The sequence below is a fragment of the Paenibacillus solisilvae genome, assembly GCF_042656405.1.
Taxonomy (GTDB): Bacteria; Bacillota; Bacilli; order Paenibacillales; family Paenibacillaceae; genus Paenibacillus_Z; species Paenibacillus_Z solisilvae.
The window spans coordinates 1-57,671 of the sequence record NZ_JBHSOW010000047.1; the positions used below are offsets into that span (position 1 = coordinate 1).

Annotated in this window: 57 protein-coding genes, 1 pseudogene and 1 riboswitch (1 of these 59 running past the window's edge); of the genes and pseudogenes, 12 read left to right on the forward strand and 46 right to left on the reverse strand. The window is 47.2% G+C overall.

Annotated features, from left to right (window positions below; genetic code table 11):
• Nucleotides 1-378: 378 nt before the first annotated feature.
• The 12 genes from ACFPYJ_RS13775 to ACFPYJ_RS13830 form a co-directional block, all read right to left on the reverse strand.
• Nucleotides 379-1,707: an ABC transporter substrate-binding protein gene (locus tag ACFPYJ_RS13775; RefSeq protein WP_379188730.1), complete on the reverse strand. Its 1,329-nt coding sequence runs from the start codon at nt 1,705-1,707 to the stop codon at nt 379-381.
• A gap of 144 nt (nt 1,708-1,851) precedes the next feature.
• Nucleotides 1,852-2,715, reverse strand: coding sequence for a carbohydrate ABC transporter permease (locus tag ACFPYJ_RS13780; RefSeq protein ID WP_379188731.1), 864 nt, complete (start codon nt 2,713-2,715; stop codon nt 1,852-1,854).
• Between the two features lie 11 nt (nt 2,716-2,726).
• Complete coding sequence (locus tag ACFPYJ_RS13785; protein ID WP_379188732.1) at nt 2,727-3,623, reverse strand: carbohydrate ABC transporter permease; 897 nt, start codon at nt 3,621-3,623, stop codon at nt 2,727-2,729.
• An 18-nt stretch (nt 3,624-3,641) separates the two neighbouring features.
• A complete protein-coding gene (locus tag ACFPYJ_RS13790; protein WP_379188733.1) occupies nt 3,642-4,916 on the reverse strand; it encodes a glycoside hydrolase family 125 protein in 1,275 nt (424 codons plus the stop codon).
• A gap of 127 nt (nt 4,917-5,043) precedes the next feature.
• Nucleotides 5,044-6,165 (reverse strand): GntR family transcriptional regulator, encoded by a 1,122-nt coding sequence (locus ACFPYJ_RS13795; protein ID WP_379188734.1) that lies wholly within the window; start codon nt 6,163-6,165, stop codon nt 5,044-5,046.
• A gap of 167 nt (nt 6,166-6,332) precedes the next feature.
• The gene (locus ACFPYJ_RS13800; protein ID WP_379188735.1) at nt 6,333-6,800 is read right to left on the reverse strand and encodes an isochorismatase family protein; all 468 of its coding nucleotides are present in this window, start codon (nt 6,798-6,800) and stop codon (nt 6,333-6,335) included.
• A 101-nt stretch (nt 6,801-6,901) separates the two neighbouring features.
• The gene (locus tag ACFPYJ_RS13805; RefSeq protein ID WP_379188736.1) at nt 6,902-7,921 is read right to left on the reverse strand and encodes a phosphotransferase enzyme family protein; all 1,020 of its coding nucleotides are present in this window, start codon (nt 7,919-7,921) and stop codon (nt 6,902-6,904) included.
• A gap of 24 nt (nt 7,922-7,945) precedes the next feature.
• Nucleotides 7,946-8,920: an ABC transporter ATP-binding protein gene (locus ACFPYJ_RS13810; protein ID WP_379188737.1), complete on the reverse strand. Its 975-nt coding sequence runs from the start codon at nt 8,918-8,920 to the stop codon at nt 7,946-7,948.
• Complete coding sequence (locus ACFPYJ_RS13815; protein WP_379188738.1) at nt 8,917-9,978, reverse strand: ABC transporter ATP-binding protein; 1,062 nt, start codon at nt 9,976-9,978, stop codon at nt 8,917-8,919. The genes ACFPYJ_RS13810 and ACFPYJ_RS13815 overlap by 4 nt, the downstream gene beginning before the upstream one ends.
• Nucleotides 9,945-10,943 carry an ABC transporter permease gene (locus ACFPYJ_RS13820; protein ID WP_379188867.1) on the reverse strand — a complete coding sequence of 333 codons (999 nt, stop codon included), beginning with the start codon at nt 10,941-10,943 and terminating at the stop codon, nt 9,945-9,947. Before ACFPYJ_RS13820 ends, ACFPYJ_RS13815 begins: the two co-directional genes overlap by 34 nt.
• A complete protein-coding gene (locus ACFPYJ_RS13825) occupies nt 10,943-11,914 on the reverse strand; it encodes an ABC transporter permease (protein ID WP_379188739.1) in 972 nt (323 codons plus the stop codon). The genes ACFPYJ_RS13820 and ACFPYJ_RS13825 overlap by 1 nt, the downstream gene beginning before the upstream one ends.
• 82 nt (nt 11,915-11,996) lie before the next feature.
• On the reverse strand, nt 11,997-13,736 hold the full coding sequence (locus ACFPYJ_RS13830; protein WP_379188868.1) for an ABC transporter substrate-binding protein: 1,740 nt from the start codon (nt 13,734-13,736) through the stop codon (nt 11,997-11,999).
• Between the two features lie 277 nt (nt 13,737-14,013).
• Between ACFPYJ_RS13830 and ACFPYJ_RS13835 the strand changes: the two genes are divergently transcribed.
• The gene (locus ACFPYJ_RS13835; protein ID WP_379188740.1) at nt 14,014-14,646 is read left to right on the forward strand and encodes an FMN-dependent NADH-azoreductase; all 633 of its coding nucleotides are present in this window, start codon (nt 14,014-14,016) and stop codon (nt 14,644-14,646) included.
• A gap of 93 nt (nt 14,647-14,739) precedes the next feature.
• On the opposite strand, the gene ACFPYJ_RS13840 is transcribed toward ACFPYJ_RS13835, so the two are convergent.
• The 5 genes from ACFPYJ_RS13840 to ACFPYJ_RS13860 form a co-directional block, all read right to left on the reverse strand.
• Nucleotides 14,740-16,839 (reverse strand): stalk domain-containing protein, encoded by a 2,100-nt coding sequence (locus tag ACFPYJ_RS13840; RefSeq protein WP_379188741.1) that lies wholly within the window; start codon nt 16,837-16,839, stop codon nt 14,740-14,742.
• A gap of 246 nt (nt 16,840-17,085) precedes the next feature.
• The gene (locus tag ACFPYJ_RS13845; protein ID WP_379188742.1) at nt 17,086-17,757 is read right to left on the reverse strand and encodes an MBL fold metallo-hydrolase; all 672 of its coding nucleotides are present in this window, start codon (nt 17,755-17,757) and stop codon (nt 17,086-17,088) included.
• A 344-nt stretch (nt 17,758-18,101) separates the two neighbouring features.
• Entirely contained in the window at nt 18,102-18,689 is a 588-nt protein-coding gene (locus ACFPYJ_RS13850; RefSeq protein WP_379188743.1) for a ribonuclease H-like YkuK family protein, read from the reverse strand.
• Nucleotides 18,690-18,878: 189 nt separating this feature from the next.
• A complete protein-coding gene (locus tag ACFPYJ_RS13855; RefSeq protein WP_379188744.1) occupies nt 18,879-19,445 on the reverse strand; it encodes a 5' nucleotidase, NT5C type in 567 nt (188 codons plus the stop codon).
• Nucleotides 19,446-19,559: 114 nt separating this feature from the next.
• Entirely contained in the window at nt 19,560-20,840 is a 1,281-nt protein-coding gene (locus ACFPYJ_RS13860) for an ArsB/NhaD family transporter (protein WP_379188745.1), read from the reverse strand.
• A gap of 320 nt (nt 20,841-21,160) precedes the next feature.
• Here ACFPYJ_RS13860 and ACFPYJ_RS13865 point away from each other — a divergent pair, with 320 nt between their 5' ends.
• Nucleotides 21,161-21,586 carry a CBO0543 family protein gene (locus ACFPYJ_RS13865; RefSeq protein ID WP_379188746.1) on the forward strand — a complete coding sequence of 142 codons (426 nt, stop codon included), beginning with the start codon at nt 21,161-21,163 and terminating at the stop codon, nt 21,584-21,586.
• On the opposite strand, the gene ACFPYJ_RS13870 is transcribed toward ACFPYJ_RS13865, so the two are convergent.
• Nucleotides 21,536-22,018, reverse strand: a complete 483-nt coding sequence (locus ACFPYJ_RS13870) for a CBO0543 family protein (protein ID WP_379188747.1) — start codon at nt 22,016-22,018, stop codon at nt 21,536-21,538. The genes ACFPYJ_RS13865 and ACFPYJ_RS13870 overlap by 51 nt on opposite strands.
• 118 nt (nt 22,019-22,136) lie before the next feature.
• Here ACFPYJ_RS13870 and ACFPYJ_RS13875 point away from each other — a divergent pair, with 118 nt between their 5' ends.
• Nucleotides 22,137-22,325: a hypothetical protein gene (locus ACFPYJ_RS13875; RefSeq protein WP_379188869.1), complete on the forward strand. Its 189-nt coding sequence runs from the start codon at nt 22,137-22,139 to the stop codon at nt 22,323-22,325.
• A 139-nt stretch (nt 22,326-22,464) separates the two neighbouring features.
• Nucleotides 22,465-23,334: an alpha/beta fold hydrolase gene (locus ACFPYJ_RS13880; protein ID WP_379188748.1), complete on the forward strand. Its 870-nt coding sequence runs from the start codon at nt 22,465-22,467 to the stop codon at nt 23,332-23,334.
• A 57-nt stretch (nt 23,335-23,391) separates the two neighbouring features.
• Here the strand turns inward: ACFPYJ_RS13880 and ACFPYJ_RS13885 are convergent, their stop codons facing one another.
• The 15 genes and pseudogenes from ACFPYJ_RS13885 to ACFPYJ_RS13950 form a co-directional block, all read right to left on the reverse strand.
• A complete protein-coding gene (locus tag ACFPYJ_RS13885) occupies nt 23,392-24,330 on the reverse strand; it encodes an EamA family transporter (protein WP_379188749.1) in 939 nt (312 codons plus the stop codon).
• A 94-nt stretch (nt 24,331-24,424) separates the two neighbouring features.
• Nucleotides 24,425-24,536, reverse strand: a riboswitch (purine riboswitch).
• Between the two features lie 67 nt (nt 24,537-24,603).
• Nucleotides 24,604-25,713: a hypothetical protein gene (locus ACFPYJ_RS13890; protein ID WP_379188750.1), complete on the reverse strand. Its 1,110-nt coding sequence runs from the start codon at nt 25,711-25,713 to the stop codon at nt 24,604-24,606.
• Between the two features lie 45 nt (nt 25,714-25,758).
• Complete coding sequence (locus tag ACFPYJ_RS13895; RefSeq protein ID WP_379188751.1) at nt 25,759-26,229, reverse strand: L,D-transpeptidase; 471 nt, start codon at nt 26,227-26,229, stop codon at nt 25,759-25,761.
• A gap of 51 nt (nt 26,230-26,280) precedes the next feature.
• The gene (locus ACFPYJ_RS13900) at nt 26,281-27,354 is read right to left on the reverse strand and encodes a glucosaminidase domain-containing protein (protein WP_379188752.1); all 1,074 of its coding nucleotides are present in this window, start codon (nt 27,352-27,354) and stop codon (nt 26,281-26,283) included.
• Between the two features lie 361 nt (nt 27,355-27,715).
• Nucleotides 27,716-27,844, reverse strand: a complete 129-nt coding sequence (locus tag ACFPYJ_RS13905; RefSeq protein ID WP_379188870.1) for a response regulator transcription factor — start codon at nt 27,842-27,844, stop codon at nt 27,716-27,718.
• Nucleotides 27,845-27,981: 137 nt separating this feature from the next.
• Nucleotides 27,982-28,275: a hypothetical protein gene (locus ACFPYJ_RS13910; RefSeq protein WP_379188753.1), complete on the reverse strand. Its 294-nt coding sequence runs from the start codon at nt 28,273-28,275 to the stop codon at nt 27,982-27,984.
• A 42-nt stretch (nt 28,276-28,317) separates the two neighbouring features.
• Nucleotides 28,318-28,461: pseudogene (locus ACFPYJ_RS33200) on the reverse strand (winged helix-turn-helix domain-containing protein); the annotation flags it as partial.
• 3 nt (nt 28,462-28,464) lie between these two features.
• The gene (locus ACFPYJ_RS13915; RefSeq protein WP_379188754.1) at nt 28,465-29,352 is read right to left on the reverse strand and encodes a MalT transcriptional regulator family protein; all 888 of its coding nucleotides are present in this window, start codon (nt 29,350-29,352) and stop codon (nt 28,465-28,467) included.
• Nucleotides 29,353-29,549: 197 nt separating this feature from the next.
• Entirely contained in the window at nt 29,550-30,308 is a 759-nt protein-coding gene (gene nfsA, locus ACFPYJ_RS13920) for an oxygen-insensitive NADPH nitroreductase (protein WP_379188755.1), read from the reverse strand.
• 36 nt (nt 30,309-30,344) lie between these two features.
• A complete protein-coding gene (locus tag ACFPYJ_RS13925) occupies nt 30,345-31,127 on the reverse strand; it encodes an SDR family NAD(P)-dependent oxidoreductase (RefSeq protein ID WP_379188756.1) in 783 nt (260 codons plus the stop codon).
• A 116-nt stretch (nt 31,128-31,243) separates the two neighbouring features.
• On the reverse strand, nt 31,244-31,930 hold the full coding sequence (locus ACFPYJ_RS13930) for a DUF7002 family protein (protein ID WP_379188757.1): 687 nt from the start codon (nt 31,928-31,930) through the stop codon (nt 31,244-31,246).
• Between the two features lie 4 nt (nt 31,931-31,934).
• A complete protein-coding gene (locus tag ACFPYJ_RS13935; RefSeq protein ID WP_379188871.1) occupies nt 31,935-32,534 on the reverse strand; it encodes a S41 family peptidase in 600 nt (199 codons plus the stop codon).
• 171 nt (nt 32,535-32,705) lie between these two features.
• The gene (locus tag ACFPYJ_RS13940; RefSeq protein WP_379188758.1) at nt 32,706-32,855 is read right to left on the reverse strand and encodes a hypothetical protein; all 150 of its coding nucleotides are present in this window, start codon (nt 32,853-32,855) and stop codon (nt 32,706-32,708) included.
• A gap of 214 nt (nt 32,856-33,069) precedes the next feature.
• Complete coding sequence (locus ACFPYJ_RS13945) at nt 33,070-34,641, reverse strand: ABC-F family ATP-binding cassette domain-containing protein (RefSeq protein WP_379188759.1); 1,572 nt, start codon at nt 34,639-34,641, stop codon at nt 33,070-33,072.
• Between the two features lie 124 nt (nt 34,642-34,765).
• Entirely contained in the window at nt 34,766-35,671 is a 906-nt protein-coding gene (locus ACFPYJ_RS13950) for a LysR family transcriptional regulator (protein ID WP_379188760.1), read from the reverse strand.
• Between the two features lie 139 nt (nt 35,672-35,810).
• Here ACFPYJ_RS13950 and ACFPYJ_RS13955 point away from each other — a divergent pair, with 139 nt between their 5' ends.
• Entirely contained in the window at nt 35,811-36,899 is a 1,089-nt protein-coding gene (locus ACFPYJ_RS13955; RefSeq protein WP_379188761.1) for a branched-chain amino acid aminotransferase, read from the forward strand.
• A 401-nt stretch (nt 36,900-37,300) separates the two neighbouring features.
• Here ACFPYJ_RS13955 and ACFPYJ_RS13960 read toward each other — a convergent pair whose 3' ends face one another.
• The 4 genes from ACFPYJ_RS13960 to ACFPYJ_RS13975 all read right to left on the reverse strand — a co-directional run bounded on the left by ACFPYJ_RS13960 (nt 37,301) and on the right by ACFPYJ_RS13975 (nt 41,804).
• A complete protein-coding gene (locus ACFPYJ_RS13960) occupies nt 37,301-37,798 on the reverse strand; it encodes a GNAT family N-acetyltransferase (RefSeq protein WP_379188762.1) in 498 nt (165 codons plus the stop codon).
• A gap of 370 nt (nt 37,799-38,168) precedes the next feature.
• The gene (locus tag ACFPYJ_RS13965; RefSeq protein ID WP_379188763.1) at nt 38,169-39,026 is read right to left on the reverse strand and encodes a nitrilase-related carbon-nitrogen hydrolase; all 858 of its coding nucleotides are present in this window, start codon (nt 39,024-39,026) and stop codon (nt 38,169-38,171) included.
• 14 nt (nt 39,027-39,040) lie between these two features.
• Nucleotides 39,041-40,579 (reverse strand): GNAT family N-acetyltransferase, encoded by a 1,539-nt coding sequence (locus ACFPYJ_RS13970; protein WP_379188764.1) that lies wholly within the window; start codon nt 40,577-40,579, stop codon nt 39,041-39,043.
• A 484-nt stretch (nt 40,580-41,063) separates the two neighbouring features.
• Nucleotides 41,064-41,804 carry an SDR family NAD(P)-dependent oxidoreductase gene (locus ACFPYJ_RS13975; RefSeq protein ID WP_379188765.1) on the reverse strand — a complete coding sequence of 247 codons (741 nt, stop codon included), beginning with the start codon at nt 41,802-41,804 and terminating at the stop codon, nt 41,064-41,066.
• A gap of 125 nt (nt 41,805-41,929) precedes the next feature.
• On the opposite strand from ACFPYJ_RS13975, the gene ACFPYJ_RS13980 reads away from it, so the two are divergent.
• Nucleotides 41,930-42,829, forward strand: coding sequence for a LysR family transcriptional regulator (locus tag ACFPYJ_RS13980; protein ID WP_379188766.1), 900 nt, complete (start codon nt 41,930-41,932; stop codon nt 42,827-42,829).
• Between the two features lie 58 nt (nt 42,830-42,887).
• Here the strand turns inward: ACFPYJ_RS13980 and ACFPYJ_RS13985 are convergent, their stop codons facing one another.
• Complete coding sequence (locus ACFPYJ_RS13985; protein WP_379188767.1) at nt 42,888-44,924, reverse strand: Na+/H+ antiporter; 2,037 nt, start codon at nt 44,922-44,924, stop codon at nt 42,888-42,890.
• 46 nt (nt 44,925-44,970) lie between these two features.
• Nucleotides 44,971-46,266, reverse strand: coding sequence for a hemolysin family protein (locus ACFPYJ_RS13990; RefSeq protein ID WP_379188768.1), 1,296 nt, complete (start codon nt 46,264-46,266; stop codon nt 44,971-44,973).
• Between the two features lie 186 nt (nt 46,267-46,452).
• On the opposite strand from ACFPYJ_RS13990, the gene ACFPYJ_RS13995 reads away from it, so the two are divergent.
• The 3 genes from ACFPYJ_RS13995 (at nt 46,453) to ACFPYJ_RS14005 (ending at nt 49,349) form a co-directional block, all read left to right on the forward strand.
• On the forward strand, nt 46,453-46,905 hold the full coding sequence (locus tag ACFPYJ_RS13995) for a cupin domain-containing protein (RefSeq protein ID WP_379188872.1): 453 nt from the start codon (nt 46,453-46,455) through the stop codon (nt 46,903-46,905).
• A 505-nt stretch (nt 46,906-47,410) separates the two neighbouring features.
• Entirely contained in the window at nt 47,411-48,499 is a 1,089-nt protein-coding gene (serC, locus tag ACFPYJ_RS14000) for a 3-phosphoserine/phosphohydroxythreonine transaminase (protein WP_379188769.1), read from the forward strand.
• A 67-nt stretch (nt 48,500-48,566) separates the two neighbouring features.
• The gene (locus ACFPYJ_RS14005; protein ID WP_379188770.1) at nt 48,567-49,349 is read left to right on the forward strand and encodes a 3'-5' exonuclease; all 783 of its coding nucleotides are present in this window, start codon (nt 48,567-48,569) and stop codon (nt 49,347-49,349) included.
• Nucleotides 49,350-49,480: 131 nt separating this feature from the next.
• Here ACFPYJ_RS14005 and ACFPYJ_RS14010 read toward each other — a convergent pair whose 3' ends face one another.
• The 5 genes from ACFPYJ_RS14010 to ACFPYJ_RS14030 form a co-directional block, all read right to left on the reverse strand.
• Complete coding sequence (locus tag ACFPYJ_RS14010; protein ID WP_379188771.1) at nt 49,481-50,083, reverse strand: TraR/DksA C4-type zinc finger protein; 603 nt, start codon at nt 50,081-50,083, stop codon at nt 49,481-49,483.
• 74 nt (nt 50,084-50,157) lie between these two features.
• Complete coding sequence (locus tag ACFPYJ_RS14015) at nt 50,158-50,628, reverse strand: DinB family protein (protein WP_379188772.1); 471 nt, start codon at nt 50,626-50,628, stop codon at nt 50,158-50,160.
• Between the two features lie 264 nt (nt 50,629-50,892).
• Nucleotides 50,893-51,516, reverse strand: a complete 624-nt coding sequence (locus ACFPYJ_RS14020; RefSeq protein WP_379188773.1) for an FMN-dependent NADH-azoreductase — start codon at nt 51,514-51,516, stop codon at nt 50,893-50,895.
• 161 nt (nt 51,517-51,677) lie between these two features.
• A complete protein-coding gene (locus ACFPYJ_RS14025) occupies nt 51,678-52,118 on the reverse strand; it encodes an RrF2 family transcriptional regulator (RefSeq protein ID WP_379188774.1) in 441 nt (146 codons plus the stop codon).
• A gap of 47 nt (nt 52,119-52,165) precedes the next feature.
• Complete coding sequence (locus tag ACFPYJ_RS14030) at nt 52,166-52,660, reverse strand: LURP-one-related family protein (protein WP_379188775.1); 495 nt, start codon at nt 52,658-52,660, stop codon at nt 52,166-52,168.
• Between the two features lie 151 nt (nt 52,661-52,811).
• Between ACFPYJ_RS14030 and ACFPYJ_RS14035 the strand changes: the two genes are divergently transcribed.
• Nucleotides 52,812-53,321: a phosphoesterase gene (locus ACFPYJ_RS14035; protein WP_379188776.1), complete on the forward strand. Its 510-nt coding sequence runs from the start codon at nt 52,812-52,814 to the stop codon at nt 53,319-53,321.
• 3 nt (nt 53,322-53,324) lie between these two features.
• Here ACFPYJ_RS14035 and ACFPYJ_RS14040 read toward each other — a convergent pair whose 3' ends face one another.
• Both ACFPYJ_RS14040 and ACFPYJ_RS14045 read right to left on the reverse strand, forming a co-directional pair.
• Entirely contained in the window at nt 53,325-53,942 is a 618-nt protein-coding gene (locus tag ACFPYJ_RS14040) for a cysteine-rich CWC family protein (RefSeq protein WP_379188777.1), read from the reverse strand.
• Between the two features lie 50 nt (nt 53,943-53,992).
• Complete coding sequence (locus ACFPYJ_RS14045; RefSeq protein ID WP_379188778.1) at nt 53,993-55,237, reverse strand: hypothetical protein; 1,245 nt, start codon at nt 55,235-55,237, stop codon at nt 53,993-53,995.
• A 172-nt stretch (nt 55,238-55,409) separates the two neighbouring features.
• Between ACFPYJ_RS14045 and ACFPYJ_RS14050 the strand changes: the two genes are divergently transcribed.
• The gene (locus ACFPYJ_RS14050; protein WP_379188779.1) at nt 55,410-56,156 is read left to right on the forward strand and encodes an ABC transporter ATP-binding protein; all 747 of its coding nucleotides are present in this window, start codon (nt 55,410-55,412) and stop codon (nt 56,154-56,156) included.
• A protein-coding gene (locus ACFPYJ_RS14055) for an ABC transporter permease (protein WP_379188780.1) crosses the window boundary here: on the forward strand, nt 56,153-57,671 show its 5' portion. It continues 446 nt past the right edge of the window; only the first 1,519 of its 1,965 coding nucleotides appear in the window; the start codon lies at nt 56,153-56,155; the stop codon falls past the right edge of the window. The genes ACFPYJ_RS14050 and ACFPYJ_RS14055 overlap by 4 nt, the downstream gene beginning before the upstream one ends.

The following is a 57,671-nucleotide window of genomic DNA, read 5'->3' on the forward strand; positions in this document are numbered from 1 at the left end:
TCTTCCCTTCTCTTTGGTGTGTAGTAGGAGTACTAAACACTTCGAGATTTGGGGAGGTACTCCTTTTTTCATGCCCTAAAAACTCAAGCCTCGTAAGGCTTTCGGATTATGAAATTGATTCAATCAAGAAAAAATATAACCGCACGAAACGCAAGACAGGGCCCGATTGGCCTTAGAGCGGCAACAGTGATCGAGAGGAAAACGGTGGTGGGATTCCAATCATCTGTTTCTTGAAAAAGCGGGCTCCGGGTAGAGGCATCCTCCCTATGCTTGGATAGAAAACAATCAAAGAGGGATCACTCCAGACTAAGCGCATGAATAACGCGCTTCTACCGGATGATCCCTCTTATTACGTACAATTATTAAGCTTGCTTCTCATTAAGGCGCTAAGATGACAGCGTTAATATTATCGGCCATTTTCTTTAGATCCTCAACCGGTTTTTTGCCGTCAATGACGTTCTTGAAGGAGCTGTCAATGAATTTTTGCGCTTTGCTTGACCATTGTTCCATAAAGCGAACCGGCGTTTTGATTTCAGCTTTCAGCATGTAGTCGATTGCATCAGCCATTTCCGGGTGTCCGGCTTCTTTAAGCTTATCATAATAAGGTTTTGCGGAAGGCTGATAGGTAGGCGGAGCAACCGGGAACTCAGGAAGCACTTGTTCATACATTTCAGTCGCTACGAATTTAATAAGCTTGTATACGGCTTCCGGATTCTTAATTTTGGACGGGCTGGCAAAACCGATGGCATCGTAAGTCGCTACCGGTTTGTCAACGATCGGGCTTGGCGCATAGCCCCATTCCAAGTCCTTGGCGTTCCGGATAAAGTCATCCGCATACCACTGTCCTGCTTGCAGCAGCGGAACTTTACCTTCTTTGAACAGGTTGGCATAGTTGTCTGTATTCTGGCTGAATGGCGCAATGCTGCCGCTTGCAACGCCAGTCCGGTACAGGTTGACCGCTTCTTCCATTTTCGGGCTGATCGTTATTTTCTTAGCGTCGGTAATCGAATCTGCGAATGGTGTATCTCCAGCAGAAGCCGCATAGTTGGACAAGCCGAACGGATCATTCATTTGCTGCAGGTAAAGGCCGAATCTCTCACCTTTCTTAGACAGCTTCTGAGCATCCTCCATCATTTCCGCATAAGTCCATCCTGTTTTTGGCTCAGCCAATCCAGCATCCTTGAACATTTTTTTGTTATAAAAAACACCGTAGCTGTTCATTAGGCCTGGAATGCCATACAGCTTGCCGTCCACAAGCCAGTTAGGAATGATGCCAGGGTAGAAATTGTCAAAGAATGTTTTGTCTGATTCCATTTGAGACGTCCAATCGTAAAGCTGCCCGTTCTTACCGGAAATCAGCTCCGTATCATTACCGCTCATGAATACATCCGGCGCTTGATTGATCGAGATCAGCGAGTTGATTTTAGTATTATAATCGGCCAGCGGAGTAGGGAGAACCTCAACTTTAATGCCTGGGTTATCGGTTTCGAACTTCTTGACAGCCTCCTGAATGGCCGCCGTCATTTCTTTGCCTTCCCAAGTCATCATGGTCAGTTTTACTTCTTGACCGGCTGCGTTTCCATTGTTACCTTCATTGGTTCCTGCATTCGAACTATCTGTATTGTTGCTTCCGCAGCCGGCAAGCACACCGGCAGTACATACGACGGATAGTAATAAAGCGGACCATTTATTTGTTGTTTGTTTCATTGATTACGACCTCCTAGGATAGCACTAATGAGTTGCTTGAAAGTGTTAATGGTTTTCTCTATTTTTCACTCTTCCTAGCCTTGGTAAACCTCCCCTCACCCCCTTAGCAGAATAAACTTCCTTGCCCCCGACTGAACTGGATCTTTATTTCAGCCCTGAGTTATTGAGCGAGCCAAGCCCTTGCATAAAGTACTTCTGTGCCACGAAGAACAGAATGAGAAGCGGCAGCATGTAGAGCAGATTGACAGCCATGAAGTGATTCCAGGTTGTGCCGTATGCTCCGCTAAACGACGCGACCGCTACGGATAAAGGCCATAACTTTTGGTCCTGAAGGTAAACAAGCGGCGTCAAATATTCATTCCAGGAGCCTTGGAAGCTAAGAATGATCATCGTTACAACCAGTGGGATGCTCATAGGAACGATAACTCTCATCATAATTTGCAGATGATTAGCTCCGTCAATTTTTGCCGCCTCATCGTAGGAATAAGGAATCGAGCTGTAAAATTGCCGGCATAAGAAAACAAAGAAGGGATTTCCGAAAAAGGCTGGAATCAGTATCGGCCACCAGGTGTTAAACAGCCCCACCTTGGCGAACACATAAAAGACGGGAATCAAGCTGACGATTGAAGGCAGCATCATGCTGCCGATAAATAAGTAAAACCATAGCTTACGGCCAGGGAAAGGAATACGCGAGATCCCATATCCAATAAATAAGGAGCTCACGACCTGTCCGGTCGTGACAATGACTGAGATGGCTAAGCTGTTCAGGAAGACATGAGCAAATTCAACCTTTTTAGCCCCTTCGATAAAGTTGGACCAATGAAATTCATGCGGAAACCATTCCGGCGGAACCTTGAACATGCCGCCGCTGCTTTCCAGCGCAATTGTAATCATCCAAAGCACGGGATAAATCATAGAAACAGAAAGCACCAGCAGGAAGATAAACCGGATGATAGGTCCGACCTTGATTTTATTTCGCATGTTAACAGTCACGTTATTTCCAGCCATACTGTCCCTCCTTACTTGGAATCATTTTCATAGTAAACAAAGCTGCTGGAGGATTTAAATGCGATAATCGTAAACAGGATAATAAGTACGAACAATACCCACACTTGCGCAATCGCATAACCAAAATCCTGACCTTGAAAGGCATTTTTATAGATGCTGAAGTTAAGCAGCATGGTAGAAAAGTCGGGTCCGCCATCCTTGGTTAAGATAGAAGGCTGTACGAATGTTTGGAAAGCGCCGATCATACCCGTTATCAGCTGCAGAAACAGCGTCGGCGTGATCAAGGGAATCGTAACATTGAAGAAGCTGCGGAATTTACCGGCCCCGTCGATTTCGGCTGCTTCGTAGACATCATTTGGAACGGACTGGAGGCCTCCGAGAAAGATGATCATATTGGAGCCAACACCCCAAAGCGCAATAACGATCAGAGACATTAAAGCCGTACGTGAATCGGTTAACCACTCAACCGGGTTCAAACCAAACAGCTTGAGCACATTATTCGCAAGGCCAAACTGCGGTTCATAGACGAACAGCCATAGCGTGGAGGTTGCAACAATCGGCAGCACCACAGGCAAGTAGAACAAAGTCCGGAAGATCTTGATGCCGGCCAAATTCTTATTTAACAGCATGGCCAGCAGCAATCCCAGCACCAAGCCCAAGGGGACGCTGATCAACGAATACAGAATCGTCGCTTTAAGCCCGGGCCAGAAGGTTGGATCCGTCGTGAACATATATTTGAAATTAGCCAGCCCGATGTACTTCGGAGTATCAAAGCCGCTCCATTTGGTCATGGAGAAGTAAACGGATGAGAGCAGCGGATAGGCTACAAAGAATAAGAATCCTATAATTCCAGGGAGAATGAACAGATAACCCATCGTGCCATCTTTTTTCCAAAATGATTTCTTCATTTTCCTTCACCCCCATATTTACACTTTCTCTTCAACCCATTCTGCGAGAAACTGGCCAAATAAGCTGTTTGCCCATGCGAACCAGACGCGAGTAAAGATTTCAGGCTGATCGGGATCAAAGCTTTCGTGCATATAGCCTGTGCCCGCTGTTGTTTGAGCCAGCATATCCACGATTGCATCCTTCTCAGCCGCATCCGTAGAGGTTAGACCTTGAACGATAAGACCAATATGCCAAACATAACCCAGCGGCGTGTGCGGGCTGCCTACTCCCCGAGCAAATCGACCTTCGTGGTAATGCGGATTATCGCTGCTTAACACGAAAGCGCGCGTTCTTTTGTACATCTCATCATCCAAAGGCCGGTAACCCAGGTACGGAATGGACAGCAAGCTAGGTACGTTTGCATCATCCATTAAATTGTAGTTTCCAAAACCATCCGTTTCATAAGCATAAATCCGTCCATGTCTCGGATGATCTACAATGCCATAAGTTTCGATTCCGAATTCAACATCTTTCTTTAATTGAAGCGCTTTCTGGAATAGCAGCTCGTCGTTGTAGATCTTCTCAGCAAACTCCGCAATATGACCCAGTACCACAGCTGCAAACATATTAGCCGGAATCAGATAGCCGTATTTGCATGCATCGTCGCTTGGACGGAAGGCAGACCAGATCATTCCTGTATAGTTGACTTTCGTTCCCTTCCCTTGAAAAGGCAGCGTATCCGAAGGGAGCAGAATGTCTTCACGCTCGAAACTATAAGGAGATTGCGACTCATGATTTTGTTCAACCAGCATGGTATCCACAATCTTGTGCAGCATCTCATGGACAGTCTTTGTAAATACGGCAGTATCACCTGTCGCATCATAGTAGTCTTTGCATAATTGAACCGGATAACACAGCGAGTCAAGCTCGTATTTCCTCTCCCATATCCAAGGCCCCATCTTAGTTCGGTCGGTTTGATGTCCATGTCCGTTCGCTTCCTTGTTGAAAGCGTTTGCGTAAGGGTCAATAGTCAGGTACATCGCTTGACGATTGATAGCGCCCTTGAACATCGCAGCCAGCTCGGCATCCTTAGCAGCCAGTTTTACGTATGGCCTGATTTGGGCTGAAGAATCACGAAGCCACATCGCTGGAATATCGCCGGTAATAATAAAGGTTGTTCCGTCCTCAAGCACCTCCACTGTCGTGTCCAATGTATTCGGAAAACACTGCTTAAAGGATTCCACCAGCTCAGGGCGAATTTTTGATAATTTGTCAGCGGTTTCATTAATGAAGTTCGTTATTGCAAAGTTCATGGTTGTCCTCCTTCTAGATGTTGGCGGCCGATTTCCCAATGCACGCACAAAAAATATCATATACCATTCCAAGAATAACTCTCGTGAATAGTATATGATATCATTTCTTAGTATGTCAACATTACTTTTATATCATTAAATCGAAATCAATAATATTTTGCCGCGGCGGTGTTGCTCCATTCCAAAGCTTGCCCAAGATTTCTACCGCCCTGGCTCCCATGGCCTCTTCATTCTGACGCACATGCACGAATTGCGGTGCATCGAAATTATCGCTCAGAAAATCGAAGCAGACAATTTCATAATCCTCCGGAACCCGTTTTCCCATCAGTTCGATCTCCCGTTTCAGAACTCTCGCCAGATTATATTCACATGCCACGAAACCCGTTGTTGCCGGGTGGGAATGAATATAGTTCCGCAGCAATTGTTGATCGACCTGAATATTTTGGCTCTCGAAGGATTTGGGCAGTGTGCTGAACAGATTGGTTACAAAATGATCGGGGTTTAAACCAAGCCCGCGTTTAATGAACGCATTGGAAAAGCCCTTCAACCGATCCTCAAGGGTGGTAGTGTTCTCAGCAGGCGTCGATAACAAGGCGATTTCCTGATGTCCTTTATTTATTAAATAATCGGTGAGTTCCTCGCATGCTTTCTCGTTATTGGTATGAACCGAGCAAGCCGGAATGCCTCTCATATAGCGGTCTACCAGAACAAGCGGAAACCCATCAATGACTAAACGAAGGAGCTCTTTGCTGTAATGCTCGCCATGAACCGGAAAAACGATCAGGCCATCCACACCCGATTTTATCAAGGATTGTATCGCTTTCTCTTCTTCTTCCTGTTTGTCGTAGGTGAACTTTACCAGCAAGTGACAGCCTATTTCGGAGGTTTTCTCTTCAATGGTGCGAAACAAACGAAAACCGTATGATTCCGATATATCCGGCAGTAAGACGCCAATTATTCTCGCAGCCCGGGCATGCTCTTGCAAGTCAGGTTTGTCCGTATTTTCGGCGGAATGTTTCAGCGGATGAGCGATATTGGCTTCGCTGACAAAGGAGCCCTTTCCTCTCATCCGCGTAATCAGTCCCTCCTGTGCAAGGCTCTCCAGCGCTTTCTTAGTCGTGATGCGGCTGACATTGAACTGATCGGCCAATTCCTTCTCAGATGGGACACGCTCTCCCGCCTTCAATTGTCCTGTTGTAATCTGATTATATACAAATCCATAAATTTGTTCATAAAGAGGCGCTTGCATGCGGTTCTTCCCTCCGGACATGAAATGATATGTCAACTATATCATTTATATGAATAACCCGCAACCATTCCTCTCTAGCAAGTTCGGAGAAAATGGACCGAACAAAAGAGCAGGGTAACCTTAAGGCACCCTGCTCACATTAAGAGGAACGATTCTAATAATCAGCATTACCGTACTACAAATTCAAGTCCTGCCGACTCCGTAGTGGATGCATAGGAGGCGAATAAATCATTATATTGTTTAATGATTTCAGCAGCTTTAAGCTCGCCTTGATTCCATGTGCTGTGGGCATCTTGGACAACCAGCACCTCGTATCCGAGCTCAGAAGCTCGGCGACAGGTGGCAGCTACACATACATCTGTCTGAATACCCGTCATAACAAGCTTCTGAATCCCATTAGCGCTGAGCACCTGCTGAAGATTCGTTTCATCGAACGAATCAGGCTTGTATTTCTGAATAATACGATCATTTGGCTCAGGTGCAACTTCAGGATGTATGCGCCATTCTGCCGTATTCGTCGCGAGCGGCGCCCCTTCTCCTTCATTATGCTGGATATAAATAACAGGAATCCCGCTTCTACGTGCTTTTGCAATTAAATCCCGCAACCTCCCAAGCAGGACATCCCCTTCATACACAGGATCATCTTCTAGTAAACATACCTGACTGCACATCAATAACCAGCAATGCCGTATCAGCCATATCCGCTGCCAAACTCCCTTCTACCGCAATTTTTCATTCATGTTAATAAGGTGTAATCCAGATCCACAATAGCAGCATCCCGTTTAATGCGGTCTTTAATATCGGCTAACCACTTCTGAAGACGGGGCTCCATATGCGCCGGATCTTCCTTCTTATGAATCACAAGATACAAGGTAATATCCCGCAGCTTGAGGAATTGCGGGATTTCCTTCAACCATTCATTCGGGAGGGAATAGGCATCCCGGTAACCGGACCAAAAGGCCTTCACGAAGTCGCTTGCGTAAGCCTGCCGATCTCCGGTATAAGACTGCGGGACTCCCCAAGAGATGGAATAATAGAGCGGAATCGCAAGATCATGCACGAACCAGTTATACGAACAATCGTCAAAATCAAACACCGTTATCCGGTCGTCATTTACAAAGAAATTGCGAGGATGAATATCCGTATGAATAAGGCCATAACTATCAGGGTCCCGCGGCAGTGCACGCAAATGCTCTAGAATTTCTCCCAGCCGCTCTAACACAAATTCATCACCGGGAATTACAAACTGTTCCGCCGCTTGCAGAAGCTCATCATCATCCCAATCCGCTCTGGCTGCAGTATGATCTGGCACAGTATATCTCCTTGTTGCTTCATGCATTTGCCCCGTTATTGCTCCCCATCTCAATATGAGATCCATGTTCCAGTCGATCGGATTCTGAAAATCAGGGAGATGACCTTCAGCCTTCTGAAACAGACATACGGTGAAATAAGAATCACCGGTTTCGATGCGCTCCGTCATCTTGTTATGCACGGATAAGAAACTCTTCGGAATAGTAAGTCCCTCTGACGCCAAAAAGTTGATCCAGTCCAGTTCCGCAGCAACCTCTGCTTCTGAACGATGACTGCTGTGCGTCAAACGCAGGATACAAGGTTCGCCGCCCCGTTCCATTTCAAAGACGTAATTCTCAAAGTCACCGAGTTTTTTGCAGCTGCCGATGACAAGTCCAAACCTCCTTGCCCCTTCTTCCAGGACAGGTTCGCCAAAAACCGCCTCGACCTCTTTCTCCAGCTTCATTCACCTCCTCTGCCGATAAACTGGTCATTCTAATGGAAAATGACAGGCAACCTGCCGTTCGGAAGCCAGCTCCCGCAGCAAAGGCTCCTCCATTCGGCAGCGATCCTTGGCAGACGGACACCGCGGATGAAACCGGCATCCGGATGGCGGATTGGCCGGCGAAGGAACATCACCTTGCAATATAATTCTTCCGGTCTTCTTCTGCAGAGAAGGCTGCGGGATCGCAGAGAGCAGCACCGCCGTGTACGGATGCAGCGGATGGTCGAACAACGCCTCCGAACGTGCGATCTCCACCATTTTCCCCAGGTACATAACCCCTATCCGGTCCGATATATGGCGTACGACATGAAGGCCGTGAGCGATAAACAAATAAGTCAGCCCGAGCTCCTTCTGCAGCTTCATCATCAAATTCAAGACTTGTGATTGTACCGAAACGTCTAATGCCGATACCGCTTCATCAGCCACAATGAAGCTCGGATTGAGGGCGATCGCTCTGGCGATCCCGATCCGCTGCCGCTGACCGCCCGAGAACTCATGCGGATAGCGATTCCGGCGGGAAACATCCAGCCCCACCAGTTCCATCAGCTCAACGACCCGATCGTCAATCTCCTTAGACGTCATCTTCCGGTGTACACGAAGGGGCTCACCAATAAGATCCCGGACCAGGAACCGCGGATTCAGAGACCCGAATGGATCTTGGAAAATAATCTGCATCTCCTCGCGGAGCTCGCGCAGCTCCCGGCTCCTTGCCCGTTGAATGCTCCGCCCTCCGAACCGCACCTCTCCTTCCGAGGCTTTCTTTAAATTCAGCATTACGCGTGCCAGCGTGGATTTCCCGCAGCCTGACTCCCCTACCAGGCCGAAAGTCTCACCGGCACGGATACCGAAAGAAACATCATCCACTGCCTTTACATGACCAACCACACGGTTTAATAAGCCGGTCTTAATGGGGAAATACTTCTTCAAATGACTGGCTTCCACGAGATATTCGCTGCTCATGAACGATTCGCCTCCACCCTGTCTGCAGTTAACCGCTCATGGACGTCTTGGAGATTCGGTTCATTACGGCCCTTATCCATTCCACCGGTCTCATCCAGCCAGCAAGCAGCAATATGCCCGGACAATGACGACTTAAGCGGAGGTTCCTCCTTGCGGCAAATATCCATGACATGAGGGCAGCGCGGATGGAACCGGCAGCCTGAAGGTATCCTGCTGATAGGCGGAATGGCACCTTTAATCGTATATAATTCTCCTCCCCGTTTACTATGCAAACCGGGTATAGACTGGAGAAGCCCGATTGTGTAAGGATGGCGCGGCTGCTCGAAAATTTCCTGCACCGTACCTTCCTCCACGACCGCTCCTGCATACATAACTGCGATTCGATCCGCCACTTCAGCTGCAACGCCCATGTCGTGAGTGATCAGCAGCATGGACATCCCGAACTCCTGTTTTAACTGCTTAAGCAGATCCAGAATCTGAGCTTGCACAGTCACATCGAGCGCCGTCGTCGGCTCATCGGCAATGAGCAGCTCAGGGTTACATGCGAGTGCCATAGCAATGACAACACGCTGACACATGCCGCCTGACATTTCGTACGGATACTGCTTGGCCCTCATTTCCGGATCAGGTATCCCGACCCGGTACAGCATGTCCACACTTTGCAGCCAAGCCTCTTTCTTGCCCATCCGTTTGTGTATGCGAAGGGTCTCAGCGATTTGTTCCCCTACCGTGAATACCGGATTGAGCGCAGAAATCGGATCTTGGAAAATCATCGTAATCATGTTGCCGCGGATGCGCAGCATGTCGTTCTGGCTTTTGCGGACCAAATCTTCACCGTTAAAGAGCATTTGTCCGTCAATAATGACGCCGCCAGCAAAGTCGATCAGCCTCATAACCGAGAGTGCCGTTACACTCTTCCCGCTGCCGGATTCACCAACAACGCAAAGAGTCTGGCCTTTTTCCAAGTCCATGGATACACGATCAGTTGCTTTGGCCACACCCTGATCCGTTAGAAAGCCGGTGGTCAAATTCCGGATTTGGAGAATTTTTTCCGCCATTGGTCCAGCCTCCTTCTAGGGATCGTTGTTTTTCTCGGATCTAAGCCGTCCCGTATGCCGTCTCCGATAAAATTAACAGCGAGAACAACGATTAGGATACATAAGCCTGGATATAAAGCCTGCAGGGGATCAATAAGCATGAATTCCTGAGCATTGCTCAGCATCAAACCCCAGCTTGTATCCGGGGTTTGGACACCCAAGCCCAAATAAGACAAAGCGGATTCACTCAGAATCGCTCCGCCCACCATTAAAGTCGCTGTTACGATAATTGGAGCGGACGCATTACGAAGCAGATGTCGGAAGATGATTCCCCAATCAGATACACCTATTGCTTTGGCTGCTTCTACATACTGCATCTCCCGAAGCTGCAGATACTCACCGCGAACGAGCCGTGCGACCCCCATCCAGCTGGTAAAAGCAAGAACCAGAATCATATAGGACATTTTCGAGCCGAAGATCGCCAGGATCAGAATATTAAGAAACAGCGAAGGAATGGAATTCATGACATCCACAAGCCGCATCGCAACCGTATCTGCCCACCCTCCGAAATAACCTGCAACAGCCCCGATCAATGTACCGATGACAACGGATACAAAGGCAACAGCAAAACCAACCGTAAGTGATATCCGGCTGCTGTAGATCAGCCTGGAGAAGATATCCCGCCCAAGCTCGTCCGTTCCAAGCAGGTGATTATCCGTACCTGCAGGCAGATTGGGGAACATCATATTAATTCGGGTCGGGTCATAGGGAGTGATCCATTTGGCAAGAAACGCAGCAATGATGAAGATGAACAACACGACGAGACCTGAAACGGCAAATGGATTATGCACAAACTTCTTCCACGCTGTCTTCCACGGCCCTTGCGGCCTTTGCTCCGACTGGGGCTTTTGAGATTCCACCGGAAGCTTCAACGATTTATTCAGATTCCCATCCGGGAGGGAATGACCGAGATTCGCTTCACTCATCATGCCGCGGCTCCCCCTTCCCGGCCGAGCTGCACTCTCGGATCTACGATCGCATACAGAATATCAGCGACAAGATTGCCGATAACAACCAGGAGAGAAACGATTAACGTAATCGACATCAATACGGAATATTCCCTTGCAACAGCCATCTCGACGAATAAGCGGCCCATTCCCGGCCAGTTAAAGACGCTTTCAGTCAATACGGCTCCCCCAACGAGGATCGGCAAATCCAGGCCCAGAATAGTAATGATCGGAATAAGAGCGTTACGCAAGGCATGACGGAAGATGACTCTGCTTTCCTTCAGCCCTTTAGCCCGGGCCGTTCGGATATAATCTTGATTGAGCACCTCGAGCATGCTCGAACGTGCATATTTGGAGTAGGAAGCGAGAAAACCAAGTGTAAGAACAGATACAGGCAGAATCAGATGGAGAAAGAGATCGAATATATTTCCTTCTTTGCCCATCGTATACATGTCGGACAAAGGTAAAATATCCAGCTTTAATGCAAAATACTCCTGCAAAATAATCCCGAACCAGAAGGTGGGCATTGCAAATCCAAGATAAGAAATGAAAGATGAGGTCTGGTCGGATAAGCCGTATTCAACCGTGCTGTTGTAAATTCCCCATGGAACCGCAATTAACAGAGAAAGAAGCCATGCGGCTCCCATCAACACCATCGTATTTCCAACAGTCGGCCATAAGATATCTCCTACGGGAATGTGGTTTTTGAAGGTATACCCCAGATCCCCTTTCAATAAATCTCCAAGCCAAATGATAAATTGCACAGGAATCGGCCGGTCAAGTCCCAGATGGTGAGCCTGAATCTTAGCTGCTTCCGGCGATAAACCCGGCCCGAGAAACATTTGGGTTGGTCCTCCCGGGGCTGCATGAATCATCGTAAACGTTAAAATCGCAATTAAGATCAGCACCAGTATGGATTGAAGTAATCGGCGTATCAGATACTCAGTCATCATGCGTCCCCCTATTCCGGATACAAGGGAAGGGCCTCGCGGTCCTTCCCTCGTTTGCATCATCGTGTACGTGTACCATTCCTTATTTCTTGTCAGACCACCAATTGATGATATGGAACAGATATCCGTAAGCTAAAGATGATTCCGGGCGATCCTCTTCGGACCAGTGGACGGTAGTTTTGTCTACCGCTTGAGGCAGTCCATACTGATAGAGGAATACGTATGGCAGGTCAATGGATATTTCTTTTCCGATTTCATGATAAACCTTCGCGCGTTCTGCCTGATCGACGGTCAGTTGACCTTTCACCCACAGATCGTCAAGCTTTTCGTTTTTATACCAGCCGCCGTTTTGCCCTGCTGGCGGATAATATTTGGATGAGAAAATACTTTCCGCATCCGGATCAGGGTTGGAGAGAGACCATGAGAGAAGAATGGCCGGGAATTTGCCAGGTGTTATGTTCTGATCAATCCAAGTGGCAAAGTCGATGCCTTTAGGCTTCACTTCAATTCCAACGTCCTTCAGGTTCTGCTGAATGACAGCTGCCACCTGCTCGCGCCGGCTGTTGCCAGCGTTGAATTGCAGCTCGAAGGAGAACCGATGCCCGTCTTTCTCTAAAATCCCGTCTTTACCGGCTTTCCAGCCATCTTCGGCAAGCAAACTCTTAGCTTTCTCTGCATCATAGGTATAATTGACGGCTTCTTCGCCCGGATCCGCCCAGGAACCCGGCAGGAACGGCGAGTTCATTAACTGTCCGGAGCCCTTCAGCACGTTGTCAACCATTCCCTGACGGTTAAGGGCATAAGCGATTGCTTGACGCGTCTTCTGCCCTTTGAACGGCGAATATTTATCCGGGAAATTCTCATCCTTGAAATTGAATTGGACATATTCATACTGCGGGCCCGGTGCCAGAATGATGTCCAGATTCTCATGCTTCTTAACCGCATCGATCTGTGTGACCGGAATTGCTTCAGTCATCTGGACATCGCCTTTAATCAGCGCTTGAACCTCGGTGTTTTGATCCGCATACGTTTTGTAGATGATTTTCGCAATATGCGGCTTCTTTTCACCCCAATAATTCGGGTTGGCATCCAGGGTAATGTACTGCCCCTGCTTCCATTCCGACCATTTCCAAGGTCCGTTGGTAATTGTTTTGGCAGGATCGACACCGTATGCGTTGGTCTTGAGATCCTTAAGGGGCACAGCCTTGAGAATATGAGAAGGAAGCAGCGAGATGTTCAGCGAATATTGGAACGGTGCATAGATCTGCTTCAGCTTGATATCGACCGTAAAGTCGTCAACTTTGGTTACCGCGTTGATCTTGTCGTACATGCTGATACCTGGAGAGGCCGCTTCAGGATTACGAACTGTATCATATGTATAGACCAAATCATCAGCCGTGACAGGTTGTCCATCGCTCCACTTGGCATAATCCTTCAATTTGACGGTATAGGTTTTACCATCCTCGCTTATTTTGGGGAGCTCTGCAGCCAGAGACCAGGGTTCAACCGTCAAATTGGCATTGCGGTCCAAATCGTAAAGCTTAGCGAAGATGAGTGGTTCGATATCCCCCGATGCGGTATCGTTAATATAAATAGGATTAATTGAGACAATATCCGAGAATGTGCTGATGGTTAGTGTACCGCCTTCAACAGGCTGGTTTGAGCTGTCAGGGGTATTCGCCGGGGCGTTTGTTTCGTTCGTTGGCGTATTCGTGGTGTTTGAGGGTGCTGGGTCAGCTGGTTTGGTATTGGCATTCGTTGATTTGTTGTTGGAATCCGAACACCCCGCAAGCATAATTCCGACTAGAGCGATAATGGTCATTAATGAAAGCCATTTCGTACCTTTTCTCACTTCATCATCCTCCTTTATTAAGTTGTCAAAAATGGTAAAAACTACTTTTCAGGAATATATCAAATTTTCAGAAAATTCTCTACACATTTTTTAACAAATTTATAGAAATTTTAGCTTCTTTATCCCTTATTGATTACCCCATTATATTGAATACTTTCTTAACTATCGAGGGTTGACTTTTGTTACTTACTTACTATATTATATTGACGTAGACAAATAAATCATAATATTGAGGAGAGATCCATGTATGTCAACCGTATTATTTGTAAATGCACACCCACTTGATCATAGTGCTTCCTACAGTTTGTCTGTAGGCCTAGAATTTGTACAAGCCTACCGTGAGGCAAATCCGAACGATGAAGTGATCCATCTTGACCTATACAAAATGGACATTCCTCAAATTGATGCTGATGTATTCAGCGGCTGGGGTCAACTTCAAAGCGGTTCTTCGTTTGATCAGTTGAGCGCAAGTTCGCAGGCAAAGGTTACACGTTTGGGCGAGATCGTAGACCAATTCGTTGCTGCTGATAAAATTGTTGTTGTAAATCCGGTATGGAACTTCTTATTCCCGCCCGTTCTTAAAGCTTACATTGATGCGATTTGCGTCGCCGGCAAAACATTCAAATACACAGAGACTGGCTTAGTGGGCTTGGCCAGCAACAAAAAGCTGCTGCACATTCAAGCTTCCGGAAGCGTGCTTTCCGAAGGCCCATATTCCGGCTTCGAATTCAGCCACCGCTACCTGAGCGCAGTTTCCCAATTCATCGGTATTCCTTCCATTGATGTTATTTACGTTGAGGGCGTAGGCGCTTCCGCTCAAGCTCCGGCAATCAAAGCAAAAGCGATTGAACAAGCACGCGAGCTTGCAGCAAGCTTCTAATCGAACCATCCATAATATTTCATCACAAAGAGAGACGCCCTTCTCATCCAAGGTCGTCTCTTTGTTATTTCATGTGGGAATTACTCTTAGCTATTACCTGGCTGCCGGCAGTGGAATAAACGTCAGATTGATCGGAAGGTTACTTCCGGAAGCGAGCATGAATATCAATTCGACCGATTCCGCAGAAGACCCTGTCCTGTATAGGACTCCCATCTCATTTGGTGTTTTGAGTACACTGACATTCGTTGCTTTCACCAAGCTCCCATTTACAAGAAACGCGCCTGTATACATGCCTCCCCGCGCATTGACGCCAATCATCGTATTGGCCGCCACGTTCGAGAGTTTAACTCTATACAAAACGCCAAAATTACCGAGGTTATATTCCAACAGACCCGTTAAATCATCTTGTCCGGCAAGATAAAGGTCAATCTTATTGTCCCCAAAAACAAGACGCTGCGGCTGTTCGCCAATTAAATCATTGATCTCGATGGAGCGATCTGCATCATAGAAAGTTCCTCGAACATGTTTTTTGTCTCTAGCCATGTTTGGAATGGTTTCCAGTATGGCAAGCGGATCTTTGATTTCCTGCGGGACAACCACAACACGATAGCGGACCATCGAATTTGACGTCACATCCAGATAAGCCGAGAATACCAAGTTTGGCTTGATCGGAACTCGCGACATTTCAGGCATAATGATTTTGGACTCGCCTGGAAGCAGAGCCAGATCTTTAACCGGGTTATGACTGTTCCAGCTCTCCAAGTAACGTGCCGTTGAGAGCTTCCCTGTGTTTTCAATATACTGATCCGGTCCGCCCATTCCGAATGCACCCATGCCAATATGCGTGGTCTGTGCATCAAGGTTGGTTGCAACCAGATACATATTCACTGGATAACCAATGGAATTAATATTATGGAAGAGAAACCTCGTATTACCGCTTAACTGCGTATCATAGGCGATACCCGTCTCTGTCCAAGTTTCCGGACTATTGCTGCGCACCAGCTGTGCGGGCTCATGTGTTGCTGTGTATGCAATAGTGTCATAGGTCAGTACATCCGATCCAATCATATCGTATTTGTTCCCGACATCTGTGAACAGCAGATTATAATCATCTCTGGTGTACAGCACTTCATCCGTAATCGTAATCGTTTTGGTGATGCTGGCGGTCAGTCCGTGACTGTCTTCAACCTCAAGCGTGATGTTCTTCACCCCCGGATCGAAGAATACCTTCTCTTTACCCGTCCATGTCGTGCGGACAATTGCATTCTCATCATCGGTGCTCTGCTCCGTAATCTGCACCTCTTCGCCAATCCGGTAGCTGTCCTTATCTGTGACGAAATCTGCAACCGGCGGTTGGTTAGCCTGCAATACCGTAATCGTTACACTGTAAGGAGCACTCCAGTTCCCCTGTTCGTCCATAACCGAACGAGTAATCGTATGTACGCCCGGTTCCATGAAAATATCTTCACGGCCTTCCCAACGTTCATCCACATAATGAACCGGATTATCGCTTGATTGCACATCTTGATAGGTTACTGTAGTCTCCCCTGCATAAATGACTGACGGCGTCACGATAAAAGGCACTTGAAATTGATTATTCCAAGAAATAACGGTATCTTTACCGACATTGCTGATCTTACTCTCCGTTAGCTCCGCCCAGCTGCGCAGAGGGATCATAAGGGCGTTCTTCAGAACAAATGTAGGATATGGCCCTTTATATGCTTTTCCATTTACCAAGGCAATCACATCGTTGGTTTTGAAGCGAATTTCCTTGTAATTAGATTTAGCAATGGTTTCCCTTGTTTTCACATTGTATGAGAGCTTGTAGCCGTATGGGCTGGCAATACCGTTCAATGCGACATAATACGTTCCGTTCTTAATCGTAAGCGGCTGAACAGCTTTAATTTCCTGACCGTTATAAATCATACTAGTGCTGTTTTTCTTGACGACCAGTTGGTTCTGCAGCAGTTGATCAGTTGGCTGTACCGCTGCCGGCTGAGGGCTTGCCGGCGCCTGCCCTGCAGGCTGTTGTTGGCCGGCTGGCTGGACATCCTCAGCCGAAGCGCTGCCTGCGTGAATATTGGCTGCAGTAATTATCATCGAGCAAAGTAAGATCCATTTTAAAGACGACTTTCTTAACCCCTTTACCATCATCAACATGCTCCTTCTACGTTCGACTGTATATATGTTCATTTCTTTAACGCTCCCCCTTGGATGAAAGTTGCGATAATAGAATAAAATAACATTTTGTCAGAATAAATAGATAATTTTACCTGAACAAATCCATCTTATAAACATGCAGCACAGCCGTTTTGCTCCGGACTAGGATCGTCAGCTTCCACGCATATCTTGTTCCATATCATGGCGAAAACGACAAAAAAAGGTACTACAAGAAGTAGCACCTTTCATCCATCCGCATAGCTTTCAGCCAATTTACATTCACTTACCGCTTGCGATTTCGGTCAAACGTTCCTTAATCCGATCCCGGACAACACCGCCATGGAAGGTAATGACAGTCTCAATATCCATATCAATCAGCTTCTCAACAGACTTGAGCGCGGTTTGCATATCTGGTGTGAACCTCGGATTCGGGGGCATAAGAACACCGTTCTCGGAAGTAAGCGCATCTCCGGTTATCAAGGTTTTGGTGGGCTGATGATACAGACTGATATGATCCGGTGTATGTCCCGGAGTGAAGATCACTTGAATGCCTCCGCAATATGGCAGGACATCCCCGTCCTGCAGCGTAACATCGACCTTCGTTGCAGGGACCTTAATCCCCCGCTTAATAATCGGCACCTCACCAAGTATGTATGGCTTAGTCAGTTCATGTGCAAATACCTCTATGCGTCCTTCCGCTGCATGTACGAGTTCATGCAAGCTGCCTATATGGTCCAAATCCTGATGCGTGATGATGACTTTCGTCAGCATGTCCAAGGAAAAAGAATCCCTGAGCAGGCCTTCACGAATGACCTCTAACTGCCCCGGGATATTCGTATCCACCAGAATGACATCCTTCTCATCCCATAATAAAGCCCCATGAAAGACAAATGAATGCTCGCCTGCGTTAACTTCCCATACGATATCTTTGATTCCTGCTTGCTCAGCCATCAATCCTGCACCTCCAATAATGATGTTATCTCTCTTACTATTGTATAGGCTACATATCCTGAATTCAAATAACCTGCTGGGACAGGGTTAACTTCGATCGTCCCCATGACTTAACAGACCATAAAAGAATTACTTAGCCAGTTCTTTAATAATCCGATGATTGGTCTCTTTATCCTTGAATATCTCCATTTTGCCGCTTCCTTCTGACAGCAGCTGAATATAAATCAGGATGGATTCCGTTGAGATATCCTTATTGATATTCCCTTCCCGCCTGCCCTCTTCTCACGCCGGGATCTGCCCTTATAGAAAAAAAGCGGGAACCAGCTTAGATGCTGCGTCCCGCTTTATATTTTGGCTAAGCTAACTGCCGGAATACTGCTGCTCTTCGAGTAACGGTCGGCATAGGAAGAGGCTCCATATGAATCCGGCTTGATAACGGGCACCCAGCCCAAGGATTCAACGCGATTAACCATTTCCGTCACGAAGAATGCGGTTTTGCTTTTGATTTTATCCTGGCCGGCATCAATGTGAATCGATACGTCAAATGACGCGCCCTGATAGACAAAGGGCATGATGATGTCCTCAAGCTGATTTCTCTTCCGCTTGTCAAAAAAGCAGGCAATCTCCTCGCTTAGACTGGTTTCTGTGGACAGCTTCTCACGTACAGACATGATCTCACGCGGAATGATAACCTGCCGGTAACAGGCCCAAGCTCCTTTACTCTCGCGGCGTATGATGATGCCGGTGATCAGCTTCGTAAACCCCCGGTGTACTTGACCGTCTGTACCGATGACGAGTGTGTAATTCGCATGAGGTTCCTGCCTCATGAAAGCATCAATGCGTGAATAAACGGCACAGAGGTCCATATGGCGCTCTGTTGTGTTCGTAAATTCCATACTGTGAATCCATGGAATAATCGGGTTTCTTCTCATTAGGATCACCTCTACTTGTGCGGGTTACCTTCCTTTCAGAATAGCATTTTCTCAAAGCTCTTTTCTTATGTATATGGCAATTGAAACGGGATTCGAACCTTTGCCGGCTGATTCATCATCTGAATCCAAAAAAGCTGCCCACCCGCGCATAGCGAAATGAGCAGCTTTTCTTATATTTGCCGGTATAACCTAAGGTTGATTCACAATTTCTTTAAGTTCCGACCAAGAAGTAAGCCTTGGAACATCCAGATGTTTATTGTAGGAGCGGTCCTTGACATAAATCTTCAGCGGCAGTTCGGATAAGGTCTGGAGCACATTCGGTTTATCGTCAAAATAATAATCCAACCCCAGATCACGGATTATATGTACTTTCTCCGAGTCGCTCATCCCGCAGAAGAAATGATGATTTTGGACAGGGAAGCCGTTTTCATGCAGCCACTGCCTGGTTTGTTCGCAATGCTCCTTCGGTCTGGCCGTTATATAATAGACCTCGTGCCCTTGCCTCGCTAATTCTTGCAGAGCTTCTACTGCTCCGGGGAACGGCGGACAAGAAGTAAAATATATTTCTTTCCGCCACTTGGACCACATGGCCTTCCCTTCTTCCGGGCTTAGCCCAAAAGGCTCGTGAATTTCCATCGTCGAAAGCGCCTCAAATACATCCAAGCCGATTTTTTTATTCAGCTTCTCATTATAAAGATGAAACGCATGCTGTCTCAAATCAATCAGTGTATCATCTACATCAAATCCAAGCTTCATCCTGTTCCCTCTTTCCATGCCTATTCATCCAAACCATTATACCCTCTAAGCCATGCATCGCAAAATAAAAACAGACAGCCCGGGTCAGGTTGACTAAGCGGGATTCCGAATGCTTTAGATTAAATATCTGAGGATCAGATAGACACTTGCCATTGCGATAGACAGCAGCATGAGCGGAAATCCGTATTTCATATAATCCAGGAATCGAATCGGATATCCTTCTTTGCCTGATAGACCTGCAACAATTAAGTTCGCGCTCGCACCGATCAAGGTTCCATTTCCTCCCAGGCATGCACCCAGAGCCAAGCTCCACCATAAGGGTTCAAGGTCGGTTATCCCCCTGCCGCCCATTTCTTGAATCATTGGAATCATCGTCGCTACAAACGGAATGTTATCCAAGAAAGCGGATGCGATCGCACTGATCCATAGAATGAGCATGGAAGCAGCCAGCAAATTGCCATCAGTCAGGGCAATTGCCTGCTCGGCTAATTTGGCAATCACTCCGGTTTCTATTAAACCTGATACAAGCACGAACAGACCGACGAAGAAAAATATGGTGGTCCATTCAACTTTGGTAAATGCGCCTTCCATCCGATGTTCGCCGGTAAGGAGCAGCAGCAGAAATGCACCGGATAACGCAATAATTGCTGACTCCAGGTGCAGCGTCTGATGGAGAAAGAACCCGATAATCGTAAGCCCTAAGATGACGATGCATTTGATCAGTAATGGATGATCATTGATAAGCTCTTTCTCATCGATATTCATGATGCTCTGGATACGATCCGGTGTCGTCTTCAGCTTCTTGCGGAAGATCAAAACAAACAGCGGGACATAAACGATCATGATAAGAACCACGATAGGCGCAAGATTAGTAATGAAGGCCAAGAACGTCAGTTCTTTAACCGCGCTGCCAATCATAATATTAGGCGGATCCCCGATCAGCGTTGCTGTACCGCCGACATTGGACGCAATAATTTGTGTGATGAGATAAGGAAATGGCGGCACACGCAGCTGCCTTGTAATGCTAAAGGTCACGGGAACCATGAGGAGCACGGTCGTTACATTATCCAAGAAAGCCGAGCCTGCTGCCGTAATAAGCGCAAGAGCAATCATAATTGGAACCGGTCTGCCCTTCGCCTTCTTGGCTGCCCATATCGCAATATATTTAAATAACCCCGTCTCAGCTGTAATACTCACAATAATCATCATACCGATCAGCAAGCCAAGTGTATTAAAATCGATATGATGAATAGCTGTTTCCTGATCAACAATTCCGAATAAGACCATCAGCAAGCCGCCTAACATGGCGACAATCGTACGATGGATTTTCTCTGAAATGATAAGTCCGTAAATAATAAGAAAAATACCAATTGCCACTGCTGCTTGCTGCTCCATATCATAACCCCCAACCCGTATTCTTTACTGCTGGACTAGCCGATATTCCCATGAACTGCTCCCGGATTTATCGCATACAGCTGTTTCTCACATAACCAACCCCTCTTCGAAGCACAACAAAAAAAGAGCCTCATAATTCATGGGCTCTTCGAAAAACGACAGAAGGAGCCCGTGAATGACAGGCTCCTCCAAGTCATGCTTATTTGATTCCTTTTATTATAGCCGACAATTCACGGAACCACAATGATTTTAAATATCGGATTAAATATCATTTCTTGGAAAAAATAGCAGTGAATGAATTTAATCAATAGGTGGTTATCATGCATACTACACTGGGCATTCTATGTGTTTTCGCGGCTTGCAGGTGGGGGGATTGGCGAAACTGGAGGCTTTATTACTCAACAATCCTGTTCATGATTATTATGGATCTGATCTACAACTTCCTCACCTATAGGTTCAGTATGTGGGAGTTTGAAATTTCTTTTGATGACCGGCTATTCCCTAATCATACAATGATCTCATTCGTTTTGGATTTTATTTGTTTTCCTGCTACGATACTCATTTATCTGGGAAATTATCCAAGCAAGAAGTCGCGTCAATTTCTATACATCGCATTCTGGATCGGCTTGTATTCATTGATTGAATATATCAGCCTTATCGGGTGGAAAGGAATCTCCCAGGAAAAAGGAACCAGCTTACATGACCCGAAAACAGGGATAACGGCAAAACCATCGGTAGAGGAGTAAACTGGCTTGCAGCGTTAGCAAGAGCGTGACAAACGACCAGTACCAGGACCAGTGAATATACTTGATTACATTCGTATGACGCTCGAGCCAGAGCTCTGTTACCGACAATACCGCAGGGAAGAACAGCATGTATCCAAGGCGCATCCACAGCTTGAACCTGTCTGGATAATGCAGATTATAGATGACGCTGATGACTGGAAAAGCAAAAAATTCAAACGTAAAGCTGGAATTTATTGCCCTGGCAAAGAGCCGGCTGGGGTATTGAATGAGTTCAAACTCCACCACCAGTAAACCAAAAACGGTGGATAGCAGCAGCATGAATAAGAAGCTGATCCAGGCTTCACGAATTTTTGCTTTTGGAACCAGAGTCAACAGCAATACCGCTCCAATCACCCATACTGCAAATTCTACGATGTAATCATAATTCAGCATCCCGCTCACCCCTTGTGAGCTTAGTTTTTCCCTATCACCCATAAGTATTCGGCAGCTGAAGATGTATAAAAAAAGCATTCGGCGGAAGATTAAAGCTTGTTGTTATCAAACAAAGGAGGTGTTATCCTTGGTCAAACAAACCAATAAGTTGTCCAAAGCGGATGTACAATCCACCGAATCCAATAAATTGCCTGTTCCCGGTGTAGAAGATACCGAGTTCTCAGCAGAGGAAGCGGCAGAGGCATTTGAACATAATGAATCTTCCGCTCAAGCTTCCGAGCAGGAAGAGCAGGAAGAGCAAGAATAGAGCAGATTGACCAGGACGAGGCCGTTTCCGATCGGGAATGAGCCTCGTTTTTTAATAGGATGGGATTTATGTTTATGCGTTAACCTCCTCCTGATCTAGGCATATAGTAAGTAGATCTATGCGAGAGGGGAAGATTCTTTTGTTTTATTATTATCCGAACCCTGGAGACTCCTATTACCAACCGGGGTTTCAAAGCCCTCCCTATCCGAATCATGCTTGGACGATCAGCCGCCTATATTACAGCAATACTGCTGAACTCCGTGAGAAACAAGAGCCCATTACCTTTGTGCTCATCCATGGCTCTTGGGCGGATTCTAGCTTCTGGAACGGAGTTGCAGCATTTTTACGTAAAAAAGGACACACTGTTTATGCGCCTGAATATGCAGGACATGGCGCTGACACCACTAAAAATGCGAATCATGCGATGATGACCCAATCCATTGTAGATTTCATCGAAGGAAACAATTTGAACCAAGTCGTGCTTGTAGGGCACAGCTTCGGAGGAACATTAGTCCAGACTGTCGCTCAAGCTGTACCGGACCGGATCAAACGCCTAGTCTTCTTTGATGCTTTTATTCTTAATGATGGAGAGATGCTCGCCGAAGAATTCCCTCCTCCTGTTCAGGCCGCTTTCGAGTCGCTTATCCAAAGCTCCAAGGATAACAGCATTATGCTTCCATTTCCTCTATTCCGTGAAAATTTCACAAACTTGGCGAGCCTGCAGCAAGCCCAGCAGTTCTACAGGAATGTGAAGCCTGAGCCAGCAACGCCATTTCACGAAAAACTGGATCTGAAGAAATTTTATTCGTTAACAATTCCAAGAAGCTATCTTTATCTGACAGAAGATAATGTCCTTCCTTTTGGAAGCAGTCAATACGGCTGGCATCCGCATATGTCCAATCGGCTTGGCATGTACCGGTTCCTCCAAGACTCCGGGGATCATTTCAGTACAACTCTTCTTGATCCAGGCAAAATCGCACGAAGGTTATATGAGGCGGGAAGAGACTGACCCTGCAGCCGGTATACACGAAAAAAGCAACTGCCCTCTTGAGGACAGCTGCTTCCCTTACATCGATGCATGATGATTCATTCTTATCCCGCTTTTCTTCGTCAGCTCCGGCAGAGCTACACCAATCAGCACTAATCCCACTCCCGCCCATTGCAGGAAGCTGACCTGCTCATGAAGCACGCTTGAAGAGAGCAAAACGGCAACAGGGAGCTCCGATGCACCGAGAATACCAGCCATCCCCTCTCCAATATGCGGAACTCCAATCGCGAAGAGGACCGGCGGTATAAAAGCTCCGAATAATCCGAGCAATAAGCCAAACAGGAGCAGCTTTCCGAGCAGCAGACCATTTAGGAGAAAAGTTGGCGGGAACAGAATGAAAACAAGGATCAAGCCGCCGGTGATCATCCAGCTGCTTCGAATAGCGGGATGAACGGAAGGTACCGCTTTGCCGCTAAACAGAATAAACATCGTATAGCTTACTGCTGCAAGAAGTCCAAGAACGATACCGATGATATTGAATCTGCTGACTCCCTGCTCCATTATTCCAGCCGCCAAGAGGGTCCCCCCAAACAGAACAGCCAACGTAAGGAGCATAATCGCATTTGGACGTTTGCGCTGGCTGATTGCATGCAGGAGCACGCCCATCCAAGTAAATTGGAACAGCAGGATGATAGCCAATGAATTCGGAATATAACGCAGGGAATGGTAATACAGGAGTCCGGTCACCGCTGTTGGCATGCCCGCCGCCATCAGCATGAAACGCTGTTTCCAAGTCAATCTTCCAACCGGCTTACTAGTCCGGCTTGAAGCAGATTCTCTCTTGCTGCTCCGCCGCCTCATATAGAATGCCAGACTCCATGAAAGCAGAAATCCGACTAACAGCTGGCTCCCAACAACTTCTCCTAAGCCGTAACCCTCTCCATAGGCCTTTACGACAATGGTCGATAATATGCCGTAGCTCATCGCGCCAAGTAAAACCGACAGTATATATTTCATGTTCTAAAGACGTCCCTCCTAAAAGATTTGCGGCTTATCTTGCGGTAATTTACCGCCAAACAAAAAACTTCCTAACCACAAATACAGAATCATTAGGAAATGATTCGATATTCGCAGTTAGGAAGTTAAGGCTTCCTGTAGAAACCCTCACCCTGTTCTTGCTTGGTGCACTGTGAGGTTATACGATTCATATGTGATTATAAGTTTGACAACAGTAGAAATCTTACACGACAAGTAAACTATTGTCAACAGGGTATTGTTGGGGCTTGCCCTTTATTGGACGTCAATGGAGCTGATTTTCCATGGATCAAGCGGAGACAATCGCATTATTTTGAATCGCATGATCTTATCGCGCGGCGCACTGCCTGCTGGAATAAGCTTCACCTTTAATGGTAGTTCGTATGCCAGCAGTTCCGAAAAGTCCCCCTCAAGATCCTCCGTTTTCCGATGATTAACCGCAATCAAAGGCTGCTCCTTCATATAATATTGGAGCTCTTCATGGGCCGAATCCATATAGGTTTGTTTGAGGATTTCAAATTCCTTCAGATTCAGAGCAATGATAAATGTCCTGACGATCGGATATGGCGAGGGCTGAGTCCAGATCGCATTCAACTTACCTGCGGCTTTCAAAACCATTAATTGATGACCCGGATCTGCTTGTCCAGAACCATGCGTTTTGCTTCCAAGAAAATGAATGCAAAAATGACCGGAGAAGTCGTTATCCGGAATTCCGTCACCGCCATGCGGCATACCGTGCATTGAAGCTGCAAAAACTTGATTCCCTGCTTGTACGAGTACCGCTTTCCGGTGCCAGCTCCATTTTCCCTTGTAAATTCGTTTCATGATCGCCGTATCTTCCTTCGTCAGAGGCTGGACATCAGCATGCAGCTGTCCGGCTCTGCGCTGGGCGTTGAAAGCCATTCCCGTCTCCAAATCGACAACCTTCACATTATCCTTAAGCGCGATCTTTTGCTTCGCTTCCTCCCATGGAATCATCCTCCCATAATGAGCAGCGCGGGCAAGTTCAACCTGTTTCAAGAGCTTGCTTCTATCGGAAGCAGAGAGCTCGAGCCGCTGCTGCTTAGCCTCATCATATAAGCTGCCTCCCTGATCCACCGTATAGATCGTCTTCGTGTGAGTTTGATCGTTCCAAGCGGATAAATACGTATCCGAAATCGGTGCCGCATTCGACGGCAGCCGGATTGCGCGGTCCTCCAGCTTAGAAAGGAAATTCTGATCCTTCAAGCTTACATGCGTGACATAGCCTGCCTGAGGAGAGACCCGAACTGTCAATTCCCCCTCAGCCGGGACTGCGGCTGCCGCCCCTGTTACACTAAGCCATACGCATCCTGCGGCAATAACTCCGACTCCTTTTCTGAACATCCTGATTCTCCTTTGCTGCAGCCTCTCTCTGGAAGCCTGACCGGGTTACTTCTTGATAATTACCCGCGTTCCTACACCGATATGACGGAACAGCCACTCAATATCCTTATTGCGCATTCGAATACATCCGGACGATACACTGCGTCCGATCGAATAAGGCGCATTGGTTCCATGAATGCCATAACGGTAGCCGCCTGTATTGGGTACACTAAGCCCCATCCATCTGGTTCCAAGCGGATTGCGCTTATCACCAGAGGGGATATTTTTTCTGACGTACCATGGATTGACGATTTTATTAGCGATTTTAAACTCGCCGACAGGAGTCAGCTCGCCTTTTCCCGTTGCGATTTGAAAACTGTAGATGGGCTCATTATTAATATATACCGACAGAATATTTCTAGTCTTATTAATGACCAAGCACATGTCGTCTTCAACGGGCTGGGCGTTTGCCGCCGTTAAACTGAACGTGAGACTGACAACAAGTGCCAGGATCATTGAAATGGCTGCTTGCTTCACTTGTACGGAAGTCTCCTTACTGACTATTGTCTAAGTTGTCGTGATACAAATTTAAGTCAACTTGCGAAAATCGCTTTTCATAATACTCTTAACATGCCCCGACCAGCGGCCATTAGCCGGACAATATTTCTTTGCCACCTTCTCAATTGTTGTCAGCCCTTTGCCTACATAATTTTTGGCCAGGAGTTGTCCGAACTTCCTGACGCTGTCCCCTTTCGTAGCGAAGCTGAATGCTTTTTTATTCTCACTGCCTGTTATCGCATTCAAGCCGAATAAGTTATTTTTCGTCCGCGATAGCCGGCTTTTCCCGTTTCCGCTCTCGAGCTTCATCACCGCAATGGTGAAGAATGCGTTAATGCCAAAATCGTCTTCGATATCCAGAATCGCTTCTTCTAATCCTTGCCCGGCGAGCTTGGTGCCTTTCAAAATAAGAGCAATGTGCTCGGCGGTTAAGCCTGAATCCGATTTCACTATTGTGGTTGGTCTCGCAGGATTGCCTGCCGGCTTTTTCACGATAAGCGGCTTTGGAGCAATCGATACGGTTGAATTGGCCCGGCTGGGAGCGGCGGAGAGTATAGTCACGGCTGATTTAGACTTCTTCGTATCAAGCGGAGCTGCATAGGCGCCATGCACATAACCGCCATCCTTTAGCTGCAGCCACCCGTTAGCCGTAGCTGAAACTACCTTTAACTCCGTACCCTGTTGAACCACGCTAAGAATTTTTGATTTGGAGTTAGGCTCCGAACGTACATTCAGATAGTAAGACGTCACTTCATAAGTAGGAATAACAAGTTCCTTATGTATATCCTGTTCCTGCTTGATTGGTTTGGCGGTACTTACGGGAGGCTTATTCTGTACGCTCGGTTGGACTGCGGGTGTACGAGCGGGGAATAGAACTGCTGCTGAGGGTATAACCTTCTTGAGGATCAGAGGCTTAACATTGTTCGCCTGGGCTTTAGGAAAGGAAGAGTCATAGTAGGAAATTGTTGATGCGTGTGCGGTCAATGAAGGGAATATAAGGTCATTCGAACGATTGTTATTGGCAATGAAAGTAAAGATAACCGATAAGATCAAGGCTGAACATATTAAATACATGAATAATTGCCGTTTTAAACTTCTAAACATTTAGCTGCACCTCTTTCTCAGTATTATTAATAGTTGCTGAGGGCCAGTTCGATATAGGTTAGATTGTAACGGCTGTCATTCGAAAATCATGTCAAACCTTCTGCGAGGAAATGATGAGCTTTTGTCGATTGAGCGCAAAGTGGTGGATAACAACGAAGAAGCAGTCGTTCATAGACGGCTGCTTCTTTATGTTTATTGGAATAAAATATTCATTAGCATTTTTTAACTTTGCTTTGGACTAGCCGTCGCACTGCCTAATTGAAGGATTGTCCAGCAATCTTGCAGCATCAACGGTGGGCAAAACAGCCTCTATAACCAGCTTTCTTTCAAGATATATAATAGAGTTATATCTTTCCTAATCTTATGGAATCCATTTCATTTCTCTTGCCTTGCGAATCGCATGTACGCGGCCTTTGACCTGAAGCTTACCATAGATATGGTGCAGATGAAGTTTGACAGTGCCTTCAGCGAGAACTAACTGCTTGGCGATCTATTTGTTGGATAGTCCTTGTGCAATCAGCATCATGATATCCATTTCTCTGGGAGTAAGCCCGTCAACAAGCTGTACAGCTTCCCGATCCTTTTCTTCTTCTCTAAAGGGTCTTTTATCATGTTTCAGTATCCGCCTCAGATATTCACGGGATACTCCGGGCAGCGCTCCAGCAGCGCCGGAATTTGATTGAAGTGCTCCATGAGCATTTCAGTCCATACTTGAATGATGGTCAGCTCAGGCTTGTGCGCAATGTCCCCCGTAAGCTGCTGCAGCCATCTGCAGAGGGTGGTGAGCTCTCTGCGCTTTAATAATCGGGCAGCGATGGATTGGAGCAATGCTGCTGCATGCTCAAACCCGCCCGCGGCAATGGCATGATCGATCGCTTCTTCGGTAAGCCCTTGGCTTTCGAACCATTCCGATGCGCGCATATGCAGAATTGCTATGGCATGACTGCCGGACATTTGCATCAATCGGTTATGTAAAAAGTCGGCAAATAAATGATGATAGCGGAACCAGTTCCGGTCATCGTCGAGCTCAATAAGAAACAGACCTGTTTGTTCGAGCTGATTTAAGATACCCGTTTCAACCGGCTCACCCGTTAAAATACGGCACAGATCCTAGTTCATTTGGTTCAGAATGGAGGTTTGCATCAGGAAATGCCTGATTGTCTCATCCAGCGCCTGGAAGACCTCCTCCATCAGATAGTCCGCTACATATCGGTGATTGCCTGTGAACTGCTGAAGCCGCGCCCCTTGAATGCCGCAACCCGACAGCGCTGCAAGCTGAATACCCGCCGCCCACCCCTCCGTTCGATCAGCAAGGAGCTGAAGAGTAAAGGGATCTGGAAGTTCGCCGGTCTGTCTTTGCCAAAATGAAGCTATTTCGTCTTCGGTGAACTTGAGTTCATCCATTCCGATCGGGTTCAATTCCCTCTTGCCTCGCAGTGTAGCAACTGGAAACGGGAGCTCTCTGCGGCTCAGGATACATAAGTGGATATGTTTTGGCAGGTGGTCGAGGAAATAAGCCAATGAAGCGTGGACATCCATCGAATCAATGCAGTGGTAGTCATCTAACACAAGCACCAAATCTTCCGAAGCGTCGTCAAGATCGTTGAGAAGCCAAGAAACCATTTTATCAATAGAGAAAGAGATCGGGGACTGAAGCAGCGACTGAGCCTTCTTGCCGATTCCCTGCTGCAGCCGGTCAAAAGCAGTCACGATATAACTCCAGAATCGGTGCAGATCATTCTCACCTGGATCGAGCGATACCCAGCCGGATCGAACTTGACGCGACATTATCCAGTCGCTTACCAGCGTCGTCTTGCCAAACCCCGCTGGCGCGATAACGGAGGTTAGCCTGCACTGCAGGATGCGGTACATAGCCGTATCCAGGCGGTCTCTGGAAACCAGCTTAACGGGGTGCTGCGGAATATATAGTTTCGTGGAGAGTACCGGGTGCGTATAATCCGCAAGCTCGGGAGCACCCCGGGTTGCTTTTTCATACATGGTCACATCGATTCTTTATATAGGTTTATCCCGGTGCGGAATCCACACGCAGCGTATGACATAGTACTATTCGATAAATGTAAACAAATACCTGTTTATGTCAGGTTTCTTCTCAAAACAAAACAAAAAAACTGACACCGGTTTTACCGGTGCCAGCTTGCAGCATCCCTGCGGGCGATGGTTGATTCGGAGCCTGTTCACTCCAGCGGCAGACCTTTTTTCCTCAGCAGCTCTTTCATGAACAAGCGTTTGGGGTTCTTCAGCAGCTTTGTCATCATTTCCGTCCAACGGTCCTTCCGTTTACCGCTTGTTCTATCCGCATAATAAGATGATATTTCCTCGTTATATTGAATGAGCTGATTGATAAATTGATCTTTATCTTGATTATATTCATCTTCATGGTACACATTATCGAAGGGCAATCTTTGTTTCTGCTCGGCTCCATCTGCCGGATAGCCGACACTCAGACCGAATAAAGGGATGACGCGATCCGGTGTCTTGAGTATTTCACATACCTGCTCAAGCTGATTGCGGAGACCGCCGATGTAACAGATCCCAAGCCCCATGGATTCTGCAGCCACTACCGCATTTTGCGCCGCTAAAGCCGTATCGATGACGCCGATCATGAAAGTTTCTGTGGAGGCCAGCGTTTGATTGATTTCTTCAGGGGCTGCCTTCTCAATCTGTGAGGCAATCGCCAAGCGGTTAAGATCCAGACAAAAGACAAAGAAATGACCGTTGTGACTGACATAGGCTTGTTTGCCTGAGAGCTCAGCAAGCTTGTCTTTCTTCAGTGGATCCTTTACGCCAATGATGGTATAAGCTTGAACAAAGCTTGAAGTCGCTGCTGCTTGCGCGCTGGAAACAATTCCCTGAATTTGTTCATCGCTCAGCGGCTTGTCTGAATAGGAACGAACAGAACGGTGATTTAATAAATGTTGTATGGTTTCATTCAATTCTGAATCATCCTCTTTCGCTTATTTCTCCTGCTTTTAAAGCGCTGCGCCTTTACCGCCATCAACGTTTACCGAAGTCCCCGTCACATAAGAGGCTGCATCTGATACTAGAAAAGCTATCACATTGGCCGCTTCCTGCGTCTTCCCGATACGTCCTAGCGGAATATCATGCTTGGGATCATTGGCGAATTGCTCCCACGTCAGATCAGGGGCATTCTTCTTCCACGACTGCTCAATTTGATCACTTCGGATCAAGCCGATGCAAACGGCATTTACTCGGATCCCGTCTGCCGCCAAATCCTTGCTCATTGCATTCGTCAGCGCAAGTCCCGCTGCACGGCTGACAGAAGTCGGCAAGGAGGATGCAGAAGGTGTTTTGGCGGCCGAAGTAGCTATATTGACGATGGCTCCCCCGCCCGCTGTCCGAAAATGCGGCAGTGCTGCCCGGGAGCATTGAATGGCGCCGAATAATTTCAGATCCAGATCCTGATTCCAAAGATTCGTAGACACCTGGTCAAATGGTTTGGCCGCTGCGGTTCCGGCATTGTTCACTAAAATATCCAAACGGCCAAAATGCTCCACCGTCTTCGCCACCGCTGCTTCACAATCTGCCTGTACACTGACGTCCGTTTGGATGAAGAAAGCTTCGGAACCGGTTTGCTCCGTTATGGATGCTGCCGCTTTCTGCAAATCATCCTCATTACGAGCGCAGATTGCGACCTGCGCCCCTTCTCTGGCTAAGGTAAGCGCAGTCTGAAATCCAATTCCCTTGCTTCCACCAGTAATTAACGCCACCTTGCCCTTCAAACCTAAATCCAACTTTACCAACTCCTTTCCCGTATAGTTCTACCTTACACTTTTTTGACAGCCAGACCAAATAGGATTTCTCTATAACAGCAAAAATCCACTGTTTGAACGGATCGATTGGTTTGGGGCTATGTTCTCCTGATTGCCTCAATCGATTTCGCTATTTCCCTCCAGCGTTCAGGGACTTCCTCAGCATTCGGAACATAGACGGAGGTCAGATTTCTGGACAGATGAGCGATCTCATTTTGAATCAGGATTTCTTTGATTTCGGACGGCTTCGTAGGAACAAGGCTGCCTGCCGCGCTCTCAAATGCTTGTAACGGCAGAAACATCCCCAAGCTCTTCTTGTAGGAGCAGCGGGCCGGGAAACGCGGAGAGCTTCCGGAGTCATACTTGGATAGGTATACGTTATCCGCATTCTCTAAGAGCAGCCGGAAGGCATCAAATTCGAGGATCGCAAAGCTTTCATCAGGCTCTCTTCGCGTATACATGGCAAGCATTTCCTGACAATAACGTAAGGTTGGCCAGAAGAATACATGCTGATCAATGTAAGCCCGGAACTGCTCCTGTGTTGTCTCGGGATCGAACATGCTTTCTGCAATTCGCAAATGCGAGTTCAAGATGATATTCATGCCAAGATGATCGATCTTTTTTCTGCTGGTCCGCCGGTTTCCCCTGGAAGCATGATCGATTCTACCAGCAGCGAACAAAGCATCGAAATGAGCGATAGCGTGTAAATTGTCCGATCTGGTGAAATGGAAGAGCGACTTTCTGTTCTCCGATTTCGTTATTTTCATGATGATCCCATCAAGCATGCAATTATCTCACCTGCTTACTTACGTCTTGTAAAACCCACTCCAGCGCCGGATCTATTCCTTTGTCAACGGAGGATAGCTGAATCGGAATCTCTACATCCGGCACAATTCCGTTCCCCTCAAGCAGAACCCCGTCCATGGTGTAGTACCGCTCATTGGATAGTGTAAAGGATTCGCCGTTTGGCAGCAAACGAGTCAATGCATCAGAGAAAAATCCGGCTGTCCGTTCCCCGGCGATCTTAACGTTCGGGAGCTGTCTCATGCTCTGAACGAAAGTCTCGGCTGCGCTTTCTGTTAATATACTCGTCAGCAGGATTATTGGCTGCTGCTTATAGCTGTCTCCCTGAGGCTCCATGTACTGTGTTTCCAGCTTCATCGCCCTGTCACCAAAACAGGCCTGCTTCTTGTATGCTGCTCTCTTCTGATCCGCGAACCGGTTCGCAAAGGCTAAGGCCACCGCATCCTGCCCTCCTTCATTAAATCGCACATCCAGCACAATCGCTGCAGCAGGGCTAAGTTTCAGCAATGCTTCATCTAATGAAGGAACCAGTTCCTTCAATGATTGCCCTGTGTTCTCATCACTTGCTATCGCAGCAAGGTTCATGTACCCCACTTCACGGCACCTGTGGTTTCGTCTTTCAGTTCACTGATCGGATGATGGAGTGATTACCATGTGGTATCTGCTGTTTTCAATTTCCCATTATGAATCGAGTTATCGAATGTCGGGGATTGCACAACCGTTGAATCCGTTATCTGATAACCCGTTACCTTTCCCTTATCGATATCCAAAAAAATAACCATAGCCTTCCATCTTCCATTGCCCGTCTGCTTCCGCTTCACTCTCTGCACAGCCGCTTACCAATGTGCCTGCCAGCTTCAAGGATAGGATCATATACATAAACGGCGTCTTCATTACAGTTGACATTCCCCAAACCTCCAGCTACCTGCGAACCCGTTTTTATTTGCAATCCTTTCTCATTGTATATAATGCGCCAGTAATTGGTATCCGTTTCTAGACCGGATTGACCCTGGACCATCGCTCTGGAACATTTGCTGCGAGCCGGACAAATGCTCCATCATCATAAAAAAGAAGAGCGCGACGCTGTCTATCAAGCAGCCGCTGCTCTTCTTATTAATTCCTATAAATTCTGCGTGCTGATGCTGCCGTCAGGCTCGAAAGTCAGCTTCTTCGAAGCCACCTTCTCAATAAAGAACCGGTCATGGCTGACGGTCACGACAGCTCCTGGAAAATGGATCAATGCCTGCTCCATAACCTGGATGCTGGTCAAATCAAGATGATTGGTCGGCTCGTCTAAAATAATAACAGCCGCTCCTGATAACAGGCATTTCGCCAGCGCTACCCGGGCTTGCTGTCCGCCCGACAAATTGCCGATTACTTTATACAGATCATTATCCGAAAATTGCAGCATGCTCAGGAACTTGTTCACTTTCTTCCGCGGGGCATCCTGCCCGAGCCCAAATATATTAACCGCATGACTGACGGTATCCTTAAGGTCAAGCTCCTCCCACATTTGGTTAAAGTGGGCGAAGCTCACTCCCTTCTCCCAGCGAACCTTGCCGGAATCAGGCTGTTCAAGGCCCGTAAGCATCTTGATCAAGGTGGATTTTCCGCTTCCATTGGGACCTACAATCGCGATCCGATCTTCCTTTTGAATATCGAAACTAACCTGCTTAACAATCTTCCGGTCGCCATACTGCTTGCTGATTCCATCGACCTGGCATAGATTATCCGGGAAGCGAAGGTTCTGATAGATGTCCGTGATGAGAACATTCACCGGATTCGGTGCCACACTCTTCTTCATATCCGCCAGCTTACGGGATAAACGATCCTTGGAGGACTTCCGCTGCGAACGATTATCGATCGCTTCCGCCTCCATAATCAGCAGCTCTTCCTCCCATTCAAACTGCCGGTCCAAAGCCTTCTTCCGGAATTTCTTCTTCTGTATGTAATCCGAATAATTGCCGTCATATTCTTGAAAATGGTAATTCTCGATTTCAATTGTCTTCGTCACAACACGATCAATAAACTGCCGGTCATGGGAAACGAGAATCATAGCGCCATTATAGCGATGCAGCCACTGTTCCAGCCAAACCATGCCCTCCATGTCCAAATAGTTTGTCGGCTCATCCAGCAGAACAACATCCGGAAGCTCAATTAGCATTTTGGCAAGCGCTGCACGGTTCCGCCAACCACCGGATAGCTCGTCAATCGGCTGATGTCGGGAATGATCATCAAAGCCAAGCTTTGTCAGTACCGTATCGATCTCAACCGGCACATTCCATCCGCCCTCAAGCTCCATCTGTTCGAAGAGCTCCGCCTGCCGCTCCAGCAGCGCGTTCATCTCAGAATCATCCGCCGCTTGGCCCAGCTTCTCTTCCACCGCCTTAAGCTCTCGTTCAATAACCCAAATATGCTCATAACACTGCTCCAGCTCCTGCTGAACGGACTTCGAGCCGCTTAATTCCGAGAATTGGGAGAAATAGCTCACTTTAACCTTAGGATCAACTTCAACTTTGCCTGATGAGGCTTCTTCTTTGCCAAGAATAAGCTTAAATACGGTTGATTTGCCGGCACCATTGCGCCCGATTAACCCGATCCGCTCCCCTTTGCCCAGTTTAAAATAAATATCGCGAAAAATAAGAGTATCTTCATACTTCTTGGTCACATTCTCTAATCGAATTAAGCTCACTGCTATCTTTCACTCCTTTGTCTCTGTTGCTCCAATTTCTATATTATAAACAGACAAGCTGCGGATTGACATGGGTATGGATGAACTGTTCGTTCAGCTTCATTGCTGCCGTTTCTTGCCAAGCTCATAGGACTCCCCCATCTTTTCGGAAGCTGTCAATGAAATGCTGGGCACTTTTGGGCAGATAACGATCCTTCAGCCATAAGATCCCGATATCGGATTGGAAATCCGCGTCCTCAATATTCAGCATCTTCACGATCGTAGTCGGAAAAGATGACATAACCGACTTGGGAAACACCGTCGCTCCTATCCCCTCGGCAATGAGAGCCATGATTATGGCCACGCTGGAGCATTCGCATATAATGTTCGGCTCGTAGCCATGGCGCTTATACTCATTGACGACCTGCTCGTGCATTCGCGTTGTTTTATCTGTCTTCAGAGTAATAAAAGGAAACTGTGCAAGCTCTTCCATACTGATGGTCTGATTGCCTGAATACGGGCTCCATGCGCTTGGAATAACGGCGACGAAGGGATCGGATGGGAGCGGGAGAATCGAGTACTGCTCCGGATACGTTAACGCTTCAAACGGCAGCCGGGCCATGACCAGATCGATGGCGCGTTTCTCCAGCTGTTCGCCTAAATAAAAATGATCCCCTTCGAGGATTTTGAATGTAACTTCGGGGAACCTTTTCCGGTACCGTTCGATACGCTGTGGTAAGAGCGAAATACAGGAGACGACAGAACCGATGGAGAGCACACCCCTTACACCCTCTTCTCTTTCTTTAACTTCCTTGATCGTTTCACTGAATTGCAGCAGTAAAAGTTCAGCCTTCTGCTTCAGGAGCTCGCCGGCGTCGGTCAGCTTCAACCGTTTGCCTGTCCGGTCAAACAGCAATACGCCAAGCTCCTCCTCCATAAGCTTAAGCTGCCGGCTTAGCGGCGGCTGCTCCATATTGAGCAGCTTAGCGGCGCGCGTAACCTGCCCTTCCTGGGCAATGGTTAAGAAATATTTTAGCTGACGCATATCCATCCTGCTCACCTCATTATCGGATACCTTTGCTATATACCTAAAAGGTATGTTGATTAAATAAAATAGATATTTTAAATATATTCGATAACGTGTTAGCATTCAATTAACAATTACAAATCGTTGTGGGGAGATGTTCAATGTGGGTCATTCGTTAACGATTGAACGAACACTGAAGAAGAAGAGCAAACCGCCTGAGAATCAGCTTGGCTTTGGTATTCATTATACAGATCATATGTTTATTATGGATTATACCGTAGAGAATGGCTGGCATCAGCCTCGCATCATCCCCTATCAGCCTATTTCTCTGGACCCTGCAGCTAAAGTATTCCATTATGGCCAAACGATCTTCGAAGGCCTCAAGGCTTATCGGACAGCTGACGAGCGTGTCCTCTTATTCAGACCGGACCAGAACTTCAAACGGATGAACCGTTCCAATGCACGTCTGAGCATCCCGCAAATTGATGAGGAATTCGCGATTGAAGCACTTCGCCAATTGATTCAAGTGGATCAGGATTGGATCCCCACCTCAGCTGGAACTTCACTATATATCCGTCCGTTCGTGATTTCAACAGAGGCCTACCTCGGAGTAGCCCCATCCAAAAGTTATCAATTCATCATCATTATGTCACCGGTTGGCCCTTACTACGCGGAAGGTGTGAATCCGGTAAAGATTTTCGTTGAATCCGAATATGTCCGCGCTGTCAACGGCGGAATCGGTGAAGCGAAGACAGGTGGCAACTATGCGGCAAGCTTGAAAGCCCAAGAAGGCGCTAATGAAAAAGGATACTCTCAAGTGCTCTGGCTCGATGGCGTTCACCGCAAGTATATTGAGGAAGTCGGCAGCATGAACGTATTCTTCAAGATCAACGGAGAGGTTCATACACCAGCGCTTAACGGGAGTATCTTGGACGGGATCACACGTAAATCCATCATTCAAATGCTGAAGCATTGGAATATTCCTGTTGTTGAACGGACGATCTCCATCGAGGAGCTCTATGACTACCATGCCAAAGGGCAGCTTGAGGAAGCGTTCGGCACGGGGACGGCAGCTGTAATCTCTCCGATCGGTGAGCTCAACTGGCGTGAGAATAAGATTCTTCTGAATCAAGGTCAGACAGGTGAACTCTCCGCTAAACTTTATGATACCTTAACCGGCATTCAAAATGGATTGATGGCGGATCCTTTCGGCTGGATGGTTGAAGGAACCGTGTTGTCTAAGCAGATTTAATGCACAATCCAGAGTCGGTCATCGAAGCTCCAAACTAAGCAGAGCAAACCATAAGCCTCATAGAAATAAGGAACCTCTACCCCCAACTGGAGTGCAGTGGCGGTAGAGGTTTTTTTATCTATTCAATGGCTTCTTTGTTAATCTGAAGCCCGCATGCCGGCTGCCTAAACTGGATTTCATACAGTTAAGCGGGTGATATTGGCTCCGCAGTGCAGCTATACTGTATTTCATACCCTTATATTGTTCACAGTAGGCTCAGATAAGCTCAATCTGCAACAATTTAATTGGAAATATCCAGTATAGCATTCAGCTTGAGCTGAGAAACCGCCAAATAACTGCAGTTGTCCAGTATAGGCAATACGTCGTCCTTGATTTGACAGACTTCAAACCCTTTAGCCTCGTTAAGAGTTAAAATGAAGAGAAGGATTCCCGTTAACCATACTCTCCAAGCATTGTCCTTTTGAGAATTTTCGGATGCATGCGGTCCAGAACTGCTGTGCCGATCCATTATCCTTCAGCCAGCTGACGCTCCACTTCCCTTTGAAACGAGTGAACATGTCCACTGCTGCTCGCTGTCCGACTCCCAGCCTTTGATATTTGCGCATAATGAAAAATTCAGCAATCGAGAAGCTAACCGTATCTGCTTCCGGATCTGGCAGCTGCCTGAGCATAACAAAGCCTGCCAGCTTGCCGGATACTTGAATGAAATAGGCGAATCGCCCCTGTTCAGTCCAATAATGGTCCAAATATCGATAGCCGTATGTGCCGTCATCATGGACGTCCCCCGCTTCATCGGCCTCAAAGGCACTTGTTTCGTACTGATAAAGCTCCAGCAAATTGCGCAGGATGGATTTGTGCTCGTAACGTACAGGTACAATTTCAAGTTCATTCAGATTCAATTCGTATCCCTACCCTTGCATGAAAATTAAGATTATATCTTCTGAATAGAAACGGAGGCGCTTGGCAGCCTGACTCCGTTCAGCTGCATGCCGCGCCGTCTACCTCAAGAATCGTTCCTTTACTTAAATGGTTATCTCCGCGTGCTCTCTTATGGCTGAGGTGCAGCTTCATGCATAATTTGGCATTCTTCACGATATATTCGACTCCTCTGCGCCTTACTCCCCCTTGGGTCCATAGAAATATGAAGCGAGACTTGTGTTACAATGCGACCGGCTCTCGGAGCCATAGCTAAGCTTCAAGACACCGAAATGCAAAACAGCCGTTCCAGGATTTTACCCAGAACAGCTGTTCTTTGAGACATTCTAAGGGCTAGAGTCGATATAACCCCGGTCTCCGGTCATAAAATGGAGCCACGACTCCGGCTACCCGATTTTGCTGCAGCTGAGCGAATTCAATGGAGCCGATAACCACTCCATCATGATTGGTCTCCCCAATTTGAATGAAGCCTTCCGGATTAAAGGGAAAATCACACGGGGTAAACAGACCTGCTTGACAATACCCGTGATCAATCTGGGGACGTCTCTCAGTAAGCGAACCGACGATGCCGCTTAAGATTACGAACAGCTGATTCTCGATCGCTCTAGCCTGGCAGCAATGGCGTACGCGATGATAGCCGTATGCTGTATCCGTATAAGACGGACACAGAATCAGTTCTGCTCCGTTAACGGCGGCTGACCTTGCAAGCTCGGGAAATTCGATGTCATAACAGGTCAAGATCGCCATCTTGCCCCAGTCGGTTTCAAACACATCCAGCCGGTCCCCTTCAATTAACGACCAGCGGTTTCTTTCCTCCGGCGTCAGATGCAGCTTATTCTGCGTCACCATCCGTCCGTCCGGAAAGAACAGGAAAGCCTTGTTGACGAACCCCTCATTCTCTCTGCAGATATGTGTTCCAGCAAGTATCATTAGATTCAATTCCCTGCTGAAGCGCTCAAAGAAATCGATATAAGCTCCTGTGATATGGTCCAAATATATGCAGGCATCCTCGTGTGACATGGTTGGCTTCAGACTTAATAAATGAGCCGTCATATATTCCGGGAATACGATTAAGTCAACCCCCTGCTCCACCGCCTGCCTAGCCTTGAACGTAATTCCCGTCCAAAACTGTTCCTCCGAATCAATGTCCGCCAGTCCGTATTGAACGGCAGCAGCATTCAGAATATTCATAGGTAGCCCCTCTTCTACGAACGAATTTGCAAAGAGTAAATATCCGTCCGTCGATCCCGGAACGTTAGTACATCCGTAGACTTGCGGTGGCGCTGCAGAATCTCCATATCAACCTCCGTCATGATAACCGTTTCCGTATTTTCACTGCATTCTCCTGCGATACCATCTCGTGGGAAAGAGAAATCAGCAGGCGTGTATACCCCTGACTGCGCATATTGAATATCCACATTATCCACGTGAGTCAAGTTGCCGACCGTCCCTGATGTTACGGTAAATACTTGGTTCTCAATGGCTCTGGCCTGCGCGCAGTATTTCACTCTCAGGAATGTCTGACGGTCCTCCGCGCAAAACGGTACGAAGATGATCTGAGCGCCTTCCTCCGCGACTATACGGGATATCTCCGGATATTCAATATCACTGCTTAATTGAATCGATATTTTCCCGCAATCGGTGTCGAATACCTCCAGCTTGGAGCCGCCGTTAATGCCCCACCACTTCCGTTCATTAGGCGAAATGTGAAGCTTATACTGCTGCTCGATGGTACCGTCCCGGCGGAAGAGATGCCCGACGTTGTAAATTCGGTTATTTTGCTCCACGAAGTGGGAACCCCCGATAATGTTCACATTGTATTTGACGGCGAGCTCCGTGAACAGCTCAACATACTCCGTTGTATATTCGGTCAGCTTACGGATAGCTAAGCTTGGCGAGCGTTCCTCAAGGAAGGACAGCAGCTGCATTGTAACATTCTCCGGGAAAACGGCGAAATCCGACTTGTAATCGGCTGAAACATCCACATAATGCTCGCATTGAATGGCGAATTCCTCGAAGGAATCAATTTTCTTCATCATATACTGAATGACGCAGATCCGGACGGGAAAAGACAGCTTATAATGCGTTTTGCTGTTGCGCGGCTTGTATTCAATATTGTTCCATTCGAGCAGCGCTGCATAATTCATCGAATCTTTATCGTCGGACAAGTAGTTCGTAATAATCCGTTTCAGCGTAAAGCCGTTCATCATTTGGAAGGTGAGCACCGGATCATAGATATTCTGCTGCAGCACTTCTTCCGCATATTCTCTAGGCGTTAATGTATCGCTGTAATTGTGATAACCTGGGATACGTCCGCCAACGATAATACTTTTAAGATTCAGGCTCTCAGCTAAACGTTTGCGCGCTTCGTACAGCCTTCTGCCAATCTTCATCCTCCGATAATCCGGATGGACCATAACCTCCATGCCGTACAAGCTTTCACCGCGCGGATTATGGTTGCGGATGAAACCTCTGTCCGTTATTTCCGAATACGTATGCTGTTCCATATAATCATCGAAATTCACAATCAAGCTGGAGCAGGAGCCGATGATATCCCCATCCAGCTCAACGCAGATCTGTCCTTCCGGGAAAATCCGGACATGGCTTTCCAATTGACTCTTCTTCCATGGGTCCATATTAGGAAAACAAATAAATTGAAGCGCGATGATTTTATCAAAATCCGCGGGTTCAATGTTTCGAATAATCATTTTCTTCTCAAATTGCGCTACTTGTTCGGTTGTCATAGGGACCCCTCATTTACGATTCGATTTTAGGATAAGCATAAGATAGGACCAACCAATCCATAGTTGTGGACTGAAAATGGTTTATTAAATTTTACACCAAAAAAAACAGACCTAATCATTTAGGCCTGTTCCAGTTTAAATTGATGCGTTTATTCCCTTGTTTGAAATCGTATTCAGTAATGATTCGCTCAAACACCATATTTCCTTGAACAAACCCTTGCAAGAAGAAGGTAAGCTCCGAGCCTCTTAATGTTCGCCTTCTTGATTATCAGACTCCTCCGTATGCCATGGATGCGAGTCATGCTGTTGATTCGTTTGATCTGGTTTGCTTGCAGTTGTGATGTTGTGCTGGTCCCACAACAACCACCATATCACGATAGGTTGGAAAATTTCCATAGAGGAGATGCTTCTGGACCATCAAGCCGTTGAATGTCCTGCAGTTGCTGGATGTGAAACCCAGATGACACTTCAAGATGAATAGACATTACATCGTTTGCCCGCAATCGACCGGAATGATTTGGCCTGTCATCGAATCCTGCTCCAGTGCGGAGCAGATCGCTTCAGCAATATCTTCTGGAGTCGAGATTCGCTGCAGAAGCAAATTGGTGCTTAACCGCTCCATCTGTTCCTCTCTTCCTGCCCACCATCTTGTCGCAACTGCGCCTGGAGCCACGCTGCAAACTCTAATATCCGGCGCCAGTGCACGTGCCAAAGATTTGGTTAACCCGTGCACCGCGGCTTTGGATACCGCATAAGGCAAGGAAGAGCCGGAGCCGGATAACCCGGCAATGCTGCCGACATTGACGATTGCACCTTGATTATTGTTCTTCATGTAAGGCGCAGCGGCCCGTGCACAAAAGAACATTCCCTTGACATTGACCGCATACAGCTCGTCCCAGATATCCTCCGTCGCGGCTTCCAAATCCGGAAGCGGAATGTGACGGGTAATACTCGCATTATTGACGAGCACATCGACTGATCCAAAATGTTCAACTATAACTGCAACCATATCTCTAACTTCCTGATCTTGGGCCACATCCGCTTGGACGGCGATTGCACGGCCGCCTTTCTCCGTGATCAGCCGGACCGTCTCTTCCGCTTCCACTTTGGAACGTGAATAGTTCACCGCCACTGCTGCTCCGCGTTCTGCCAGCTCCATACAAGCTGCTCTGCCAATACCTGTCCCTCCGCCGGTTACAAGAGCTATTTTGTTCATTAACCGCATTGCATCTCACTCCCCACCCTTGTTCATTTGAATAAATCTATTTTATATCCTTACATCAATTCTGTATAATTGAAGATATCGAATGAATTATTCAATATTATTGAACTTCATGAGGAGATGCGGGTATGGATTTAAAAACATTAAAAACCTTTCAGCTGATCGTTGCGCATGGCAGCTTCAACCGCGCCGCCGAAGCATTGAATTATGCGCAGTCAACCGTTACCATGCAGATTCAAAGACTGGAATCCGATCTTGGCGTACAGCTGCTTGAACGTGATAAGAAGAAGGTTCAGCTAACTGAAGCAGGGCGATTATTTCATGAACAAAGCCTGCAAATTGTGAATGATCTTGAGCACTTGCAAACTCGGCTATCGGATCATCAGCTCGGTGAAGCCGGCCATATCCGGCTGGGTGCAACTGAACCGTCAGCCAGTCACCGGCTGCCTGCCATAATAGCCAGTTTCTTAGCCCAATTCCCACGTATCCATATTTCTGTGGACATAGCCAGCACAGCCGTACTCAGCGAACGCCTTCTTCAGGGCGTGCTGGATTTGGCATTAAGTTCCGCCCCTGATCTGGGAGCTTCGATATTCTTTGAACCTTTGTACAAGGAAGATTTTGTCTTGATTATGTCTGAAGAACATCCGCTAGCTCAGCAGCCGGTTATCGAACTAAAGGATATTCAAGAGCATCGGCTGTTGATTACCGCAGCAGACTGCCCATACCGCAGGAAGCTGGAATTTATTCTCCAGGAGTCAGGCCGGACAACGCTTGACACCATGGTGATCAGCAGTATGACCGCGCTTCGATATTACGCTGCAGCAGGCATGGGAATTGCATTAGTGCCACGGATCAGCCTGAATCCGATTCCCGCTGGAACCCTCATGCGGCCGTTACCTCAGCAGTATGATCTTGGAATGGTCTGCGGGATCCAGTACAAAGCTTCGGAACACCCGTTAAAGCTTGCAAGCGCCAAGCTTGTTCAATTTCTTAAGGAGCAGCTGACAGACCGGGCATTACGGTGAAATCTCCTTCTAAAGCTTCAGCATCCTGGCCGTTGAACATTTCTTATATAAGGCCCGGTTAGGCTTGTTCCTCCAAATTCTCTTCAATAATATTGGATTCCCGGTAGCTCACCTGAATTTGTAATTTGCTCAGCTGTTTACGGGAAATCTTACCATGCTCGAACAATGTCTGCAGCTCGTTGCGCTCCGCCTGTATACATCCCATCTGGAGCTCTTTCTTCTTCTCCTCATAGTCCTCGTCCAAAGCCGCCGAGATTTGCTTTCGAAGCTCAACTATGATGCCACGGTAATGGGCAATAACCGGGTAAACGGCGGATTCGTATTCCTTCCCTTTGTATTTGGACAGATCCGCTATTGCAGCTTCAGCTGTCTGAATCCTTAGATTTCGCAGGGAGATCTTCTCTTCCATTGTTATACGCTCCCCTTTGCTTTGTGTGCCCGGGAATAAAGCCGTCATTAATTTGTTTATCAAGCTGGATAACATCATCGTCAGCATTCGGAACCGATTCGTAAGAACAAGCTCCACTCTGCGCAGGATCGCCTGTAATCTGCGGGCATCCTCCCGGCTGACTTTTCCTTCCTTCACTAATTGTTGAAGATAGGCCAGTTGTACAGCAATCGCATGTCTGTGCAAAATAATTTCCATTCCCCGTGTCTTGGCGGCATGATCCAAGTTCGTTCGTTTTCGATCCATTTTCAGTTCAGCAATCCGTCTTTCGTAATAGGAAATAACGGATGCAACAGCCAGTTCATCATAATCGTTCTTGACTTGCCTTACCGACGCTATCGCAACCTCCATTGCTTTAATCTGCGCTTCATTCTCCGAATCCTGGTCCGATTCCTCTGACTGCTGACCTTTCTTATCGGTTAACAGCGGCAAAGCGACGCTCGCCACAATTAATGAGACAAGAATAACGCCCGCCGCAAGAAAAATGATCAGGCTTCTCTCCGGGAAAACGTCTCCGTTATCCAGAAACAGCGGAATGGAGAAAGCACCTGCAAGCGTTAAAGCTCCTCGAACACCGGAGACCGACAGCAATACGATGGACCGGAAGGAAACTTTCTCCCGATTATCCCTGCGGCTAAAATTAACACGGCTTACCAAGTACAGCCAGACGAAACGAATGACAATCATCAGTACATATAGGATCAGAACATAACCTACAGCTTTAACATTGTTATAGGAGGTATCTTTAAATATCGACTCCATAACTTCGGGGATTTGAAGCCCCAGCAGGATAAATACAAGGCCATTGAGCACAAACAAAATAACGGACCATGTATTCTCTGAAACGACCCTCAGCTCGGTGATTTCCGTTCGGGCATGATCCTTCTCCATGGCATGGACTATTCCGCCGGCCACTGCTGCCAATATACCGGATAAACCCAGATCCTCTGCCAGAATATACAGCAGGAATGGAGTCAAGATCAGAATCAGCATATGTACCGTTACATCTTCCATCCCGAACCGCCGCAGCAGCATCCGGAACCAGATCAGCAGGACCGCCAGCAATACGCCGAACAAGAGCCCCCCGACCGCGATAACAATAAAGCTGACGGATGCCTGCCAGACGGAGAAGACGCCCGTCACGACTGCCGCAACCGCAAATTTAAACGCAACCAGTCCAGAAGCGTCGTTCATCAGCGCTTCCCCTTCTAGCAGCCTATGAATGGCTCTGGGCAAATGCACCCTGGCCGACATCGATGACACCGCGACAGCATCCGTCGGGGAGAGAATAGCCGCTAATCCGAATGCAGCTGCGATCGGTATGCTTGGGATCAACGCATGAATGGTATAACCGCCGATTATGACCGTTATGAATACAAGCCCGATGGCCAGCAGCAGAATCGACGCGCGTAAGCTCCATAATTCATCACGCGGCGTCAGCTTCCCGTCATTGAATAGAATCGGGGCAATGAATAAGACGAAGAACAGCTCCGGATTAAGCGGGAGATGAATATCTACGAAGATCACGATCAGGATGCCGAGTGTAATTTGAATAAGCGGTACCGGCACGAATGGAATAAACCGATTGATGACATGCGAGATGCCGATTAAAGATAATAACGCCAAGAGATCAAGAAAGATTTCCATTCATGGGCATTCCTTTCGATTGTCAGATGAGTTTAAAATGTTTTGTTCACACGGACTCCGCTCGTACGACCTCAATCCAATTCACTCGATGCTGCTGCATCTCAATGATTTCAAACTCATAGCCCTGCTCCTGAATACGGTCATGCTCGTGCAGATCATATTTGCGGGATAACAGCCAGCCGCCGATTGTATAGATCCCTTCTTCTTCAAGCTCGGTCTTCAATATCCGGTTCACATCCTTCAGCAGCAGCTTGGCACTCAGCTTGTAATGACCCTCACTTATCTTATCCACTTTCGGAAGATGATTCCCTTCAGCAAGATCCCGCTCGCTTCCGACGATTGTTCGAATGATGTCCTTAATCGTAACAAGTCCCGATGTGCCGCCGAATTCATCGAGCAGAATGGCCAATTGAATATGCTCCTTCTGCATCATCAGCATAATATCCTGGGCAGACATGGTATCGAGCACCTGCAGAACAGGCCTGATATAAGGCTTTATTGATTGCTGAAGATCCTTGCCCTGGTGTATATAATCCGTTAATACTTCTTTGATCCTGACAAGTCCGACAACATGATCCTTGTCACCGCCTTCCGTAACCGGATACAGGTCAAAGGATTTATCCTTTGTAAGCGTGATAAACTGTTCAATCGTGCTCTCCTGCGAGATGAAAGCAACATTCCGCCTAGGCAACATGATGCCTTTGACGATCACATCATCCATTTCAAAAATATTCATCACGTATCGGAATTCCGATGGATTGATAATCCCGCTCTTATAGCCTTCGGAGAGAATTAGCCGCAGCTCCGCCTCTGTTGTGCCTGAATCATGCATGGATTTGCCTTGTATTCCGAACATCCGGGTAACAAACCGGGCAGAGCGGTTCAATATCCAACTGAACGGATAGGTGATTTTGAAGAATAGGATGAGCGGCCGCGCAAGCATCATCGCCAGCGGTTCAGCTACCTCGATTGCAATGATCTTCGGAACAAGCTCTCCAATTACCACTTCCAAGAAAGTAAGCAATAAGAATGCAATAAGGAACGATAATACCGTCTCTAAGCTCTCCGCTATCGGAATCAAATTGAACAGCGGCTGCAGCAGATGCTCGATTGTGGATTCACCGAGCCATCCTAATGCCAGATTGGTCAATGTATTGCCTAATTGACAGGCAGAGAGATACTCATCGAGCCGCGTCATTATGCCTTTGACCGCCGCTGCCTTCTTATTCCCTTCGCTTGTCAGCTGCTCAATTCGGCTCATTCGCGAGCGAATGACCGCATATTCGGCAGCTACGAAAAATGCAGTGCAGGCCACGAAGAATAAGACCAGAACTATTTCCATCGCACAGCCTCCTCCACGGACTTCATTCGTCATTTCACAAGTTTCTCCATAAATACTGGATGGTTATGTATGCTTTTTATTTAAACGAAGGAGCCAATTCCCAATCGCCGTTTGTTTACAACCAGCACATAATCCTTTACATTGGGAGTTGGAGATGGAGAATATATAGAGAGTAGGAATATTATGATTACCAAGCAATTATCCCCTTTAGTAAAAGCTTTGGATTTGGCCCCGCATCCGGAGGGCGGCTGGTACAAGGAGCTGTGGAAAGCCTCATTCGAAATTCCAAAGGATGTTCTGGGCGGCCGATACTCCGGTTCCCGTTACGCGGCGACATCGATTTATTTTCTGCTTCATCCGGAAGAAGTTTCAGAGTGGCACACCGTTTTGTCCGATGAATTATGGTTATTTCATTCCGGTACCCCTCTCAAAATCAGCTTAGGCGGGACCGGCGAGTATCCGGAGACGACGCAAGAGATCATTCTTGGACTCGATATTGAGAATGGACAGCAAGCTCAAGTTCTAGTGCCGGCTAACGTATGGCAGAAGACAACTCCGCTTGGCGACGAGCCTACCCTGGTATCCTGTGTTGTTGCCCCTGGCTTCGATTATGATGATTTCAAGCTGTTGAATAAATAATCATGCTGACTGCGTTCATACTGATTAACAAGCTTGCCTTGGACCGGACAAGCTTGTTTGTGGCAGGTTCCGATCTATTTTTAAGGTGTCGAATCTTAAAAGCTCAGAATCCTCTTGACTAATTGTCCGATTGTAAGTACACTCTGAACTAACATCAAACACGGATCATGCCTATGATGAGCATCCAACTCGGAGGCGTTATCGTCAATATTAATCGGTTAGGCCGATTATTCCTAAGTTAACCGGAACCGCCCGTTATCGCGGAACCAAGGTGGAGAACACTGCGCTGTCCGTGTCTCTCAAATTGGGTGGCACCGCGAGCAAACGCTCCTCGTCCCAATCGGATGAGGGCGTTTTTTGTCTGTTTAAAGGGTTATACGGGATAGCTAAGGCAGAGCCGCGCAAAAACTTAAGCCTATGCTTTCGAAGCAGTTTTTGCTTGATCAAGCCTCATTCTTCGGCTGGTCAGGCAGAGCCGCGCAAAAACTTTTAGGAGGCCATAACCATGACAGACCGACGTTATAATTTTAATCCTGGACCTGCCGCACTTCCCCTTCCCGTTCTTGTTCAAGCACAAGAGGAATTGGTGGAGCACCGCAAGCTAGGCATGTCCCTGATGGAAATGTCCCATCGGAGCCGTTATGTCGAGGAGCTTAACGCGGAAACTCAGCAGCTGCTTCTTCGCAGTTTAGGCTTGAATAAGGGTTACCACGTGCTCTTCATGGGAGGTGGAGCCAGCAGTCAATTTGCTCTGATTCCTCTCAATTTCTTACTTACTAAGTCAGCTGCAGCTTATGCATTGACCGGCAGCTTCGCCGAGAAGGCATATAGTGAGGCGTGCTTCATAGGAAATGCACAAATCGCTGCGAGCTCCAAGGATCAGCAGTGGCGCAGTATCCCCAGCATTCGTGATTATCAGCTGGATCCCGCGCTAGCTTACCTGCATCTCACCACGAACAACACCATTGAAGGCTCAAGAATTAATGAACTGCCGGATACGAAAGGGATTCCGTTAATTGCCGATATGACAAGCGATCTGCTTGGCAGGCAGCTGCCGCTGCAAACCTTCGCTATGATCTATGCGGGGGCACAGAAAAACTTGGGGCCAGCAGGAGTGACAGCGGTCATTCTCCGCGAGGACATGCTGAAGCATGCTTCTAAGCAAATTCCGCTTATTTTCCGGTACGAGACCTTTGTAAACAATCAATCCTTATTCAATACGCCTCCTGTTCATGCGATTTATATGATGAATTTGGTCTTGAAATGGGCAGTCCAGCAAGGAGGCGTAAGTACGCTGGAGAAACAGAATGCGAAGAAAGCACAGCTTGTCTATCAAGTCATCGACGGCAGCGAAGGTTTCTATCAAGGAATTGTTGATGAAGCGGACCGCTCCCTCATGAATATAACTTGGAGAATGGCGAGCGAGGAGTTAGAGCAGCGCTTTATTGCTGAATCCGAGCAGCATGGATTCGAAGGCTTAGCCGGACATCGGAGCATCGGCGGGCTTCGGGCGTCGGCTTATAATGCCGTACCTGTCGAGGCATGCGAGGCTCTAGCTGCATTTATGAAGGAGTTTAGGCGGAGAAACCAATAATATGTTACCCTTTTTGCCTCTGATTCTGCTACAATGAAAGTTACGATTAATGTTAACGGAGGCTATTGTGGACTATATTATTTTGGATATTGAATTTAATGGACGTAAATTTGCAAGTGATTTACCAATGGAAGTCATCGAGATCGGTGCGGTAAGGTTGAATGAATCCCTTCAATTCGTGGATGAGTTCTCTTCCCTGATCAAGCCCGTTTACTTCTCCAAATTAAATGGATTCATCAAGAAAAAAACAGGTATCCCCCAGGAATCCATTGATATAGCCGAGGGTTTCCCGAAGGTGATTGCCGAATTTATCACTTGGTTGAAAGCGAGCGGGGAATACCTGCTCATCACATGGGGAGGCGAGGATCTAAAGCGGATTATCTTTGATACCCGCATGCATAAGCTCGATGACTCCGTCTGGATGGCCGCTCATTATTTTGACCTGTTAAAAGGCTTTATCCGCTTCCGAAATGTGACCAATGACGTTAGTGTTGAAGCGGCATTAGCGGATCTCGGCATTGAAGATGACAGCTCTGCGCACCGTGCGCTGGAGGATGCACGAATGACTGGCGAGATTTTCAAAGCGATTTTCGGGCATTTAGATTTTGAACGCATCCAGCAGTTTAAGGATGTGTACTCGAATGCCAAGGAGCGCAAAATGGTTAAGAATGCGATTCGCACCATTTCTGCACAGAAGGTTGTGCCGCAGTGGCAGATGCTGCTGGACCATTTTCTCGCCCAGAAAGTATCCCTTGATGACCCTCGTAAGCTGGCTGAGCTGGAATCCTATTTCGAATCCGAAATGCGAAAAGAGCAGCGGACTGCCGCTAAGCGGACAGCGATTGAATAAAGGCTCCTTATCGTTATTCCTTTAGAATGGTTGGATATCCAACCATTCTTTGCTGTGCTCTGATGGACTGAGGAACGGACAAGCGAGAAAGGCTGCTGTGACCAAGCAGCCTTTCTCCTTCATTCTTGCTCTCACTTCTGCCTTGGATGATCAATGATCCCTGACATTAATCGATCATTATCCTCCACTGCCTGCTTTTCACTCGTATCCGAGACATCAGAATTGCCATAACTCTCAGCCGACGCCCATGCATCGGCATCATCGAATCTTCCCGCATGCTTCTGCCGGTTAGCGCCGGCTCCTGCCGGCGGCGGTGTCATGACCTCTTCTTCAATGGGCCGGCCTTCCGCCGCTCCTTGATGCTCAGCCTCCTCTTCCGAGGCATGCTCCATGCATAATGCTGTATATGGAATAGCCTTCAGCCGTTCAAGTGGAATCTCCTTATGGCAGACTTTGCAGACTCCATAATCGCCGCTCTCCATCTTCTCCAAAGCAGAATCAACCTGTTCCAGCTTCTCTTCCATCAGCTGATCGACCGCCATGTCACGGTTTCTCTCGAACGTCTCCGTCCCCAGATCCCCCGGATGGTTATCATAGGAAGAGAGCTCTCCGCTGGAATCCTTCAGAGAACCCCCATCCTCTGCATCCGCATCAAAATGAGCAGTCAGATCCTTTTTTTCCATTTCCAATTCATGTTGAAGCTCTTGAAGCTGTCTATGTGTAATATGATTCATCGATGACGCCTCCTTTTGTATTCAAGAGCTATTAACCGATATCAGCCTCGAATGACGCAGGAGTCGTACAAAGCTTAGATTTGCCCGCTAGCCTTCCATAGGCTCGAAATCGTCCCCAGATGGATAGCTTCATGTAGAAAGGCAAAGTTGTACACCTCTCCCGCGGTTACAAATCGAAACGGTCCAACCTCAAGCGGCGACTTCAGTTCAGCTTCTAAAGCAGCCTCGGACACTTCTGAAATTCGGTTTAATTGTTCAGCCAACGCTTGAATCAACCCATCTGTAGTTGGAGGGATTTCCGTCCAATCGGTTGGCTTCGTACCGGAATTAAACAGCCTTGAATACGAAGCCGGAATCAGCGACTCGGGTTCAAAACATTGCTTGGAATAGGCATCCATCCAGTAGATGATATGCCCGACATTCCAGCGAATCGTGTTATTGAAGCCATTGGCTTGGACATCGAACAGCTCCTTTGGAATCGCCTGGATCTGCCCGATAACTAGCTGACGAAGAACTGAACCTGTGTGAATAATGGTTTGTGACATCATTGAACGCCTCCTAAAAGTTTTTGCGCGGCTCTGCCTAGACGTACCGTACATCGGTATGTCTGAGCATAAACTCACTTCGTAAGCATAAGCTTTGTTTTTGCGCGGCTCTGCCTAGACGTACCGTACATCGGTATGACTGAGCATAAACTCACTTCGTAAGAAGCATGAGCATCTGAATCGACATCTGAAAATAAAAAACACACTCAGCCGCTGGCCGAGTGTGTGTGGTATGCAATTCCATTGTCTATCGATAAATCCCGATTAGAACGCTGCAGCCAGCTGTTTGGTTTGTGCCAGGCCGGCTTCTACGATATCCTTCGCACGATCCGGGGCTTGATTATGCCCCTCAATGATAACTTCCTCTGCTTGGATGCCCCATAGTCCGATTGCTGCTTTCACGAACCGAAGCGCAGCTTCAATATCGGCCATCGGTCCTGCAGAATAAACCCCGCCGCGTGCGTGGAGAAGAACGACTTTCTTGCCTGTTACCAGACCGACCGGGCCTTGCTCCGTGTATTTGAACGTTTTGCCGGCTTGAGATAAATAGGAGATATAAGTGGTCAATTGTGCCGGAACTGTGAAGTTCCACAGCGGGAATGCGAATACAACCTTGTCTGCCGCAAGAAATTGATCCAGGTAGCCATTGACGAGTTCAGCCGCGCTTGCTTCTTCAGCGCTAAGCTCATACCCTTGGTTTAATTTATATAGAGCGGTCAATGTTTGATTGTCGTAGTAAGGCAGCTCGACATTGAACAGATCCAGTTCAGTAATTTCATCGTTTGGATTGGATTCCACATACGATTTAACGAATGTATCATACATTTTGACGCTTATTGCTTGATCTGCGGGACGATCATTTGCCTTAATAAATAAAACGTTAGCCATTGAATTGACCTCCTGGGATAGTAGCATTTTGATTAACTGCAGCTATAAAAAGCACAGTTGATGACAAAAAAATTTGCAGTCACCGGTTAACTGCAACTTTCTTAAGCTCATTATATGTCAGTCACTTTATTTTTTCAAGTGACTGTATTAAATTCTGCTGATTATATTTTCTCTGCGGAAAACCCGACCTGCTCTCTTACATCATCAATCGTAAATTGTCTGAGATACTCCAACGTTTTCTGCTCAACATCCATCAATATGTTCCCGATTGCATCATCCAGCTTCTGATGCTGCCCGGCACATGCGTCCGTGCTGTCCGCTTCAGATGGACAATCGCTCTGAACAGCGATATAGATATCCGCCAGTGTGATCTGGCATGCAGACTTACCCAGCAGATAACCGCCATCACGTCCCTCTTTGGACTCAACCAGCCCGGCTTGCGCCAAGTTCTGAAGTACGCGGCGTATAAATGTAGCATGGGAGTGAACCTGAGCAGCAAGAGCAGCACTGGTTAATACGCCAGAACTTTGCGTCAGCCATACTAATGCGCGAATGGCGATTTCAAAACGAGGCGGTCCAATCGGTACAACGCGATTCGCCATTTCAACACCCTCTATCTGTATATTCTTTCACTTAGCATAACATAAAATCAGGTGCTTTGATTCCGCCGGCGCTTCTGAATTTCATGCATACCCAATATAACGGTGATCCATTCATAGCTATCGACATGAGGAGAATGATTGCGCAAACAATACGCGGATGCCGAAAACCAGCTGTTCACTTTCTCGAATTCGGCTGCCAGCTGTTCGCCGCCGTCTCTGATTTCGTATTCACGGGAGAAGGCCGGCGATGTAATTTTATACACACCTCTGCCATAGGCATCATATTCATATCTTTTGCTCAGTAAAGACAAGCGTGATCGAAGCAGTCCTGTCTCAACGCCTGCTGTACCCGTTACATGCCATTTATTCGAGAAGAAGGTAAAGCTGCCGCCATACAGCTGATTACCCTTTTGGTCGTAGACATCAAGCGCGGACCCGAAGGAGCTTCGGAGGTCAACCTCGCCTACTCTTTCATTATTCTCATTTAGGATCTCCGTTTGCCCGGCGTTGAAGAAATTATCTCTGAAATACAGTTCCATCATTAATACCGCCTCCTCTGATAGTAGGTACGGACAGAATAAGGAAATGCTGCACGCTTTCCTATTTATTGTAATGACGCTGCACCCAAGGGCATGATAAAATTTGGGCAGCCGTTACAAGGCGGATCAGTTATACGTTGAGGGGGATCTGCTTATGCAGAAGGTGTTTTTTATTTCCGATCATCATTTTGGTCATAAGGCCATTATTGATTTTGAGTCGAGGCCTTTTGAAGACGCTGATGCGATGAATGCTTCGATGATCGAGAGTTGGAATTCCGTGGTTGGAAAGAATGATAAAGTATTTCACCTGGGGGACTTCTCGTTCTTAAACCGTGAGAAAACAGCGCATATCGTCGCTCAGCTGAACGGTTATAAGCATCTTATCTTGGGCAATCATGACCGAGGGCGCTCCAGAAGCTGGTGGCTTGATGTCGGCTTCGATGAAGTCAGTGAGCACCCGATCATCTATAAGGACTTCTTCTTCCTCACTCATGAGCCGATGTACATGAATAAGCACATGCCTTTCGTGAATGTACATGGTCATATTCATGGACAGAAGTATGAGGGGAAGAATTATTTTAACGTATGTGTAGAGCATTGGGACTATAAGCCCTTAACGTTCGAACAAATTCGGGACTCCGTTGTGGTCAGCGAAGAGCAATAAGGACTAGACATTCCTCTTAAACTGATCGAGGCATTCCTTGCAGATGCACGCTTTGCCCTTCTTCCGGTCATCCACCAGCTCGAAGATCGCTTGAGGGAAAATCTCGCGCGTGCACCAGCAGCCTTCGCTGGCGGTTAGATCACATTTGTTGGTTTGTGCACAAATCGGACAAGTCAAAGCTGTGAGCAGCGGATAATAGATCTCTGTCTCCAGCTTCGTCTCATCTTCATTCCAATGACCGTAAACCTCAATGGTTGGACTGACAAACGGATGTTCAGCAGACCTCAGATCCGATTGTATCTGGTGATGAACATCCGGAAGCTGATGATAGGGACCGATATGCTTGTAATAAGCATACTGAGCTGCATGATATTCCCGCTTCGTTAATGTCGATTGCTCCGGCTGAGGAGACGTTAGATCAACTCCTGCAAACAGAACTTGATCCTGCTCGTAGGCCACATAGTTAATCCCCGTCGTTGTCAGCCCCATCTCTCCAACTGCCGCCCACGTTTGTCGAATGGCTTCCATAACTTGATTACTCATGCTTTTATTCTTGTCCTGTGCCGCAGCTGTGCCGTACAACGTTAGAGTCAGGGGGTCATTTCTGAGTTCTAGTCTCATGATCTCACTCTCCTCTTTAGAGTATGTTTTGCTTGCGCTCTGGCAGGCCTCTATTCCCCAAGCAGAGGATGACTAATGTTCATGAGAATGCTATATGCACTACGATACAGCTGCTCCGCATGATCCCCACCCTGCTCGTAAAGTTTAATGTATGATGCCGCTTTCTGAAGATTGTCCTCCAAGGAAGGATAGAGGGAACGTTTGGGTGAGGATAAGCATTTATCCAGGAGCGCGTGAAGCTGTCCGATATCGGCCTGAATGGGCCGGTTAAGGACAGATCGGCGCGGATTGCGCCGGAACTCTCTCTCACGTTGATGCTGCAAATCCTGATCATGCTGAATCAGCCTCTTTTGAAGTCCATCCATATAGGGCCGCATTAGATCCCCCTCATCCTGCGCATAGAAGCGGAAGCTAAACCGGCCCGTTGCGATCAGATGCTTCTCATTAAGGAGAAACAGCTCATGGAGCGGCATTTCGCAGGGAGGGAACAGCAGCTCCCCCCATTTATCTTGATGCTGCAAAAATCGTGTAAGCACAACAATAGAGCGGCTTACATCGAAATAGAGAATCGAATTCACCTTCACCGCAGTTGTTTGAAAATATCGCCGGTACAGTTCCGGGTCCGGCTGCTCGGAAGTGATAAATGTTTCCCAAGAGATGTTTGCCTCATTAGGCGGAACAGCGATACTCAGCTCACAATGATTAAATGAAATGTTCCTCTCCTTCTGAATCGTCAGGAAGTCCTGATCAAGCAGGAACAGCGACTTGAAGCCATTGACTTTGTAGCTCCTCAGACGAAGCTCGACGTTTTTCCGGAACGCAGCATCACCGCGGAGATTCACCAAATAGTCAACCGTCCACTGCTCCCCGTTTGGGAACGATATTAGAAAGTCAGGGACAAAGGAGAGCTCCTTCTTGAACAAGTACCCCTCCTGAACGGAATAATAGCCTTGATCCGCTTCCATTAATGCTTCAAAGATCAGTGCCTTGGCAGCGGTTTGTTTCCTCGCTTTCTCGTAATCCTGTTCGCGTCCTGCCGTATATTTGGCGTAGTTGCGTTCACCTGCGCAAGCCTCCGCATTATAGTGCCTGAAGATGGCCTTATCATGAAAAAGCACCATTACAACACGCTCCTTGCAGCATCCGCAAGCAAAAGCGCCTTTTTCCCTGGAATACATCCGGTATTTTTCTTCAAACCAAGACTTGATAGCTTCAGGGGAAAACCCTCTTCGCGCCAGCTCATTGCGCTCTCTTTGAAGGTTAATCGTTTCATTATGCAAATATGCCTCTTCCATGATCTCCATCCTCCTTACCTTGCTAACTTTACCCTATTTTTGAGAGAATATAGTTTCAAAGATTAATCCGGTTCGAAAGTGACAAAACTGTCACTTAGCTCCCTGCTGCTTCGATGGATAGGAACACCATATCCGCTTATAGTAAGGTACAAGAACAGGAGGGAACACGAAAATGCAAACCGTTATACGAACGAAGAATCTATCCAAAAACTATGGGAAAACGCAGGTGCTTCGCGATGTTGATTTAACGATTACAGGTAGCGAATTCACAGCCATTATGGGGCCCTCAGGCTCAGGAAAATCCACTTTGATGAATGTGCTGTCAACGATTGATCTGTTCACCGGCGGTGAAGTATGGCTGAATGATCAGTCCTTGCTGGATCTCAATAAGAAAGCACTTCGCCAATTCCGTCAGGAGCATATGGGTTTTATTTTCCAAGACTACAATCTGCTTGATACCTTAACCGTCAAAGAGAACATTCTGCTTCCGCTCTCCTTGCGCAAATTCTCGTCTGAAGCAATGGAAAAGCGATTATTGCCGATTGTTCAAGCTCTCCATATTACGGAGATCCTCGGGAAATATCCGAATGAAATCTCCGGCGGGCAGAAACAGCGGGCTGCTTCTGCCCGCGCCATTGTTACGAACCCAGCGATCGTATTCGCAGATGAGCCGACCGGCGCTTTGGATTCCAGATCAGCAACACAGCTGCTGGAGCAGCTCGTCAGTCTCAATACTAATTTTCAGACGACAATCTTGATGGTCACTCATGATATCTATGCAGCCAGCTACTGCAAACGGGTGATTTTTCTTCGAGATGGAGGAATCGTCAATGAGCTGTACGCCGGAGAACAGAACCAGAAGCAGTTCTATGAAAGAATCTTAGACACCCAGAGTGTACTAGGGGGCAAGCAGCGATGAGCTTGCTCGATCTGACCAAAAGAAATGTCCAGCGTAATTTCCGTTTGTATACGATTTACCTGTTCTCCATGATTATTGGTGTCATTATCCAATTCACCTTCTCGTCCCTGATGTACAACGAAGATATATTGGATTCGCTGCAGAATCGCACAAACTTCCGAAATGGCGTCATTATTGCTTCCGTTGTGGTGTTTATGTTCATCATTTTCTTCATTCTGTATGCCGATACATTCTTTATGAGGCAGCGAAAGAAAGAATTCGGAATGTATTTGCTGTTTGGTCTCAGCGAGAGACAAATTACGTTGATGGTCTTCTATGAAACCTTATTTATCGGTGCGATTTCATTAATAGTCGGCATTCTGCTCGGTGGATTGCTGTCCAAGCTATTCGGCATGCTGCTGATGAACTTGATGGAATATGATCATGTGATCTCGCTGTCGTTCCCCATTCAAGCCATTGGCTCAACAGCGGCACTATTCTTTCTGCTCGCGGTCATAATCAGTGCACAGAGCTACTTTATGGTTCGCCGGGTACAGCTCATCGAATTGTTTCATGCCAAAGAGAAGATGGAGAAGCCGGTCCGTTCCTCCCAGCTCCTTGCTCTGCTGTCCATTCTGCTGCTCGGGGTTGCTTTCTTCCTAATCGGAAGCGGCAAAGGCTCTGTCTATTGGCAGGATTATTCGTTGGCGAGCTTAATTAGCGTAACGGTCGGAATTATAGGCGGAACCTTCTTATTCTTTCGTCAGTTTGCAGGCTGGATTCTCCAATTCATGAGCCGCCGGAGAAACTACCACGAGGGCAATACGGTATTATGGACATCATCCCTGCGCTTTCAGATTCGCGGCAACACGTTGAATTTGACTTTCATTACCTTATTCAGCACGCTCATTATACTATTGGTCTGCTTTGTTTCGATTAACTATAAGGTTCAATTCGAAGCCGTAGGGCGTAATTTACCGAATGATATTGCCTTCCAATCCTTGGACTCCAAGACGAATGGAACAATCGATAACCTGATCAAAACTTCGGGGCATGCAACTCGCTATCATCGCAGTCAAGAGTTTCTGGAAGCTGTTCCTGTTACGGATATGGCACTTGCCTTCGAGAATCCCGAGTATTACTTGCCTCATGTCCTGCTGGTATCGGAGCATGATTATAATTCGCTCATTACTTTACGAGGAGACGGTCAAACCGTAGATTTGCAAAATAATGAGGCTGTATCGTTGGCGCAAGGGAGTGATTTCCCCCTGGCTCTTAAACCGGGCAATCAGCCCATTTTCCAGGTGAAACTGGAAACCGTTCACGATTTCACTCTTGTGGAGAAGAAGGATTTCGCCCTGCTCGGCTGGGCTACAGACCCCGTACAATCGATGATTATCAAGCCGGCTGTGCTTATTATCTCTGATGAAGCTTACTCCAGCCTGCGCAAAGATACTGCAGTCAGAATGTATGAAATATATCAAATTGATGATGCCAAGAATGCAGGAGCCTTGTCCAAAGAAGTTCACGGGCTTG

Excerpts from the sequence above, each read along its gene's own strand:
- ACFPYJ_RS13775 (WP_379188730.1), bottom strand. The coding sequence starts at position 1,707 with ATGAAACAAACAACAAATAAATGGTCCGCTTTATTACTATCCGTCGTA.
- ACFPYJ_RS13780 (WP_379188731.1), bottom strand. The coding sequence starts at position 2,715 with ATGGCTGGAAATAACGTGACTGTTAACATGCGAAATAAAATCAAGGTC.
- ACFPYJ_RS13785 (WP_379188732.1), bottom strand. The coding sequence starts at position 3,623 with ATGAAGAAATCATTTTGGAAAAAAGATGGCACGATGGGTTATCTGTTC.
- ACFPYJ_RS13790 (WP_379188733.1), bottom strand. The coding sequence starts at position 4,916 with ATGAACTTTGCAATAACGAACTTCATTAATGAAACCGCTGACAAATTA.
- ACFPYJ_RS13795 (WP_379188734.1), bottom strand. The coding sequence starts at position 6,165 with ATGCAAGCGCCTCTTTATGAACAAATTTATGGATTTGTATATAATCAG.
- ACFPYJ_RS13805 (WP_379188736.1), bottom strand. The coding sequence starts at position 7,921 with ATGAAGCTGGAGAAAGAGGTCGAGGCGGTTTTTGGCGAACCTGTCCTG.
- ACFPYJ_RS13810 (WP_379188737.1), bottom strand. The coding sequence starts at position 8,920 with ATGAGCAGCGAATATCTCGTGGAAGCCAGTCATTTGAAGAAGTATTTC.
- ACFPYJ_RS13815 (WP_379188738.1), bottom strand. The coding sequence starts at position 9,978 with ATGGCGGAAAAAATTCTCCAAATCCGGAATTTGACCACCGGCTTTCTA.
- ACFPYJ_RS13820 (WP_379188867.1), bottom strand. The coding sequence starts at position 10,943 with ATGAGTGAAGCGAATCTCGGTCATTCCCTCCCGGATGGGAATCTGAAT.
- ACFPYJ_RS13825 (WP_379188739.1), bottom strand. The coding sequence starts at position 11,914 with ATGACTGAGTATCTGATACGCCGATTACTTCAATCCATACTGGTGCTG.
- ACFPYJ_RS13830 (WP_379188868.1), bottom strand. The coding sequence starts at position 13,736 with ATGACCATTATCGCTCTAGTCGGAATTATGCTTGCGGGGTGTTCGGAT.
- ACFPYJ_RS13835 (WP_379188740.1), top strand. The coding sequence starts at position 14,014 with ATGTCAACCGTATTATTTGTAAATGCACACCCACTTGATCATAGTGCT.
- ACFPYJ_RS13840 (WP_379188741.1), bottom strand. The coding sequence starts at position 16,839 with ATGAACATATATACAGTCGAACGTAGAAGGAGCATGTTGATGATGGTA.
- ACFPYJ_RS13845 (WP_379188742.1), bottom strand. The coding sequence starts at position 17,757 with ATGGCTGAGCAAGCAGGAATCAAAGATATCGTATGGGAAGTTAACGCA.
- ACFPYJ_RS13850 (WP_379188743.1), bottom strand. The coding sequence starts at position 18,689 with ATGAGAAGAAACCCGATTATTCCATGGATTCACAGTATGGAATTTACG.
- ACFPYJ_RS13855 (WP_379188744.1), bottom strand. The coding sequence starts at position 19,445 with ATGAAGCTTGGATTTGATGTAGATGATACACTGATTGATTTGAGACAG.
- ACFPYJ_RS13860 (WP_379188745.1), bottom strand. The coding sequence starts at position 20,840 with ATGGAGCAGCAAGCAGCAGTGGCAATTGGTATTTTTCTTATTATTTAC.
- ACFPYJ_RS13865 (WP_379188746.1), top strand. The coding sequence starts at position 21,161 with ATGCATACTACACTGGGCATTCTATGTGTTTTCGCGGCTTGCAGGTGG.
- ACFPYJ_RS13870 (WP_379188747.1), bottom strand. The coding sequence starts at position 22,018 with ATGCTGAATTATGATTACATCGTAGAATTTGCAGTATGGGTGATTGGA.
- ACFPYJ_RS13885 (WP_379188749.1), bottom strand. The coding sequence starts at position 24,330 with ATGAAATATATACTGTCGGTTTTACTTGGCGCGATGAGCTACGGCATA.
- ACFPYJ_RS13890 (WP_379188750.1), bottom strand. The coding sequence starts at position 25,713 with ATGTTCAGAAAAGGAGTCGGAGTTATTGCCGCAGGATGCGTATGGCTT.
- ACFPYJ_RS13900 (WP_379188752.1), bottom strand. The coding sequence starts at position 27,354 with ATGTTTAGAAGTTTAAAACGGCAATTATTCATGTATTTAATATGTTCA.
- ACFPYJ_RS13910 (WP_379188753.1), bottom strand. The coding sequence starts at position 28,275 with ATGCGCGCATCGGAATGGTTCGAAAGCCAAGGGCTTACCGAAGAAGCG.
- ACFPYJ_RS13915 (WP_379188754.1), bottom strand. The coding sequence starts at position 29,352 with ATGTATGAAAAAGCAACCCGGGGTGCTCCCGAGCTTGCGGATTATACG.
- ACFPYJ_RS13930 (WP_379188757.1), bottom strand. The coding sequence starts at position 31,930 with ATGCTTGATGGGATCATCATGAAAATAACGAAATCGGAGAACAGAAAG.
- ACFPYJ_RS13935 (WP_379188871.1), bottom strand. The coding sequence starts at position 32,534 with ATGAACCTTGCTGCGATAGCAAGTGATGAGAACACAGGGCAATCATTG.
- ACFPYJ_RS13940 (WP_379188758.1), bottom strand. The coding sequence starts at position 32,855 with ATGTCAACTGTAATGAAGACGCCGTTTATGTATATGATCCTATCCTTG.
- ACFPYJ_RS13950 (WP_379188760.1), bottom strand. The coding sequence starts at position 35,671 with ATGGATATGCGTCAGCTAAAATATTTCTTAACCATTGCCCAGGAAGGG.
- ACFPYJ_RS13965 (WP_379188763.1), bottom strand. The coding sequence starts at position 39,026 with ATGAATATTCTGAATGCTGCTGCCGTTCAATACGGACTGGCGGACATT.
- ACFPYJ_RS13970 (WP_379188764.1), bottom strand. The coding sequence starts at position 40,579 with ATGACAACCGAACAAGTAGCGCAATTTGAGAAGAAAATGATTATTCGA.
- ACFPYJ_RS13975 (WP_379188765.1), bottom strand. The coding sequence starts at position 41,804 with ATGCGGTTAATGAACAAAATAGCTCTTGTAACCGGCGGAGGGACAGGT.
- ACFPYJ_RS13980 (WP_379188766.1), top strand. The coding sequence starts at position 41,930 with ATGGATTTAAAAACATTAAAAACCTTTCAGCTGATCGTTGCGCATGGC.
- ACFPYJ_RS13985 (WP_379188767.1), bottom strand. The coding sequence starts at position 44,924 with ATGGAAATCTTTCTTGATCTCTTGGCGTTATTATCTTTAATCGGCATC.
- ACFPYJ_RS13990 (WP_379188768.1), bottom strand. The coding sequence starts at position 46,266 with ATGGAAATAGTTCTGGTCTTATTCTTCGTGGCCTGCACTGCATTTTTC.
- serC (WP_379188769.1), top strand. The coding sequence starts at position 47,411 with ATGACAGACCGACGTTATAATTTTAATCCTGGACCTGCCGCACTTCCC.
- ACFPYJ_RS14010 (WP_379188771.1), bottom strand. The coding sequence starts at position 50,083 with ATGAATCATATTACACATAGACAGCTTCAAGAGCTTCAACATGAATTG.
- ACFPYJ_RS14015 (WP_379188772.1), bottom strand. The coding sequence starts at position 50,628 with ATGTCACAAACCATTATTCACACAGGTTCAGTTCTTCGTCAGCTAGTT.
- ACFPYJ_RS14020 (WP_379188773.1), bottom strand. The coding sequence starts at position 51,516 with ATGGCTAACGTTTTATTTATTAAGGCAAATGATCGTCCCGCAGATCAA.
- ACFPYJ_RS14025 (WP_379188774.1), bottom strand. The coding sequence starts at position 52,118 with ATGGCGAATCGCGTTGTACCGATTGGACCGCCTCGTTTTGAAATCGCC.
- ACFPYJ_RS14030 (WP_379188775.1), bottom strand. The coding sequence starts at position 52,660 with ATGATGGAACTGTATTTCAGAGATAATTTCTTCAACGCCGGGCAAACG.
- ACFPYJ_RS14035 (WP_379188776.1), top strand. The coding sequence starts at position 52,812 with ATGCAGAAGGTGTTTTTTATTTCCGATCATCATTTTGGTCATAAGGCC.
- ACFPYJ_RS14040 (WP_379188777.1), bottom strand. The coding sequence starts at position 53,942 with ATGAGACTAGAACTCAGAAATGACCCCCTGACTCTAACGTTGTACGGC.
- ACFPYJ_RS14045 (WP_379188778.1), bottom strand. The coding sequence starts at position 55,237 with ATGGAAGAGGCATATTTGCATAATGAAACGATTAACCTTCAAAGAGAG.
- ACFPYJ_RS14050 (WP_379188779.1), top strand. The coding sequence starts at position 55,410 with ATGCAAACCGTTATACGAACGAAGAATCTATCCAAAAACTATGGGAAA.